55 protein-coding genes and 4 pseudogenes (1 of these 59 only partly in view) are annotated in these 56,685 nt (G+C 59.8%); 17 read left to right on the forward strand and 42 right to left on the reverse strand.

All coding sequences use genetic code 11. From position 1 onward, the window contains the following. Positions 1-765: 765 nt before the first annotated feature. The 13 genes from NKJ40_RS22960 to NKJ40_RS23020 form a co-directional block, all read right to left on the reverse strand. Positions 766-1,041 carry a hypothetical protein gene (locus NKJ40_RS22960; RefSeq protein WP_156948355.1) on the reverse strand — a complete coding sequence of 92 codons (276 nt, stop codon included), beginning with the start codon at positions 1,039-1,041 and terminating at the stop codon, positions 766-768. Further along, positions 935-1,153 (reverse strand): HK97 family phage prohead protease, encoded by a 219-nt coding sequence (locus tag NKJ40_RS22965; protein ID WP_084643140.1) that lies wholly within the window; start codon positions 1,151-1,153, stop codon positions 935-937. Before NKJ40_RS22965 ends, NKJ40_RS22960 begins: the two co-directional genes overlap by 107 nt. Positions 1,154-1,168: 15 nt before the next feature. Beyond that, a complete protein-coding gene (locus NKJ40_RS22970) occupies positions 1,169-1,411 on the reverse strand; it encodes a hypothetical protein (protein WP_023722868.1) in 243 nt (80 codons plus the stop codon). Positions 1,412-1,445: 34 nt separating this feature from the next. Further along, positions 1,446-1,814, reverse strand: a complete 369-nt coding sequence (locus tag NKJ40_RS22975) for a hypothetical protein (protein ID WP_156948351.1) — start codon at positions 1,812-1,814, stop codon at positions 1,446-1,448. A gap of 24 nt (positions 1,815-1,838) precedes the next feature. Continuing rightward, entirely contained in the window at positions 1,839-2,450 is a 612-nt protein-coding gene (locus NKJ40_RS22980) for a hypothetical protein (protein WP_352468039.1), read from the reverse strand. A 293-nt stretch (positions 2,451-2,743) separates the two neighbouring features. Beyond that, positions 2,744-3,373 (reverse strand): hypothetical protein, encoded by a 630-nt coding sequence (locus NKJ40_RS22985; RefSeq protein ID WP_023722865.1) that lies wholly within the window; start codon positions 3,371-3,373, stop codon positions 2,744-2,746. A 70-nt stretch (positions 3,374-3,443) separates the two neighbouring features. After that, the gene (locus NKJ40_RS22990) at positions 3,444-3,623 is read right to left on the reverse strand and encodes a hypothetical protein (protein ID WP_031195317.1); all 180 of its coding nucleotides are present in this window, start codon (positions 3,621-3,623) and stop codon (positions 3,444-3,446) included. 348 nt (positions 3,624-3,971) lie between these two features. Then, positions 3,972-4,418 carry a hypothetical protein gene (locus NKJ40_RS22995; RefSeq protein WP_156948347.1) on the reverse strand — a complete coding sequence of 149 codons (447 nt, stop codon included), beginning with the start codon at positions 4,416-4,418 and terminating at the stop codon, positions 3,972-3,974. A gap of 77 nt (positions 4,419-4,495) precedes the next feature. Next, positions 4,496-4,723, reverse strand: coding sequence for a hypothetical protein (locus tag NKJ40_RS23000; RefSeq protein WP_156948345.1), 228 nt, complete (start codon positions 4,721-4,723; stop codon positions 4,496-4,498). A 31-nt stretch (positions 4,724-4,754) separates the two neighbouring features. Next, positions 4,755-4,961 carry a helix-turn-helix transcriptional regulator gene (locus NKJ40_RS23005; protein ID WP_084643138.1) on the reverse strand — a complete coding sequence of 69 codons (207 nt, stop codon included), beginning with the start codon at positions 4,959-4,961 and terminating at the stop codon, positions 4,755-4,757. A 296-nt stretch (positions 4,962-5,257) separates the two neighbouring features. After that, complete coding sequence (locus NKJ40_RS23010) at positions 5,258-5,719, reverse strand: tyrosine-type recombinase/integrase (protein ID WP_051409784.1); 462 nt, start codon at positions 5,717-5,719, stop codon at positions 5,258-5,260. Next, a complete protein-coding gene (locus tag NKJ40_RS23015) occupies positions 5,610-5,996 on the reverse strand; it encodes a phage integrase central domain-containing protein (RefSeq protein WP_023722859.1) in 387 nt (128 codons plus the stop codon). Before NKJ40_RS23015 ends, NKJ40_RS23010 begins: the two co-directional genes overlap by 110 nt. Before the next feature lie 348 nt (positions 5,997-6,344). Continuing rightward, complete coding sequence (locus tag NKJ40_RS23020; RefSeq protein ID WP_352468050.1) at positions 6,345-6,611, reverse strand: DNA -binding domain-containing protein; 267 nt, start codon at positions 6,609-6,611, stop codon at positions 6,345-6,347. A 646-nt stretch (positions 6,612-7,257) separates the two neighbouring features. Between NKJ40_RS23020 and NKJ40_RS23025 the strand changes: the two genes are divergently transcribed. Then, on the forward strand, positions 7,258-7,728 hold the full coding sequence (locus NKJ40_RS23025) for a Ros/MucR family transcriptional regulator (RefSeq protein WP_031195311.1): 471 nt from the start codon (positions 7,258-7,260) through the stop codon (positions 7,726-7,728). A 237-nt stretch (positions 7,729-7,965) separates the two neighbouring features. Here the strand turns inward: NKJ40_RS23025 and NKJ40_RS23030 are convergent. After that, positions 7,966-8,165, reverse strand: a pseudogene (locus tag NKJ40_RS23030) (cold-shock protein). 874 nt (positions 8,166-9,039) lie between these two features. On the opposite strand from NKJ40_RS23030, the gene NKJ40_RS23035 reads away from it, so the two are divergent. Beyond that, on the forward strand, positions 9,040-9,198 hold the full coding sequence (locus tag NKJ40_RS23035; protein ID WP_023722855.1) for a hypothetical protein: 159 nt from the start codon (positions 9,040-9,042) through the stop codon (positions 9,196-9,198). Positions 9,199-9,852: 654 nt separating this feature from the next. Here NKJ40_RS23035 and NKJ40_RS23040 read toward each other — a convergent pair. Next, positions 9,853-10,281 (reverse strand): DUF309 domain-containing protein, encoded by a 429-nt coding sequence (locus tag NKJ40_RS23040; RefSeq protein ID WP_031195309.1) that lies wholly within the window; start codon positions 10,279-10,281, stop codon positions 9,853-9,855. 587 nt (positions 10,282-10,868) lie between these two features. Between NKJ40_RS23040 and NKJ40_RS23045 the strand changes: the two are divergent. Beyond that, positions 10,869-10,958: pseudogene (locus NKJ40_RS23045) on the forward strand (IS6 family transposase); the annotation flags it as partial. A gap of 102 nt (positions 10,959-11,060) precedes the next feature. On the opposite strand, the gene NKJ40_RS23050 reads toward NKJ40_RS23045, so the two are convergent. The 13 genes from NKJ40_RS23050 to NKJ40_RS23110 all read right to left on the reverse strand — a co-directional run bounded on the left by NKJ40_RS23050 (position 11,061) and on the right by NKJ40_RS23110 (position 27,833). Further along, complete coding sequence (locus NKJ40_RS23050) at positions 11,061-11,852, reverse strand: calcium-binding protein (protein WP_352468040.1); 792 nt, start codon at positions 11,850-11,852, stop codon at positions 11,061-11,063. Between the two features lie 197 nt (positions 11,853-12,049). Then, positions 12,050-12,751, reverse strand: coding sequence for an IS6 family transposase (locus NKJ40_RS23055; RefSeq protein ID WP_023722851.1), 702 nt, complete (start codon positions 12,749-12,751; stop codon positions 12,050-12,052). Beyond that, a complete protein-coding gene (locus NKJ40_RS23060) occupies positions 12,748-13,269 on the reverse strand; it encodes a hypothetical protein (protein WP_352468041.1) in 522 nt (173 codons plus the stop codon). The genes NKJ40_RS23055 and NKJ40_RS23060 overlap by 4 nt, the downstream gene beginning before the upstream one ends. A gap of 158 nt (positions 13,270-13,427) precedes the next feature. After that, the gene (locus tag NKJ40_RS23065; RefSeq protein WP_156948343.1) at positions 13,428-13,805 is read right to left on the reverse strand and encodes a hypothetical protein; all 378 of its coding nucleotides are present in this window, start codon (positions 13,803-13,805) and stop codon (positions 13,428-13,430) included. Between the two features lie 93 nt (positions 13,806-13,898). After that, a complete protein-coding gene (locus NKJ40_RS23070; protein ID WP_031195303.1) occupies positions 13,899-14,102 on the reverse strand; it encodes a hypothetical protein in 204 nt (67 codons plus the stop codon). After that, a complete protein-coding gene (locus tag NKJ40_RS23075) occupies positions 14,099-14,545 on the reverse strand; it encodes a hypothetical protein (RefSeq protein WP_023722846.1) in 447 nt (148 codons plus the stop codon). The genes NKJ40_RS23070 and NKJ40_RS23075 overlap by 4 nt, the downstream gene beginning before the upstream one ends. A gap of 435 nt (positions 14,546-14,980) precedes the next feature. After that, positions 14,981-18,451 carry an ATP-binding protein gene (locus NKJ40_RS23080; RefSeq protein ID WP_352468042.1) on the reverse strand — a complete coding sequence of 1,157 codons (3,471 nt, stop codon included), beginning with the start codon at positions 18,449-18,451 and terminating at the stop codon, positions 14,981-14,983. Then, positions 18,448-19,707, reverse strand: a complete 1,260-nt coding sequence (locus NKJ40_RS23085) for a metallophosphoesterase family protein (RefSeq protein ID WP_023722843.1) — start codon at positions 19,705-19,707, stop codon at positions 18,448-18,450. The genes NKJ40_RS23080 and NKJ40_RS23085 overlap by 4 nt, the downstream gene beginning before the upstream one ends. A gap of 268 nt (positions 19,708-19,975) precedes the next feature. Next, positions 19,976-22,981, reverse strand: coding sequence for a TrlF family AAA-like ATPase (locus NKJ40_RS23090; protein WP_031195301.1), 3,006 nt, complete (start codon positions 22,979-22,981; stop codon positions 19,976-19,978). A gap of 95 nt (positions 22,982-23,076) precedes the next feature. Then, positions 23,077-23,370 carry a hypothetical protein gene (locus NKJ40_RS23095; RefSeq protein WP_023722841.1) on the reverse strand — a complete coding sequence of 98 codons (294 nt, stop codon included), beginning with the start codon at positions 23,368-23,370 and terminating at the stop codon, positions 23,077-23,079. A gap of 170 nt (positions 23,371-23,540) precedes the next feature. Then, positions 23,541-26,537, reverse strand: coding sequence for an N-6 DNA methylase (locus NKJ40_RS23100; protein ID WP_023722840.1), 2,997 nt, complete (start codon positions 26,535-26,537; stop codon positions 23,541-23,543). A gap of 404 nt (positions 26,538-26,941) precedes the next feature. After that, positions 26,942-27,271, reverse strand: a complete 330-nt coding sequence (locus tag NKJ40_RS23105; RefSeq protein WP_051409787.1) for a hypothetical protein — start codon at positions 27,269-27,271, stop codon at positions 26,942-26,944. 118 nt (positions 27,272-27,389) lie between these two features. Continuing rightward, on the reverse strand, positions 27,390-27,833 hold the full coding sequence (locus tag NKJ40_RS23110; RefSeq protein ID WP_023722837.1) for a hypothetical protein: 444 nt from the start codon (positions 27,831-27,833) through the stop codon (positions 27,390-27,392). A 261-nt stretch (positions 27,834-28,094) separates the two neighbouring features. On the opposite strand from NKJ40_RS23110, the gene NKJ40_RS23115 reads away from it, so the two are divergent. Beyond that, positions 28,095-28,301 carry a hypothetical protein gene (locus tag NKJ40_RS23115; RefSeq protein ID WP_023722835.1) on the forward strand — a complete coding sequence of 69 codons (207 nt, stop codon included), beginning with the start codon at positions 28,095-28,097 and terminating at the stop codon, positions 28,299-28,301. Here NKJ40_RS23115 and NKJ40_RS23120 read toward each other — a convergent pair. Beyond that, complete coding sequence (locus NKJ40_RS23120) at positions 28,298-30,082, reverse strand: RecQ family ATP-dependent DNA helicase (protein ID WP_023722834.1); 1,785 nt, start codon at positions 30,080-30,082, stop codon at positions 28,298-28,300. The genes NKJ40_RS23115 and NKJ40_RS23120 overlap by 4 nt on opposite strands. Before the next feature lie 21 nt (positions 30,083-30,103). On the opposite strand from NKJ40_RS23120, the gene NKJ40_RS23125 reads away from it, so the two are divergent. Beyond that, entirely contained in the window at positions 30,104-30,409 is a 306-nt protein-coding gene (locus tag NKJ40_RS23125) for a hypothetical protein (protein ID WP_352468043.1), read from the forward strand. 349 nt (positions 30,410-30,758) lie between these two features. Here NKJ40_RS23125 and NKJ40_RS23130 read toward each other — a convergent pair whose 3' ends face one another. Continuing rightward, complete coding sequence (locus tag NKJ40_RS23130) at positions 30,759-31,790, reverse strand: RHE_PE00001 family protein (RefSeq protein WP_280940438.1); 1,032 nt, start codon at positions 31,788-31,790, stop codon at positions 30,759-30,761. Between NKJ40_RS23130 and NKJ40_RS23135 the strand changes: the two genes are divergently transcribed. The 5 genes and pseudogenes from NKJ40_RS23135 (at position 31,698) to NKJ40_RS23155 (ending at position 38,014) form a co-directional block, all read left to right on the forward strand. Beyond that, a complete protein-coding gene (locus NKJ40_RS23135) occupies positions 31,698-31,895 on the forward strand; it encodes a hypothetical protein (RefSeq protein ID WP_031195293.1) in 198 nt (65 codons plus the stop codon). The two genes, NKJ40_RS23130 and NKJ40_RS23135, sit on opposite strands and share 93 nt — an antisense overlap. Positions 31,896-31,930: 35 nt before the next feature. Beyond that, positions 31,931-33,583, forward strand: coding sequence for a TnsB C-terminal domain-containing protein (locus NKJ40_RS23140; protein WP_023722830.1), 1,653 nt, complete (start codon positions 31,931-31,933; stop codon positions 33,581-33,583). Between the two features lie 7 nt (positions 33,584-33,590). Then, positions 33,591-34,468: pseudogene (locus NKJ40_RS23145) on the forward strand (TniB family NTP-binding protein). 5 nt (positions 34,469-34,473) lie between these two features. Continuing rightward, positions 34,474-35,541, forward strand: coding sequence for a TniQ family protein (locus NKJ40_RS23150; protein ID WP_023722827.1), 1,068 nt, complete (start codon positions 34,474-34,476; stop codon positions 35,539-35,541). Between the two features lie 154 nt (positions 35,542-35,695). Next, complete coding sequence (locus tag NKJ40_RS23155; protein WP_352468044.1) at positions 35,696-38,014, forward strand: TOTE conflict system archaeo-eukaryotic primase domain-containing protein; 2,319 nt, start codon at positions 35,696-35,698, stop codon at positions 38,012-38,014. Between the two features lie 82 nt (positions 38,015-38,096). On the opposite strand, the gene NKJ40_RS23160 is transcribed toward NKJ40_RS23155, so the two are convergent. From NKJ40_RS23160 to NKJ40_RS23170, 3 genes are read right to left on the reverse strand one after another with little or no spacing between them, the layout of a single operon-like run. Next, positions 38,097-39,914 (reverse strand): SWIM zinc finger family protein, encoded by a 1,818-nt coding sequence (locus NKJ40_RS23160; protein WP_023722825.1) that lies wholly within the window; start codon positions 39,912-39,914, stop codon positions 38,097-38,099. After that, positions 39,911-40,612 (reverse strand): SMC-Scp complex subunit ScpB, encoded by a 702-nt coding sequence (scpB, locus tag NKJ40_RS23165; RefSeq protein WP_051409785.1) that lies wholly within the window; start codon positions 40,610-40,612, stop codon positions 39,911-39,913. The genes NKJ40_RS23160 and scpB (NKJ40_RS23165) overlap by 4 nt, the downstream gene beginning before the upstream one ends. 2 nt (positions 40,613-40,614) lie before the next feature. Continuing rightward, a complete protein-coding gene (locus NKJ40_RS23170) occupies positions 40,615-41,571 on the reverse strand; it encodes a DUF1403 family protein (protein ID WP_352468045.1) in 957 nt (318 codons plus the stop codon). A 126-nt stretch (positions 41,572-41,697) separates the two neighbouring features. On the opposite strand from NKJ40_RS23170, the gene NKJ40_RS23175 reads away from it, so the two are divergent. Continuing rightward, positions 41,698-42,813 (forward strand): tyrosine-type recombinase/integrase, encoded by a 1,116-nt coding sequence (locus NKJ40_RS23175; protein WP_023723132.1) that lies wholly within the window; start codon positions 41,698-41,700, stop codon positions 42,811-42,813. Between the two features lie 38 nt (positions 42,814-42,851). Here NKJ40_RS23175 and NKJ40_RS23180 read toward each other — a convergent pair whose 3' ends face one another. Then, complete coding sequence (locus NKJ40_RS23180) at positions 42,852-43,544, reverse strand: nucleotidyl transferase AbiEii/AbiGii toxin family protein (protein ID WP_023723131.1); 693 nt, start codon at positions 43,542-43,544, stop codon at positions 42,852-42,854. Next, on the reverse strand, positions 43,544-43,813 hold the full coding sequence (locus tag NKJ40_RS23185; protein ID WP_023723130.1) for a hypothetical protein: 270 nt from the start codon (positions 43,811-43,813) through the stop codon (positions 43,544-43,546). Before NKJ40_RS23185 ends, NKJ40_RS23180 begins: the two co-directional genes overlap by 1 nt. A 606-nt stretch (positions 43,814-44,419) precedes the next feature. Between NKJ40_RS23185 and NKJ40_RS23190 the strand changes: the two genes are divergently transcribed. Beyond that, positions 44,420-45,352: a recombinase family protein gene (locus NKJ40_RS23190; protein WP_031195486.1), complete on the forward strand. Its 933-nt coding sequence runs from the start codon at positions 44,420-44,422 to the stop codon at positions 45,350-45,352. A gap of 301 nt (positions 45,353-45,653) precedes the next feature. Here the strand turns inward: NKJ40_RS23190 and repC are convergent, their stop codons facing one another. The 4 genes from repC to NKJ40_RS23210 all read right to left on the reverse strand — a co-directional run bounded on the left by repC (position 45,654) and on the right by NKJ40_RS23210 (position 51,502). Further along, the gene (gene repC / locus NKJ40_RS23195; protein ID WP_023723128.1) at positions 45,654-46,997 is read right to left on the reverse strand and encodes a plasmid replication protein RepC; all 1,344 of its coding nucleotides are present in this window, start codon (positions 46,995-46,997) and stop codon (positions 45,654-45,656) included. 155 nt (positions 46,998-47,152) lie between these two features. Next, a complete protein-coding gene (repB, locus tag NKJ40_RS23200) occupies positions 47,153-48,187 on the reverse strand; it encodes a plasmid partitioning protein RepB (RefSeq protein WP_031195483.1) in 1,035 nt (344 codons plus the stop codon). Further along, positions 48,184-49,365, reverse strand: coding sequence for a plasmid partitioning protein RepA (gene repA, locus NKJ40_RS23205; protein WP_023749471.1), 1,182 nt, complete (start codon positions 49,363-49,365; stop codon positions 48,184-48,186). Before repA ends, repB begins: the two co-directional genes overlap by 4 nt. Positions 49,366-50,371: 1,006 nt before the next feature. Continuing rightward, a complete protein-coding gene (locus tag NKJ40_RS23210; RefSeq protein ID WP_051409794.1) occupies positions 50,372-51,502 on the reverse strand; it encodes a site-specific integrase in 1,131 nt (376 codons plus the stop codon). Between the two features lie 275 nt (positions 51,503-51,777). On the opposite strand from NKJ40_RS23210, the gene NKJ40_RS23215 reads away from it, so the two are divergent. The 4 genes from NKJ40_RS23215 to scpB (NKJ40_RS23230) all read left to right on the forward strand — a co-directional run bounded on the left by NKJ40_RS23215 (position 51,778) and on the right by scpB (NKJ40_RS23230) (position 54,569). Further along, a complete protein-coding gene (locus NKJ40_RS23215; protein WP_352468047.1) occupies positions 51,778-52,074 on the forward strand; it encodes a hypothetical protein in 297 nt (98 codons plus the stop codon). Continuing rightward, complete coding sequence (locus NKJ40_RS23220; RefSeq protein WP_023723123.1) at positions 52,064-52,657, forward strand: type II toxin-antitoxin system VapC family toxin; 594 nt, start codon at positions 52,064-52,066, stop codon at positions 52,655-52,657. The genes NKJ40_RS23215 and NKJ40_RS23220 overlap by 11 nt, the downstream gene beginning before the upstream one ends. A gap of 242 nt (positions 52,658-52,899) precedes the next feature. Continuing rightward, positions 52,900-53,853 (forward strand): DUF1403 family protein, encoded by a 954-nt coding sequence (locus NKJ40_RS23225; RefSeq protein WP_031195481.1) that lies wholly within the window; start codon positions 52,900-52,902, stop codon positions 53,851-53,853. Positions 53,854-53,855: 2 nt separating this feature from the next. Beyond that, positions 53,856-54,569, forward strand: coding sequence for an SMC-Scp complex subunit ScpB (gene scpB / locus NKJ40_RS23230; protein ID WP_352468048.1), 714 nt, complete (start codon positions 53,856-53,858; stop codon positions 54,567-54,569). Between the two features lie 43 nt (positions 54,570-54,612). On the opposite strand, the gene NKJ40_RS23235 is transcribed toward scpB (NKJ40_RS23230), so the two are convergent. From NKJ40_RS23235 to NKJ40_RS23245, 3 genes and pseudogenes are all read right to left on the reverse strand, one after another. Beyond that, positions 54,613-55,137: an RES family NAD+ phosphorylase gene (locus tag NKJ40_RS23235; RefSeq protein ID WP_023723120.1), complete on the reverse strand. Its 525-nt coding sequence runs from the start codon at positions 55,135-55,137 to the stop codon at positions 54,613-54,615. Then, a complete protein-coding gene (locus tag NKJ40_RS23240; RefSeq protein WP_023680933.1) occupies positions 55,134-55,520 on the reverse strand; it encodes a hypothetical protein in 387 nt (128 codons plus the stop codon). The genes NKJ40_RS23235 and NKJ40_RS23240 overlap by 4 nt, the downstream gene beginning before the upstream one ends. Positions 55,521-55,609: 89 nt before the next feature. Continuing rightward, positions 55,610-55,846: pseudogene (locus NKJ40_RS23245) on the reverse strand (hypothetical protein); the annotation flags it as partial. Positions 55,847-56,092: 246 nt separating this feature from the next. Between NKJ40_RS23245 and NKJ40_RS23250 the strand changes: the two are divergent. Beyond that, positions 56,093-56,685 carry the 5' end (the start) of a Do family serine endopeptidase gene (locus NKJ40_RS23250; RefSeq protein WP_031195538.1) on the forward strand. The gene runs 802 nt beyond the window's last position, so 593 of the gene's 1,395 nt are visible here — the first part of the coding sequence; its start codon is at positions 56,093-56,095; its stop codon lies off the right edge, out of view.

Raw genomic sequence — 56,685 nt, forward strand, 5'->3', positions numbered from 1 at the left:
GGCAGTTAATCTCCCCGCAAGGGCAAAAAGAGGGGCTATGAAACTGGGAGCAAACGATGACTGTCCAAAAAGAAGACTATCGAACCAACAGAGCCCACTACGCCATAGCTGCGATGCATAGCCGAGCGACCGCTGAGGGCGATCGTGACGAATTGGTGGCGAGGAAAAAGTCCCTGTGGGTAACAGATCGGCGATCTGCAAAATTGGCTGCAAACCCGTCCGAAAGCTCGCCAGAACCCAAGGCAAGAGCGCGCGGTAAGTGAAGCGTGCCAGCCTCTTGCCGCGCGTACTTCGTTCGCATGGTTCGATTACATTAGCTTGATCTAATATACTAACCAGCCAGTCGAGCATTCCCGAACGCTCGCTGGTCAGGCCCAGCGGCCGCCCCCCTAACCCAAGCTGCTGGGCCGCCCGCTAAGGAAGTGCGTTGTATCACTGATACGGTCGTCGGTGACCGCCTCCGTACCGCGGCCGTGATCGCAACCACGTCACCGATGCCAACGCCCCGCATCGTACCACTCAAACGAATGGCCTGGATGCGTTTAGTATCCATTCTCGGGAGACCCACGCCTGGGTGTCGCTTGGGAGACAAGTGACTCCCCTTTAAAGGCATCGAGATGCTACGAGCGCCGAAAAGTCAGTTCCTTAACCTAAAGATCGGGCGATTTGCCAGCGGGTTGTCGACCAGATAACCGCCGACGCTAAATGGTACAGCACTTCGATAGACGGTCAGATTCTGGCCTCGACCACGCTGAATCTCTTCAATCAGGGGTCGTAAACGAAACGAATTTGCTGGCACATGTTGGCGCGCGGCGCCACGACTTCACTAAACTGACAGGCTAGCTCCACCCGGGCGGAAACAGCGCGTTTCAGCAAATCGTGAATTGACCTGCATCCATGGAAGCCGGTTGGCGGCACGGCAGTTGGCTGAAGATCAAGAGCTACATGGTGGAAGAATATGACTTGCTCGGCGGGTGGACCGGCCGCTGCGATATTTGCTGTCGCGGCGGCCAACACACCCAAGTGGCCGGCTGCTGTCATGCGACCACAGAGCCGCCACGTCAGGATTGTGGAGCAATGAGTTGTCGAAAGATCCGCGCGCAAACTGTTCAACGAAGAGACCCGCGATAGTCGCGGGTTGGCTCCATTGGATGGCGTAGCCCGATACTCAGCCATTCGTCAGCCTCTGCAGGCGCTTCTCCGCTTTGTCTAGCGCAATGCGGCGCGCGATGACCTTTGCGCTGTCACCACGCTTGGTGTGCTGTTTATCGCCCGGCAGTCTCACCAGACGTTGACCAGGGCGCCCCTTATCCGTGGCGGTTTCGTATTCTCGCCGTTCCATACTCACACTCCCTTGCGCACAGCCGCGCAGAACGCGCTGGAAAAATGCGAAAGATTCCCGTGCGGCCATTGAAAATGACCTGATGCATCGTGAGCTTCCAAATCTATGCGCAACTGTTCCAACTCGCGAAGCGGCACCATCGCGGCCTCCAATGCGGCGGCGCGCGACAGCAGCACGGCTGCCGTATGTCGCGACGCTCCCGCAGACGTTTAGAAATGATGTCAATGGCAACCATAAGATCGCCGACCAACTTGCTCAGTTCGGCGGCACGCTGCCGTTTTCCCGTCGCCGAGTCGGGTTCATCACCAAGCAGGGCTGCAACGCTGGACGGAATGGACGGACCGCGCGCTTCGGCCAGTTCTTCACGCGGGCTCGCAAGCTCGCGATCGGCCAAACATTTTTGGGAGTTTAGGTCCTGAAGTTGCCGTTCGAGTTTTGCGAATTCCGGGTCGACATCGGTCAATTCGGGCATTACGAAAGGTCAGCTTTTGACATTTTACTGGTCTCCAAAAAGTTCATTGATGACGTCGACAAGCGCGGCGGCATTGATTTCGACAGATTTGCGATGGCGAGAGGCCTGCCAGTGACTTGGCGCGCCCGCGTTGAAGCGTCGGGTGTCGATCTGGTCGATCGGCACGACTTCCGGCCAACTATTGACTACGGTGATGATGGTCTTTGCTGCCCGTGCTTTCGCCTCTGGCGAGCCAGTTGCAGCGATCTCGGCCAGGACGTCTAGCTCTTCACCAGTTGTGGCAACACTGATAGCAAATGGCGCGCCATCAGGAACGCCTTCACGGCGCAGGGCGCGGTAATCGCGCACCGCGTCAACAACAGCACGCAAAGGCACGTCCAGCGCCGCGCCAAGCATGAGTGACGCCACGTCTTGCGGGCTGAGATCTGGAGATGTCCAAGGCGCACCGGGCGGCAGAACAGCGGCGTCCGTGAGTATGCGGGCTACCGCGCCCACGCGCCCTTCATCGAAGCCGATACGCCGCACAATGGCGGCTACGGCTTGTAGGCATATTTGATCCTTGAGTTTGGAAATTCGTGATTGCGATGGTTTAAAAAAAACACCGTCGCAGCCCTGAAGGCTGGACGGTGAGCGCACGCAGCCTGGCCGGAACGCGCGCAATAATTCCCGCCTCTGGTGCCAGATTGACGGGTTGCGCCTGACGATGACGAGGCGTAGGGCCCAAAGCGGGTGGGACGCCGAAGCGCCCCATTCGTTGCTGTTGCCCCTTTAGGTTTTTGGGGCCACGATTTGGCACACGTCCCTAAGCGGCCCTGATTCTCGGGTTGTCATTCGCCACCGCCAACTTCGCCCACTTGCCAGCCGCCAATAGCTCAGCGCCTCCGCGACGGTCTGCATATCCGCCTTTAGCGCCGAAAGCCTTGCCGACCTCAGCAATTGCCGCCTGCTAAGATGACCTCGATGACAGTATCGATATTGGCCGGTGGGGTGATCGGATCGGCAGTTCCAGCCAGCCGTACGTCTCCACGACTCCTGCCCAACTTAAGCTGGCCTAGTCCGCCTATTGCACCCAGAAAGAATGCGCCAGGTGCGATCTCTGGAGGATGGAAGCTGAAGCAAGTTGCCGACGTGAATACTGCGTCGGGATGTATCCACTCCTGCGATTTTATAGAGACACCTCGCGACACCGTATCCCAGTTGCCTGCTCGTGCCGGTTCCGGTTCGGCATCGCCGAGCCGCGGTTGGGCAGACGGCAGCGCTATGCAGGCATCCAACGAACGTGGATCTGGATTCTTCCCTCTTGGCCTGCCGTCCTTTCGGCTCCGGTCGACATGCAGTCCCGCGTCAGTGGGCAGGTTGTCGTTGGCGGCCTGCGGAAGGCGCTCTCGAACGATGAGCCACAATGCGGCGGCCCCCTTCCCGTCGTGCTTTTTCAGCCAATTCCAAGCTGGCCGACCGCCACGAAAACGAATCCGTACAGCGGTGCGCTTCTCCGCCGGGTTGGCCTTCAGGAAGGCGTCTGTTGCTTCTAGTATTTCCTTGCGGGTGGTCTTTGTCATGGGTGGTCATCCCAATTCGAGAAACCGGCCAGGCCGGGTAGTCCGTTTCCGCAATGCGCGGGACGGGTAGTCAGTCGTCATCCTTTAAATCTTCGGCTTCGTCCTTGAGCTTCTGCCAGTCAGCGCCGTGCTTCCGCAATAATGTGCGCGCCTGTTTGGCCGATAGGTCCGTGACTTCGGTAAGGTGCTCTACCTCAAGTTCTGCGCCCTTCTTAACGCGGCTATCGTCGCTCTTTTTCTTCACGGCCATATCTCCGCGCTCCTCGCCCATCGATCAGAGGCAACGAGCGCTAGTGAGCATTGTTCCGGACCTGTGGAACTATCTGCCCGCCGCATTGGTTTCTCCATTGAAAGGAGGACGATCATGCTAAAATTTTTACTTGGTCTTGGCGCGCTCATGCGGTGTTCCAAATCGGCCGAGACTTACAACGACAATCCTCCTAAGTCCCGCTTCAAGATGACCTGGTTTGACGACATTGCTGATAGCCGCCCTAAGAACTTTCTCATCAAGGGCGTCTCTCTCTCGATGTAAATAATCCCGGCCGTGTCGGCGTCACATTCTGGAATGTTGTCGACCACAACGCACCAGCGGAGGGCCTCACTGATATCTGCAGGTTCGTTGTCGGATCGCGGCTGTAACAGTTCGCGCTTGAACGTGTAGTGGTTCCCAGGCCACGTCTTCCGGCGCAACCATGATCGATCCGCCTGTCCTGGCCATATTGCCGTAGTGAAAACTGGCCAGCCTCTCTGCGTCGCCATTGTTGATAAGGTCGAGGAACCTTTCTGCTTCAGTGTGGGTGCGGTCATTCGGCGTCGGCTCCATGAGCGCGGCAACAGCGGCGCTGGCAATTTCGGCAACAAGAGAACGAGAAAACGTGACGACGCGCCCACCATGAGCGTTCGGCGCGAAAACGGCGAAGCCGCCATCGGGTCGCTTGGACACCTTCAGATTATAGATTTTCACGGCATCATTCAGTGCTACGTCGACGCGCGCAATGACGTTGCCGCAGCCTGGCGGCTCCGGTCGGGCATCAAGGATTTTCAAGGGGAGCGGTCCAGTCTTGGAGTGCCGCCGTTGGTCGGCGGTGTTTTTTGAAGAAACGCCGCGGCCCGTCAGTGTGCTCACTCTCGAGCGATGCGCATTGCTGTCATTTCAATCAATTCGCCAAGGAAGCGGATGCTGACTAAGCCCTGCGCTTCTCGATCTTTGTCTGTTCGGTCGATGGGCCACTCCTCTTGCAGTAGGTGCAAGCCGGTTGCGAACTTTTCCCTATTGAAGTCCGGAACATCCTCTATCAAGCGGATCAGAAGATGCTGCAGGAACGCCTTCTCGGTAGCCTTCCAAAGCATAAACATTTCGCAACAGTTTCGGCATTGTGGCTCATGCTGCCGCGCTCGCGGCGATATGCTTATCAATCCACTCTTCGACCTCGGCACGCATATATGCACTACGTCGTTCGGATAGCGAAACGGGCTTCGGGAACCCCCCGGCTTCGGCCATCAAAATCAATAGTGTACGAGAAAGAGACGTGGCTGCCGCCGCGTCTTTTGGTGCGATCAGGCGCGGTCGGTTGTCGTTTGCTGTCATCGGAATCCCCAGTGCAACCCGGCGCAAAAAGAGCGTGCGGAAAATCCAACGTGCGAAGGGGCACGTTCAAACTCTGAATCTTTAGAGAGGGATTCGGGTCGCCGTTAACTTAGGCGAGGTAAGCCAAGGTGAAGAACAATATGCGTTTTCGCCTGTAATGTCGATATGGTCAACGGGCTTTATTTTCACAATACTGTGCCAGTCTACCATCAAGCCGCGTCTTTTTTGCGACGCGGTGCCACGTCTGTATGCGGCTTCGGTCTTGTCCTTGAGCACATGAGCCAAGGCCGCCGCGGCTACATCGCGCGGGTAATCGGTCTATCGCCAGCCCAATCACGGAACGATGAGCGCAGACCATGCAAGGTCGCATCGCCCGCACCAGCGGCCCTAAGCGCCTTCGTCATCGCTGTGTCGCTGATTGGCCTTCCGTCGCGTCCACCTTCGAACACCAGATCGCTGGTCGACTGCTGCTGTGTAGCGCGGAGGATTGTCACGGCGCGCTCGGAAAGCGGAACCTCATGGTCGCGCGCAGCCTTCATCTTTGCGGCGGGTACCGTCCACAAGGCCGCATCAAGGTCGATCTCCGGCCACACTGCGCCGCGAACCTCACTGGAACGCGCTGCGGTCAATGCGGCGAACTCCACAGCCCTAGCTGACACGCCAGCGGCGGCTCGTAGGCGCTTGATGATGGCAGGCAGTTCCTTGTAGCCGACTGTTGCGTGATGGCCGCGCGTGAGCTTCTGTCGAGCCGGAAGCATATCCTTCAGGCCTCTCCGCCAGTCGGCAGGGTTGTCGCCGACATAAAAGCCGCCTCGCCTTCGCGTGATCCATTACTGCTGCAATGCACATGCGGAGGCGGTCAGCAGTCTCTGGTATCTTCTCCCAGATCGGCTTCAGCGTCTCGACCACGTCGTCGCGCGCGATCTCGGCGATCGGCCTCTTGTGCAGCGGCTTGGCATATTCACGCAACGTCATCGACCACTGCGCCTTGTGCTTCCCATTGCGGAAAGACTTCTCCTTCACCGCTATCTTCATCGGAAAGCGAGCCGGGAAAGTGTCTCGCTTGACGATTCGAAAGACCCGCTGTTTATAGCTTTTTCATCGGCTTCTTTCGTTATCGTTGGCGTCGGAATTGTCCTGCCTGCATGGTTGGCTTTTCATGTTGGCGGTTCGGGTTTGGTTGGCCTCGTGTTGCTGTCGTCCAGCGTGGCGGGTCTGGTGCTCGCACCGGTCGCCGCCATCTGGTCGATCGTCATGATGGAGCAAAGAACTGAGGTCTTTCAATTTGAACCTAATTCCCGCAGCCCCGACCGTGAGACCGCTCTTTTCGCGGACGCCGTAACCACATCTGAACAGGCGGAGCGTGTCGCCGCCTGTTCGCCCTCATCCGGCGAACAATTCCTTGTAACCGGTCGTCACCATCCAGTTCGCCCGATCGAGATGGCTTCGCGCAGTTTTCCGGGCCCGCTCCGGCTCTTGCACCGGATCGATGCCGAGGATGACCTGCGCCATCTCCTCATAGCTTGCCTCGTCGGCACCTGCATCCAGGAGCCTCAGGTAGGTCGTGAAGTGCTGACGGTCGTAGCTGGTCAGGCTGTCAGACCAGGGCACTTCTTCTTTAAGACCTGGTTTAACGTCTGGATATTTCATCATGACATCGGGCTCCGGAAGTAAGTGATCGAAGAGCGATTGTTCTTTTCGACAGCCTAACCAAGGATGGGAAACATCGTAGCTAAGACACCATCGCGATCATGACCCGCAAGCGCCCGCTCGAGGCGATATGCGCATCTTCTGACCGGTTCGACCCAGGTGAGGGATGAATTGCAAAAAGCTCAAGACCGTGCGGCGCGCACATCGGGTTTCGCATTGTTGGCCATCAAGGTCGTTTGTGACCACAGGATTAACAGGCAAAGCTTGTGCTTGAATTACCGTGATGCTCAGCATCGGTTCAACCACCTTATTCGAGTTCGTAGCGCCTGCCGAGGGCGCGCTGGCCGGGGCGCAGGTCAAATCGAAAGTCAAGAACCGAAGACTAGCTACCGCGTCCGTGAGGGCTTCGTGAGCTGCGCAAGGACGACCTTGGGGCTTCATGGGTGGCGCAAAGCATCTTTGGCCCTTCGTTTTGCCCGGCCGACAGCGCGCAGATCAACACGCCCACGACGGCGGATGCAGCGCTATGGTCCTCGGTGCCGACGAGCATCGCGATAGTCCTGCCGGGCTGTATTTGCTTTCAGCGGCGACCGCCACTATGAAGCGACGCTTCGCCGACTGTGTTTCACGCCGCCTGGAGAGTTTCATGACAGAAGAAGCCGCAAAAAACATTGACACCCTCATCGAGCTCACCGCCGATGTCGTCTCAGCCTATGTCTCCAACAATCCGGTCCCGGTGGGGGATCTCCCTGCCCTGATCGGCCAAGTGCACGCGGCGCTGAAAGGCACGGCCGCAGGCGTCACCGCACAAAAGCCGGTTGCGCTTACGCCTGCTGTCCCAATCAGGAAGTCGGTGACACCGGACTACATCATCTCCCTTGAAGACGGCAAGAAATTCAAATCACTAAAGCGCCATCTGTCGACCCACCATGGGCTGACGCCAGATGAATATCGCGCCAAATGGGGCCTGCCGGCGGATTATCCCATGGTCGCGCCGAACTACGCCGCGGCGCGCTCGACTTTGGCCAAGACGATGGGGCTCGGCCGCAAACCGAAAGCGCCGGAAGCGCCGGAGCCGGCAGTGGCGAAGCGGACCCGCAAGAAGGTCGCAGGTTAGAATTTCGGCAATCGAGGTTCGTTCTGGAGCGCGCAACTGCCGTCGGCATTTGCGCAGAATACGAGAAGGCGGGGACAGCCCGCCTTCAACTGCAAACATTCTCGTTTCACAAGAAGCGCGTCCGCTTGCAGCAATCTGCTGCGCCGAGCCCTATTCTCGCCCGCTCTTGTCGAGCGGCCGTCAGTACATCCGGACTTGCCGCGTCCTCCCGGCTCTTGCCGGGGGGCAGGAGAAAAATCAGCCAGCTTTGCTGAGGCTGCCAGCGGAGGATTTGCCAGTGCGGCGATCCTGTTCGATCTCATAGTTGATCTGAGGGTCGAGAGGCCCGCGCGTTCGACAGCGGAAATGTGGACGAAAACATCCTGACCGCCATTGTCGGGCTGGATAAATCCAAATCCCTTGGTGCTGTTGAACCACTTCACGGTTCCAGTTGCCATGTGCGTATTCCTTGTAAAGTTTGCAACACGTTCTGGTTCGGCGATCATGCCGGGCCGTTCATAGTATAACGCAGCAAATGCGAAAGACCGGAAGGCCCGGAGCGACACGCCGTGGTAAGCGCATCGTGCAGCCAGTGGACTGGCCGCGACCAAGCGGCAGTCGCAAAGGCAGACGAAACTAACGCATCACGTGGTGAACCTTGCAATGAGGAGTCGGGGGCCGGCACCTCGTACGATCGCCATCGTCAAGAGGAGTCGGAGCGTTAATCACTGCGGCCAGCGCGGATGCGATCGATCGGGCGTGCGTTTTGCTGGGATCAGTCCAAAGGTGAGTCAGGAACAACCGCCCAAGCGATCGACGACTTCCTGCTTGATTTGATGACCCTGGTGGTTGTTGTAGAAAACACCCGCAAGAGGCTCTACAATCCGGCGAGGCAGTTGGCGCGCGTGAGATTGACCAGGATCAGGCCGTTCTAGGCTGATTAGAGCGCCCACTCTCGCGAAGAAGGGGGCCGATCTGATCATCGACAAAATCGAGCGCAGCAAAGCTGACCTGTATCCTGTGGGTGATCGCTGCTGCGATTCCTCATTCACCACCCAGCGTCTGGATCAACGACAACGAGGGCTGCGGAACAAGCCTGGTCAGCGCCACCTCTTGCGACTTCTCAACCCACACTAAGGGTTGATCGGTGGAGGAAAGCCGATGCGATGTGCACCAAGTGTAGCTTTGGGATTGCCGACCGCTTGCGGAGCGCAATCCGTGCCCGGCCACCCATGACATCCGGCATGCGGACCATCAGCAGCATAATCAGTCGCAGGTGACCGATTCAAAAAATGCATTGGACGGGTCCGATTTACACGGGAACATGCGAGCATGGACAAGGGTGGCGGCCATCTTCATTGCATTTTGAATATTTTGCGGCTTCGCGATGGGCCTAATAAAGGCGACTGCGTGGGCGATATTGTCGTTATGGCGGTCATGCTGACAGCAGGACAAGAGATCGGGAGCGTGGGCCCCGGCCTCAGCGGTTAGCCGCTTCAGTCGTGGCTTGGACGACAGCAACGTCTTGGAAAACCGTTGGAGAATGCGTGGGGGCGGGTGGACGAAAGCGTGCGATCGGCCTAGACGACATTCGCAACTCTCCTGAGTCTGCCGAGAGCCTATGAGGCAGCAGCGACCCTTTGTCGTCGAGATCAAACAGAAGCGTTGGCTCGTGAAGCGGCCACACTCAATCTGGGCCGGCATCGACTTGGCCGCCATCACGAACGATATCGCGGAAGCGAGACTGAAGGTCCGATCGCTGAAGCGCCGATTGTTCCTTGCGAAGATATCCGTTCTCGGCCCATGGCCGCCGTTGGTGAAGCAGTACCCGACGCCAAGGACGTGATCATGCCCGACGTATCGCTTCCTAAGCCGCCGACGGTTGAGGAAGCGCCGGTTCCGAAGGCATCGAACGCACCGACTGGAGGCAGACGGACCCGCAAGAAGAAGCGGTGGCAGAAAGATGTTGCTTTGCCGCGAGATGAACGATGGAAGCGGCGCCTGCCATGGGTGCTCCGCCAGCGCCGGGCTGTGCCGTAGGTCAACTGCGCCAGGATTGAAGCTGCCCTTGTCGAACTGTCCATGACAGGTCGGCAGTGCACCCAAATAACTAAGAGGCTTGAACCGTACTGTAGGGGTTGCCTATCAGACGCCCTCGGATTTAGGGGCGAGAATGAAATCGAAAACGGGCTCAGGCTGGCCAGGCATCGGCTCTCGCAAAACAGCCGGGAAAGTTGTGGCCGCTTCGGCGTGTACCGCGAGCGCGGCAGGTGTCATTCCGAGTGCGGCCTCAAAGGGCCGGCTCGGCAGAGGCGCCACCCGACGAAAAAGCGCTGCAGCTCTCGCCGCATGGCGCGCGGCAGCGACCGGCTTTCCCTCGCGGATCTTCACCCCGGCCGCCGCCAACAGGATCAATCCCTTGAACAAAAGGCGATGCTGAGTGCTTTGTTTCGCAGCGTGCCAAAGAGGCTCCCAAGCCTCATGGGCTTCCCAGTAATAACCGTGATTGAACAGGTCGATACCCCATCGGAACCCGTTTGAGCTGAGTGATTCCTCGACGGCAACAACGGTCATCGGGTCGCTTTGGTAACTGTGACCCAGCGGGTCGCGAACCGGATGCGGATGTTTGCCAGGCAGGTATGCGTAGCCCGGGAAATTCTTTTCGGGTAGCAAGCGACGACGTGACATAGACCCCAGCAATCATGAAAGCACGTCGATGACAATCATGTCATATGGAATCTGATGGACACCGCTGCATTGGCTGCTGGGTCCTTCCATCCCTGAGATTTCAGCCTCCGCCGTACACGCACGACGCCGGACGTCTTCGGTGGCAGACGCCGATAGCGCTTGACCGTCTTGAAGCCCGACTACTCGCGCACCGAAGACTGACGCTGCTTCTGCGAGCAGCAAGCCCGGTCGCAAGGCCGAAGGCGACGCCAGGGTAGTTCGGATCGATCTCTGCCCGGAGCCAGTCGCGCCGGCGTTCAACGTGAGCAGTTTGATGACGGGAACGAAGCTGGGTCTCACTGCGGAGCGGCTGCTGCTGGCGGGGATTCGCGCGCTGGTGCCTCATCGCCGCCGCGCCATCTGCTTAGCCCGCAAGCTAGGAAGCGGCGCTCAGCCGGCTAGAACGGGCGAAGTGACCAGAGCTCCGAAGCTGACGCAAGCGTACGGTCGGCAGCAAGTGGCATATGGACGAGACGTACATCAAGGTCCGCGGCCAATGGATGTATCGGCTTCATCAAGCTCTACACGCTGCGACTGCTCCCGGGCGCCCCGGCCCATCGCAAGTAGCGGAAACGGAAAGCGCCCGCCCAGGGGGGCGGGGCGCTGTTCCGTATGGGTTTTCTGGATCAAACGAAGGTGAAGTCCGACGCGGTCAGGCCTAGGTCGGCCACGGTGACCACACCGCCCAGGTGGACGAACTCATGCGCGCTGTTGTCGGCGGTGACATAGGCCAGAGTTGCGACTCTGTCGCTGTAGCTGCTTTGGTAGACAATGATGTCGCCGGCGTGCTCGCCGGAGATCGCACTCGCGGCTTCAGAAGCAGAGTTGAAAGATTCGCCAGTGATCACCACGACGTGTTCGCCGTTCGCACCCGAGGCCGCACCACTGTAGAAGCTGCTCACCGGGTAGCCGGACTGTATGCTGGCGTTGTTGACGAAGTTCGCGCCAAAACCGTCGTTGTAGAGGCCCACCGCATCGAAGGCGAACTTGTCCTCCGCCGGGTTGAAATCGGTGATAGTGGAAATGTCCGACTTCGACCCGACAACCCCAGGCACCGGATTGTGGAACTGGAACACGAACGTGTCACTGTCGGTGCCCCCGGTCAACGTATCCTGGCCGTCACCCACGTAGAGGACATCCTGGCCGGGACCGCCGCTGAGCCTGTCATTGTCCTCACCGGAGATGCGCGCGTTGAAGCGGCCGTTGTCGCCGGAGAGATCGTCCCAGCCATCTCCGCCGAAGATGCGGTCGTTACCCTCGCCGCCGATGACTCGGTCACTGCCCGCGCCACCCGAGATCTCGTCGTTGCCGCCACGACCGTCAATCCAGTCATTGCCCCCGAAACCCTCCATCCAATCTTCAAGCTCGGTGCCGAGGAGTGTTTCGGAACCCGGGCCACCCTCGATAATGTTTGCCATCGAAAATACTCCTAATGATGCACCCTGCCTGGCGCGTTCATATTCCTCATCGGATAATTAGAGAAATCGATTGCTTGGATAGACACACATTTACGAAATGGATGCACTCACGTTCACTTCCTTCTGCTGAGCAGTTGCGGGGGCATCGTAAACTTAAAGAGCGCGAGGCGGTCGTAGCCCGCTTGCCCCACGGCGGTTCAAGCCCGCGCGATTTTTGCCCAGAGGTTCATTGCCTCTGAACGCAGTTCGCGATGATGGCTGGAGGAGATTTCGTGGCGGGGGATGTGGAACAGGTTGGCAATCGGATCATGAATTGAGACGAAGCGCTGCAAATGGCGTTGTGACTTGAAGCGTTTCATGATCCGTTCCCGTCGCCGGACTGGCTGATGGGAATTCTCCGCCCGATTGTTCAAGCCTTGATGCGAACGGTGATCGACGCCCGGCATGATCTCTCGCTTTGCAGCGTCGTAAGACCGAAGCTTGTCGGTGATCATCACGCGCGGCGCGCGGCCTTGGCCCTTCAACAGCTTGCGCATCAGACGCTTGGCCGCCTTGGCATTGCGACGACTTTGCACCAGAACTTCCAGGACGAAACCGTCCTGATCGACGGCGCGCCAGAGCCAGTGCTTCTTGCCGCGGATCGAAACGACGGCCTCGTCGAGATGCCACTTGTCACCCAGCCGACCCGCTGAGCGGCGGCGGATCTCGCTGGCAAAGGTCCGCCCGAATTTCTCTGCCCAAAGCCGGACTGTCTGATGCGAGACAATAATCCCTCGTGCCGCCAGCAAGTCCTCGACCATTCGCAAACTGAGAGGAAAACGGAAATAGAGCCAGATAGCATGGGCGATGATCTCGGCGGGGAAGCGATGGCGGCGGTAGAGTGGGTCACGCTCTGTCATTGCCCGTCATCGCACATCGGTATCCACGCTTCGTTAAGTTGACGATGCCCCCCTTGCTCCCCGATAAGATGGGCAAGATTGGGTTTGAGATCGGCCAATCTGGCCAGCACCTCTTGGGCATCGCCTTCACGGACTGCCCAATGCGTGCGGTAGAGCTGGAACCGGTCCGCGCCGAACACCGACCCGGCCATCTCAATGTCGTCGAAACCCACCTCGCCGAAATCGACCAATGTCTCGAAAGTGGTGGAGACCTCTCTTCGCCCTGGCGTGGTGTCGGAGATCCGACCGTACTTGATGAGCATGGAGACGGCGTCTCCGGCCGACTTGATCTCACTGCACAGAAAAGTCGGCAACTTTTCGAGAAAGGCGATCGCAGTGGAATCGAGGCTTTCAAGCCGCTTCTCGGTGTCAGGCGGCGTGTATTCGAACATGCGCCCTCGCCCGATGGTGACGACATCGACGTTCCCCTCGACATATTCCCAGTTGCCAAAAGAGATGTAATTGAAGTTCTCCGTCATGAGTCCCATTCCGTTCGCCAAGCGCATTCTCTAAAGACGCCGGGCGGCGAGAGCAATTTAGTACTCGAGCGCATAACGGACACCTCTGCGATGCGGAGACGAACGAATGCTAGATTCCGTCAGCGGAATGCTCCCGCTGACTAGGATCGAACCAGCGCTCACGATTTGCGCTTCGCAACATAGTTGCGAAAGGCCTCTTTGAATTTCGCTTCGAGATCTACTGCCTGGGCCGAAGTCGGTGACGACAGGTCGAACTCCCAACCGGCTTTATGGTAGGCAATCATCCTTGCTGCGGAATCGGAGGTCGTGTTGGTCACCAGCAACCGATCTTGCTTACCGAGTTCTTCGGCGAGTCCGAGATATCCTCGCGCCAAACCCAACTTCAGGGTGCTCGCGTAAAATTTACATTCGGCTGCGTTCAGGACCTTGCTAGCACGAGGATGCACCTTTTCTTTGCGACAGACGCGCGCTTCGTGTTGATCGATCACGGCGAGATCGCATTCGTGGAGGACACCCGAGCGCCCCGACACTTTCACGCCGATATGCGCCTCAAGCGGCGGGCAGCCTGGTAAGCCTATAACGGCGTGGGTGTATTTCTTCTTCGGGCTGAAGATGTCGCCCGGCGAGGTTCAGAAAATCAAGTTGGTGGTGGCATTTCCATCGTTCGCCTCGAAAGCGATGGTGGCCCCAGCGGCGCGGGCCGCCCTCACGACGATCGCGAGCGTATAGCCTTCGAACACGTCGTTGGCGTCCGACGCCGCGGAGTAATTCATGCCATGTGCCGGACCGAGAATCGCGGAGATCTGTCCGACGAGAGTCGATGCGGTCATCATGCGGCGGTAACTCCAGCTTGCTGGCGCAGTTCCCGGAAGCGGCGGCGGGCTGCCTCCTGCTGTTTGCCTGAATCGCTGCGCAAGCTGTGGCCATCATCGCCTTCTCGTTCAGAAACGAACGTCACGCTCTTTACTTCCAAGATCTTCAGCGCATCGGTTGCGAACTGCGGGAGAGCCAATATGCGATCGATGGCATCGAGAAGAAGATTTAGGCGCTCAATGTTGGAAAAGAGCTGAGTCGTAACGAACTCCTGCATTTGCCGTCTGCCGCGCCGCTGACCCGCGACTTGGTCATCGATGAACTCGCTGGCATCAGCTTTAGTGATGACCGTCTTCCCGAGATAGATGCTCTCCTCAACTTGCTCTACTACCCAATTCAACCCGACCTTTCGGAGCACATCCGATATTTCATCATAAGCGCTCTTCGCCTCTTGTTCATCCATCGTTTTTCCCCCGGAGCTGTTGTTGTGTCACGCCATGATAGCAGCTGCGGTGCCTACCTCTGCTCAATGCGGTAGAGAGATCAAGTACACGGAGGCATTTATACCGGTCCGAATGTCCACTCTCCTACAATTCAATGTCGATTGTCAGCGAGCGGTCAGCATCCGGGATTCGCGGCGGGGTCCAATCCCAATCAACAATGCCTGGTCCTGCAGAAAATTGTCGTTCGGTGTGACCCGCGTGGATGACGGCTTTGTCCCGGCGCAGTCGCTAGGGTCGCTCGCCGCCGAGACCTCGGAGGAATGACCGGTTTCGGGAGAAGCGTGTCGTCGTCCGAAAGGCGGAGATGGGGCGCAAAGCGGCCATCCAAGGTTCGGCCTACGGAAGTCGTCTTTGGGTAGCAGGTGCATCAACTCATGCTACGCGACAGCAGGCAACTATCCGAGCTCGTGGATCGTTACGCCCGGCACGACAGCCTTGGCGATCTCGCATAGGTGCTGGTGATGCGTAAGGTAGATCACCTGACCCGCACTTGCCATCTCGCCAAACAGTCTGAAAACCTCCTCGGACCGGAAATGGTCGAAAGTCTCCATTATGTCATCGGCAATGAATGGCACTGAGGGTCGAAACTGGGCAAATTCGTAATACCCGGCAAGCCTCAGGGCCAGGTAGAGCTGAAAACGCGCGCCCTTTGACAACGCGTCGGCGACCTTGGACTGCCCGTCGCGCTGCAATGCGATGAGGACTTCGCCGCCCTTCACCGGTTGGGTTGCCAGGCCCGAGTACTGACCGCGCGTGATGAGCGCGAAAGCGTCAGATGCCCGCGCCATCATCCCGGAGCGATGACGCTCGCGGTATACGCGCAGAGCGTTTCCAGCCGACATAACTCCCAGTTTAAGCTCGATATAATGGACGGCCTTTTCTTCGATTTCCAGAAGGACGGTGCGACGTTCGGCATCTATTCGGGCAACAGCACTATCGCCGCCAATGGCGTCCAGTTTGTCCGCCGCTCGCGTCTGCCGGATAAGCTGTTGTTGTATCGCTTCATCAAGATCCCGAAGCCGCTGCTCGCCTTCAGCCTTTTCGATTGCAAGGCTATCGAAATCGAGAGCATTCAATATTGAACACGCCTGTTCGATCCCCTCCACAGCGAGCTCGGTCGACAACTGCTCCTCAAGGTCGGCTACAGCAGCGCGCAGACGATCTCTGTCCCGCAGCAGCTCGTCGCGTTCCACGACTTCGGATAGGGTGGTTACGCCAAAGACGCCCAAGACCTCGTTCTTGCGGCGTTCATGCGCCGCGATCTCGACATCGAGTGTGCCACGAGCATCTTGAAGGCGCTGCAGGTCATTGACGAGGTTTGCCTTCGCCTCGCGAGTGCGATCGGCGCGCTCCAGGCGCTCAGCAAGCCGGATCGCCAACTGTTCCGGTTCGTCGTCGTTCGGCGGTTCACCCGCTTCGGCTGCAGCTGCGGTAATCTCGACAATGAAATTATCTCTGTCTGCCTCCATCTTCCCGATGCGGAGCTGCATGGCATCCCGATCCTGAAGGGTTTTGGACAGTTCAGCCAATTGATCGAGTACGCTCCCCACTCCGGGCGCCGAAAGCCCGCTCTCGAGCCAGGTACCCTTAAGCGCCTCCGCAACGCCGGCCAGCCATTCTTCCTCACGCCTTTCTGCCACGTCCACGGCCCGTCGTCTGGCAGCCAGATCCTCCTCCTTCGCGCTGACTGTTCGGAGCGCCTCGGCACGTTCAGCGTCCACTTTGAGCTGCCTGTCGAGGAACAGCTCTGTGACGGCCATGATCGTCTCCAAACTCTCTTCGGAGTCAGACTGTATTCCGACGCTCTCCAGCGCCCCGCTCAACTCCAGGCGTATCTGGTCTCCCTCGTCGGCCGCCCGACCAGCCTTCTTACGTGCGACCTCGATCCCCTCCCACGCCGCGAGCGCATCGGTCCGGGCAGAAGTACGATCCTCGATCAGTTCGATCATTCGTTCAGGCGAAGATTCCAGGCTATCTCCGAGCAGATCTCTTGCCGATACGCGGATTTCCGACAGTGCTGCTTCCACGTCCAAATCGACCTGGGAAAGTTGGGCGCTCGCACGCGAGATGAAGGCCGCGGTTTCGGCAAGGCTGCGGGTCGTGGTTCGGATCTCGGCGAGCTCCCGCACGTTGGCCAGACGAACTGCTCCAACACTGTCGTCACGAGCCAACGCTACCGCGAAATCGTCCGCTGTTTCGCCCTTAAGGTCATCTCGATGCCTTGTCCAAGCCTCGTCCCGGGCACGCCGGATGGCTGCGGCGGCTTCATCGTCCGTTATGTCAACCGAGCCACGAAGGGCGTCCAGCCGCGCCGAGAGCAACTCGTGATTGGCCTGGTATTCGGCAAGACGTTCTGAAAGGACTGCCCTGCTCGTCCCAAGCTCTGCTGAGCGAGTTTTCCATGCACCAATCTGCCGGGCCGTCGGAACTGAGATCTTGGCCAGCGCCTGAGCATCTCCGGACCAGGGATGCATGCGATGGACCGCTGTTTCCCATCGAATTCCGCTCTCGTCCTCTGCCTCCCGTGCCATCTTGATCTCCTTTAGGTGCCCACTCCCCCTCGCTTTCGACAAAGCCGAGGTAAGCCTTGCCCTGGCAGGCTCGGGCACGGCCCTTTCTTCACCGACCCGTTCGCGTGCCGTCTGAAGCGCATCAAGGGCTGCCGCGGCTTCGTCTCGGGCGACGCGCACGCTGGTAGCAATTCCGGATCGCTGCTCGACCATATTGCGAACAGCACCAGCAATGGCAGCAGGCAAAATCAGGGCGGCAGGCTCTGGCTCGGAGGACCTTCCCAGTGCGGCAAGGCAAGTTGCCATGGCGTTATCGAGTATTTGCAGCTCCGTCCTGCGACTGGGCAGGTCCAAGCCTGCCGAGATATAGCGCACCTTGCGATCCGCCAGTCCGCGAACCCGCTCGGAGATTGCAAGGATCACCTCGTCCACCTCGACCGACGCGATTTTCATCGTCACTCGCTCGACTTCGTCGACGTTTGCTGACAGCCGAGTTCTCAGGCTGGCGTCCTCATCGATCATTTCGGCGACACTACCTGTCCAGGTCCGTGGCGGTGAAGCGATGTCAGGCAACTCAGCCAGCCGGGCTACCTTACGTCGGATATCCGCGAGGATCGGGACTGCGCGGAGATACTTGGCAATGGTATCGAGCCTAGCCGACAGCACCGACCGTTCGGTGATGCTGCGATCGTATTTTTCCGCCGCATCAAGACGTTCGGCCTCGAGGGTCTCGAACGTCGAAGCCAGTGTGTCGATAGCATCCTTCCGGGACTTCAGTTCCGCAAGTCGCTTCTTGAGAAGCGCGAGTTCGGTTCCGTGTGCCTGCTTCCGATAAAGCCCGTCCGCTTCTGCCTCGAGCGCGCTTAATGTGTCACTCGCGTGTCCAAGACCGGCGCTGGCCGTGAACAGGAGCTTGCCCAGGTCTCCACGCGACTCCAGTATCGATTTTCCGCCGGCTTCCAGTGTCTCGTCGTCCAACGAGAACATGGTGCCGTATGCGTCCCGGGACAGACCTGCGAGATGTGCCGCAATCGCCAGTTCGCTCACCGGCTGGCCCATTGCGTTCAACAACGAGTTGTTGCGCTGTTTCGTGCGTGAGAACGTATGCTCCTCTCCCCCGAATTCGAGCACGCCGCCGATGCGCATCGCGCTATATTCATGCAGGAAATTGTAGCGGCTGCGTTCTTCAATCCCGAACAGCAAGTCCAGATAGCCGGAAAGCGCGGTTGACTTGCCGGCCTCGTTCAGCCCGAATACAATATGCAAGTCGGGCCCGGAATCCGGTTTTGGTCCGAACTCGATCGTCCTGTCGGTGAACTTTCCATAACGAATGAGATCAAGGCGCCGGAGCCTCATTGCGATCCACCTGCCTTGAGGCGGGCCGTGACCAGGTCAGCGCCGCTGGCAAGAACCCTGTCGAGGAATAATTCCAGCGCGGCCTCGTCTTTTCCGGCGAAGTCGCGCCCGTCGGGCGGAAGGTCCGCGATGGTTTTCAGGACGAATTCCCTCGCTTCAGCACGGAAGGCTTCTGAACTTGCATCGGCGCGCATGGATTCAGCGAGTTCGAAAATCGGATCCGCGACGCCTTCGAGTGCTTCCGTCCTGGGCGGAGAGAGGCCCAGCTCGAGCTTTTCCACCCATGTGTCGCCGGCCTGTTCCGCTACCTGCTCGGCTTCGGCCAGGAGCAGGTCCCTGTCGCGGATCAGTGCCCAAGACAAAGGCGAGTCACCGGTCAGACCGAGACGGACAACAACGTGACGGGATCTGACGGAAGCCCGGATATCTTCGAGCGCGGATCGGATTCGCCCGACGACTTCTGGCCACTCGACAGTCCCTGTCAGGTCGACGTTCACCCGCTCGAATTGCGCGATACTGGTCAGCCTTTCCTCGACCTCGACGGAACGGTCGTCACGTATCGTTACCAAAGTGACTGACTTTTCGCCGGCCTCGTTTATGTCCCTGCCTTGCGGCATTCCTGGCATCACCACCGTGCTCGCTCTAGGATGAACCTTGCGGACGTGGATGTGCCCGAGCGCCCAGTAGTCAAAACCATGGCCGTGCAAGTCAGCGACGCTGCAAGGGGCGTAGACGTCGTGACCGGGCGATCCGGCAAGACTCGTGTGCATGACACCCACATTGACCGCCCCTTCACGGGCGGCTGTATACTTGGGCAGCAGACTTTCAGGTGCCTTGGGGCTTGCGAAGCTCAATCCATGGAACATGACGTCAAGACCGCCGGCCGTTTGAAGTACGGACTGGGGACGGCCGCTGAAGATCGTTACCGTGTCGGGAAAGACGAGCTGTTTCGATATCCGCGACAGGGCGTCGTGATTTCCGCGGATCTTGAAAACCCTGACGCCGGCCTGGTGGAGGCGTGTCATCTGCGATGCCAGGAACCGTGCTGTTTTCATCGAAGTCTGATCGCCATCATAAAGATCGCCGGCAATGACGAGCGCATCGACGCGCTCCGCAAGGCACAGATCCACAATGGAGACAAACGCCTGGCGACTGGCGTCTCCGACGAGTTCGGCAAGATCGGGGCTTCGCATCGCGAGCGAACGCAGCGGCGAGTCGAGATGAATATCGGCCGTATGTATAAATCGAAATGCCATTCGGCGGTCTCCGGCCACTGAACATAGGGTGTTCGACTGCGGCTCGACAAAAAATTATACGACACGCGGTGTTGGCTGTCCTGAGCTCAGGCTGCCATTCATCTAGCACTCATGCCGGCGTAGTTTCGCTAGGCTCCTATCACGTCGCAGGATGCAGTTGTCAAAGCTCTGGCGGGACTTGCTATGTGCCTTTGCACCATCGATCTAGTTCCGCTTCGCCGGCAGTTCTCACAGGGCTAAACCCTGACGCAGGCCTGACGATGCACGGCTAGAAATTATACTTTAGGCGCCTCTTAACGAACGCCGGCTGAGACCCTTCCAATACATCGACAATACGCCGGTTAATATTAGGATTTTCAATTGCGCCACTCTCGTAGGAAAACTTGTAATTCTTGGTCTTGTCGAGTTTCACATAGACGATTTGCTCGGCATCCGCACCAACAGCTAGGTTCGGGTTGTGCGTCACGAGAACGACCTGACGACGTTTCTTGGCCGTTCGAATGCAATTGGAAAGCACCGAGAAGATGCTTTGATTGTCGAGATTGTCCTCGGGCTGATCGATGATAAGCGGGATGTCGTTCTTGTCGAGCTGCAAATAGAAGACAAGCAGAAGGAGTCCTTTCTCACCCGGCGACAGCTCCTCAAGATCCTTGCCGCTAAGACGCAACTTGTACGATGGTTCAATGTATTCGAGACTGAATAGGAAGTCGTAAAACTCCTTCTGGTCGCGCACCTGGTCGGTGAACTTCAAGTCCTCCGTCTGCATCGCGTCGAGAATTCGGTCGAGGCCCGCTGAAATCGCGGCGAAATCATTCCAGCTGACATCGCGGAGGAAGTCGGACAAGGTTTGGCCCGGCTCCTTGATTTGGCCATTGAACGGGCCTCGTTTGTTTTTGCTGACCTTGGACAGAAAGCTATCCTGAAAGTCCTTACTGAGAACGAACGACGCGTCGATCTCGACGCTGAAGCCCTCGATCGCAACCTCGGATAGCTTGGTGTCGACACTCTTCTTAAGGTCGGCATAGAATTTCAGGATCTTGTTCTTGCTCGCATAGATCGCTTCGACAAGCTTACGCCTCGCCTCCCGAGCCGCGACGATTTTCGCCGGCAAATCATTGTCCAGAGCGGTGATCTGGCTCTCGATATATCGAATGGTGTTCGGTTGCGGGTCGGTTTCATTGCCCGTGATCAGGATATTTCGGCTCTTCCAGGCGTCGAGGCGCTCCAGATACTGCTGATATGCGCGCCGCGGCGCGCTAAGCTTGTCCCGCGCGAGATTGACGGCATCGACCAAATGGTCGATGGCCTTCCGGATGTCCGGCAGGCTCTCAAGGGTCGAGAAGTCAAACCCGTGCTCAAACGTTAATTCATTGTTAGCTTCGAGCTTGCCGATCTGGTTGGTCAGGTCGGCAGCAAGGCTAAGCAAGGCCGCATTCTGGATGCGCAGCGAAACGATTTGATCGGCATCAAGCCCGAATTTACCAAGATCCGATCGGATCTGCTCGACCGCATCTGCGACCCGCTTGGTAAGACTTTCAAGTGACTCATTAACACCTTCGAGAACTTGCTTTTTTCTCTTTAGCTCAGCCAGATACTCGATGGCGGGTTGCTCCCGAGAGCGCAGAGCTGTAAGCTGGGCGCTGTATTGTTCGACGGTCGCTGAAAGGACTTTCTGTTCTGGGGTTTCAATATCATCTGGTGCGTCCATCACCTCCGGCTTGGCTAAAGCGTTCAATTCATTATACTTAGCATCAAGCTGCGCTTTCAGAGTCCGGCGAAACTGCGGATCAGCTTGTTCCTCCAAGGCGACCAGATTCACGTTCTGGGCACGAAGGCGCGTCTTTAGCGCACTGGTCTCGTCCTTGCTGCGCAAAGTTTTCAGATCCTGCAACTCCTTGAAGGAGGCTTGACCCATCTGTTCGGTCTCGTCCACGTGGGAGAAAACAACGTCTTCGATCTGCCGCCGGAATTTCTCGATCTGGATTTCGTTGGTGAGTTTTTCAAAATAGTTCTGCGGCAGGTAGCGGACCAACTCCGGCTTTGTACTTTCGACATGGTCACTCAGCCGCTTCGCGGTGAGGCTTCCACTCTGCCATTCAAGCTCGGCCTCGAAGTTCTCTGCGTAGCGTCTCTGCCGAAATTTCTTGTTTTCGGGGGAGTCTGACAGGAATGCGAAGTATTCCTCAAGGCGGCTTTCGCCGAGCAGACCGATGATGTCGACCAATGCGCTCTTGCCACTTCCCTTGTTTCCGATGATTGCCGTCAGTTCGGGATTGAGTGGAAGGTCTACGTTTTTAAACCACTGCCCCTGGGCGCCATCATAGCCTCTCACCTGCCCTATCTTGAGTCCTCTGAGAATCTTCGTCGGATGTTGGATCTTTCGCGTCTCGACGGGAGGTTCTTCTCCGATGAACACCCGAGCTTCGGGCTCGTAACAGATCTGTTGCAGGCCGCGAAACGTCGTGTCGGCTTTGATCCACGTGTATGGGTAGGAGGGGATGTTTCCCTGCAGCCGCTCTAAATCTTCAAATGAATGCGCGTCGCTGCCCCAGATCACGGGCTTGGGCTCCGACTGGCCGTCGTCATAGCGATCTTTTCGCAAGAAATGGTCGCGGCTCGCGCCATAACCTAGAAAGGCGTGGCATATCCGGTCAATGTTGTCCGCTACCCTCACTTTCCGAGGTGAAGACATGTCGGTGGACTTCATGCCATCGTTCTTAGCGGGAAACGCGAGGAGATAGGGCTGGCTATCACCGAATGCTTCGTTGAGCTTCTTGTTAAGATCCTCGAACGCCACCGAGGCGGACTCATAGTCCGCAGGCTTTGAAAGTTCAGCGCAGGATATGGAGGCGCCGGAACGATCCACACCTTTCGTTGTCAGCAGCTGCAGAAATTTCTCGATCTTTCTGCGGGGACAGAACTGCTCGTCGCTGTCGAAAATCACGTGAAGATGCGGGCTGTCACTCGCTGCGTTAATTGCGTCGGAGAGGCGAAATTCGATGTTAATGAAAAATGCCTTAGGGGAATCAGGATGCCTCTTGTGGAAAGCGTCAATTATCTCGAACGACCTGTCACAGCTGAAATAGTCAGTAATTCCGAAAACTTCGATGGGAGACGCTTCGAGTGCATCAATGTACTTTTCATCGATCTCTGGAGACGAATTCCCATATCCATTGGACATCTTGGTCCCCGGTGGGTGGAGATGTAAATCCCAACGGCGCCACACTGCCCCATTCTTGGAACCTGGTTTCATTCGTCCCCCGATCTCGCCCATTTGTTAGTGCCGTCTGCAACGATTATCAACTTGTCAATTGTTGTTGCCATTGAATGTATATCGCGCTCGGCCTCTGCTGGAGGCGAGAAGGTGGATCATTTGCTCGTCCGGTTTCCCCACAATGCTTCCAAGCCCTCGCGCACTTGGTTGCCGACCCTCTCGATAACGGCGCATTCGTAAAAGTCCACGTCGATATGAATCATGTGGTCGCCCACGAGCCGCGAGGTGATCGTGACTTTGGTTTTCCCTTTGAGCGGAAAGAATTTGTCAGGTTTCACTCGGAATCTCTTGCACTGGTATTCGACCAGTGACTTCACCTTCTCGTAGTCGATCTCGTAGTCGATCTCGGGGCGAGCTGACGCCCTGGCGTGTTCCAGCTTTTCGAGCACTGCGGGAGCCGATCCGAAGCGTTCCGTGAATTTTCGTTCCAAAAGAATTGGATTGAGTCCGTGTTCCGCCGCGATTTGGTAGCAGCCGCCAGCTCGCCACCACCTTCGACTTCGCCCCGCAAATCAGCGAGAGCATCTTCCACTGCATTGGTCATGCGGATTACCCTTGATTACGACAGCAGCTCGAACACGATCTCGTTGATCTCGCGGCCTTCGTCTGTGGAATCCAGGAGTTCCCGGATATGTCGTCGCGTGGCCGCGAAATGGAGATCACGGTCGATTGCAAAGCCTGCCACAATGCTTTCGGCCGCACTGCCCAACCTCGATAGCGTCCGATGAATTTCATTATTGGCATCGTATAGCGGGATAGGCACTTCCCAGACGTGCTTGTGGATATCGCGCTCGTCCTTGCCATACGACATGAACGGCCTGGCAAGCTCCGTGGTTACAGGCGCGTTCAACACCGCGCAAAGGTAATCTGCTTCCTGGACGGAATGAACCGCAGCCCAATAGAGCCCGTTGGCGACAATGGCTCTGCGGTTATCGATTTTAGCTGCGGCGACATGCATACCAGCACGGTTGTAGACCACCCGAAGCGGGGGGATCGGAAGCTGCTTGGAAAGGGTCGTTTGATAGTCGAGCCGATCGGCAAGTGTCATCCGATCGCTTGAGCGATTGCTGTCCCACAACTCGACGGCTCGAGACCACCATTGATGCAGGCCGGGGTGCATTTCGATCTGGCTTTGGTCGAGAAGTTCTCGCGCACTGCATGGGATCACCGAAAGAAGCGGATTGCCAACCCGGTAAGGAAACACGTTGTCGCCCGTAAAATACGGCCGCACGAATTCCGACTCAATCACGCCCTCTATCGCGGGCGAGTCCTTCCACGGCTTCTTTTCTTGAACGCTTCGCGACGATTTCACCGCAACGGTGCCCTGAACCCGTCCAAGTGGTGACACCTCTTGTTTCTCGACAACAAAAGCAACTCGCGGCGTGAAGGTCGCCCCTTGCGTAAACGCCGGAGCATATGGCGATTTCGTAATCTGCCCGACCCGGCGGACTTTGCCGTCAGCCCGCACGAGAGAAAGGCGGGCTTCTTCCCAGTGGCTGTTGGGTGTCCGCAAGCGGCCAGACCAGATTTCCGCTTCTTCAGGCATCGGTCGGCTGACTTCCGACCTCGTTCCGAATACCACACTCGCCGCCCTCGGGAAAAAGTGGGGTCGTATGCGCCGGAGATCCCATGAAGGGCCGAATGAAAGCGCAAGTCCTCCAGCTCCGTCGCCATAATGCCCGCGCCGGAAACCATCATAATGATCCCGGTCGATTGCCGCATTTGGCAGCACGAGACCGAATTTGCCGTCTTTGCGAAGATAGAGTTCGCTAGCCCTTACGACAAAGAGACCCGCCAAATCCTGATGGGTCGCGATTTCTGCGCCAGCCCAAAGACCACGGGCCTCGCTCATCTTACGAAAAGTCGCCTGCATGTTTGCTGGCATATGTCGGTAAGCAAGCCATGGCGGATTCCCGATCAGCACGTCCACGCGGTTGCCTGGACGCGACATCCAGAGCGGCCTCGCCAGGTTCCGCACATAGTAGCCCCAGATATGGTCTCGTCCTTCGTCGTGAAGGCGGCACATCGTTTTGAAGGTACCATTGATAACCGCGCGGTGCTGCTCCGGAATAGCCAACCGGTTGAACACAGGGTTCAGCGAAGGGATGGGATCACCCGCTTTCCTGCCTGCCGCCTTGTTGGCCATTTCGTTCACAAGAAGGTCAAACCTGGCCGCGTCTTCGAGCAGAGCATCGGGAAAGCGGAGTTCGGAATCGAACAACTCGCGCTCGTCGTCTGCACGGATGACAAGATTTCCTGCCGACCAAAGATCGACACCCTGTTCCTGAAACTGCAGGGAGTCACCAAGGTAGACAGGAATCTGGATTACGCCGCGATCCTCGTCGGTGAGCCTTTCGCGCCCGATCGCCAGAAGATAGGTGACGCGGGCAAGCGTGACGGCGACAGGATGCAAATCCATGCCAACCACGTGCTTGGTAATCCCATCGATCATTTCCCGAATGCCGATGCCAGCAGATTCCGCGGCCGCGACATATTTTCGGATCGCGTGAAACAGGAATGTTCCCGATCCGCAGGCGGCATCTAGCACTCGTGATTCCAATGGATCAGTGACCGTCTCGGCAACGATCACATGAGCCAGCCAGTCGGGGGTGTAGTATTCCCCCAGCCGCTTTCGGGTTTCAGCGCCAATGACGCTTTCGTAGAGCACCTTGAGAACGTCCTGCTCAACAGCGCTCCAGTCGAACCGCGCCAGTCTCTTGGCAAGCGTCCTGACGAATGTGTCGCCTTCCTCAACCTCTACAACCCAATCGAAGAAATCTGGTTCGACAACGCCGTAGATGCCGCTCTCATCGAATTTATCGCCAGCAAGGAGGGCAGCAGGCGAAATGGATTCGAGATGAAGCCCGAGAACGGCGTGCGCGATGATCTCCGCCGAATTTACCAGCAGCGTGTGCTCAATAAAGAGGTCATCGGTATCTTCGAACTGGGTCCCGAGTGCCGATGTCAAAAGGCGGGCCCAAAGCGTCCGCTTCATGATTACGCTCGGGTTTGTCTTGTTCCGTTCGTAGAGTGAGGACAGCGTTGCCCGATCGAGCGCATAGGAACTGCTGCCGGCACCAAGGCGCATTTCAATGTTCTGTGCGGTCGGCGCGATGCCGTGGGCAGTCGCCAAGACACCCTCAAGCCAGACGACGAGCCTCTCGACCTCGCCAGCGACGAGCGTTATCGCGGATACCAGATGGAGGCGGTCATCAACGAGGTTGTAGCAAATCCACTCGGTGCCGTCGGTCAGCACGCCGACATATCGAAGCCCCGTCTGTGTCATGCGGCGGGCAACATAGTCCGCCAGCTGTTCTTCCGCTTCGCGCTTCGCTTTCTCACGACGAAGATCTCGCTTCACCTCGATGACGGTGGAGCCGACCTCGACGTCAATCCGCTTGCCGTCACCCACCTGGGCTTCAAGATTTACGATGCGGACATCGTCATCCTCTAGTTCGAACGGTGCAGACAGAATAAACTGTCGCACGTCCGCCTGGATTTCCGATTCCGTCCGCTTGTCGTTCCGCCGCGCTATCCGCGAAAATAATTCGAGCAATACAGTATCCGCCCCGTCAAACCGATCACACCATTCACCGTTCGCACCTCTTGTGCAACCGGAAGGCTTTTTCGTTCACTGCTGCAGCGAGCTTATGCACTCGCCATAGAACGTCTGGGTGTCCTGACCGGGAGCGCTGACGCTTACGTTCGCAGGGAGCCTTAGGGAAAATGTGAATTCTTGAGCGCCGTAGGCTGCTGTCATCAAATTCGATCCTACACTCATAGGAACGGGCTTAGTCTGGCCAACTTGAAGCGAGTTGTCGTCGGCACCCATGCCACCGCGGAATGTCAGGATCATGGGAGGCATCTTCTCGAACTGGCAACTGACGACGGTGGGTTCGGCGGCTGTCGCCATGGTTGGCAGCAGTAAGAGCCAGGCGGACGCGAGGAAACGACGCGCCATTAGAATTTGAACTCTGGTCTTGATGCCGACGCGTTCGCTTCCATTTCGACGCAGCCCTTCAGGATTGAGTAGGAACTTCCACTGACATTGGCGACTTCGTCACAATAGCTGCGAGTCTGTGATGGAACGCCAGACCACACAGGCCTGAGATCGTCGTAAGCCTCTTGTTCCATTTTCATGCATCCGTTGTAGATCATCGCTGATCCGCCGCTCACATCGGAAACGTCCTTGCCGTACCCCGCCGGGTCATACCTTGGGATCTCCTGCGCGTGCGCGTACAACGTCGACACGATGAGAAACGACGCTATTAACACTGTTCTGATTGTCATCATGCCCCTCCACGACCGCGGCGACACTCGGACAAAGAGGAAGGGAATTCAAGCACCATTCATGGCGCTCAGCGGGTACATGCCTGATCTTCCAGGCCGACAATCGGCCCTTCTACCTCTAGAATGCCTTGGTTTTGCAGAAATTGGCGTTGAAGTAGCTTACAGCAGCAATAATCCGGGACGGTTCCCGCAGGATCGAACCGTGCATACTGTCGCTGTTGCACTTGATGTATCCACCCTCCCGAGCACCGCATCCGAAGCCGGGATCCTGCCGATACTCGTAAGGTACGCCGTCCTTCTGTGGCCAATAGACCGTGCTCGAGCTGAGAGGCGGATAGACAGTCTCTTGGGTTTGCCGATTGATCATGTCGATCTGCGTCTGGAGGGTTGGTGGTTCTTCCGACAATCGCTCGAGGTTGCGTGCCCTAAACATTTCAGTGACGGGTTCACTCCCGGTGTCGGAGATCCCGCTAAAGAGAAAGGCGGCAGTCTCTGCGGATTGTGCGAAAGCGGAACCGGCATCAAAACCAGATACATCGCTACTGTCCGAAGCATTCGCCATCCCCAAGCCCGACCCTTCGTCGACACAATCACATCTATCTGAGCCCCGGCAACAGAATTATGAAGCCGTACAGCTTTCCCGTTGCTTCACTCGAGAAGCCCCTTTTTCACCACGATTTGGTACGTGTCGGCCGTCAGCTTGCCAATCGGACAGCCGCTTTCCCGGTCATCCAAGGCGGCATGTCATCGTTTGCCATGCGGCTGACGGGCGATCCGTTCAGGTGAAGGCAACCGGTACGGACGCGGACCGGTCTTTCGGCATATGGACACGAGTACTGATCACCTGCTGCTTTTCGACATCGATTTCGACAGCCTCAAGGGTGAGGTCATCTTCAAGGGCCCCGAGAAGGTGGCCTTGGCAAAGATACCCGTGAGCTGGATCGGGCAGCGTCCGGTTGCCAAAGGCATCATCCGGGCGGCTGACAAATCTGTAGACGATCGAGATCGGCTAGGGCGCATAGATCGCTAGCTGAGAACCCCGGCAACGTATCCGCTCATGCCACGCCTCTTGATTTCGGCCCGGTCGCAATGATCACAGCAAGCTCGAAATCCCATTGTGGGCGAGCGGCTCCCGAATACCCAGTCGAGAATTCTGACTGACAGACTCGGACGTTCCCTGGATTTCGGGCCTTGGAAGTAGGTCGAGATCGCCTCTCTCATACAGCTCTGCGACCTCATCATCTCGTTCACCTGGTCGATCTGGCGGAAGCGTTGTTCAAGCCTGTGTTCGCGATCGACAATCAAGACATCAGTCGATGCGACTGTTTTCTCGGCCATGAATCGAAGACGCGAGACGTCGCGGTTTACACTTGAGCCATTGTGGAACATGACAGCCACAGAGGGCCTTCCGTCCCGGCCCGCGCGGCCGAATTCTTGCAGTTGATCCTCGACAGAGGCCGACTGCTGCCAGTGGATCACCAGGCGGACGTTCGGGACATCGAGACCCATCCCAAACGCGTTCGTGCAAATGATCTGGTCGACTGACGGTCTGCTCTGCCCGAGGAATCTTTTCACGAGTTCCTGACGATCCCAAGAGGTTCCCAGCTTCGAATGGTACAACGGGACATCAAGCCCGCCATCGCATAGTGCCTGCTGCAAGTGCTCGCCGACTGCTACCGACGGCACGAAGATCATCGCCTTCTGGCCGCGGAGCTGAGGCAATCTGAGCAGAGTAGCGATTTCCGTTGCCCTGTGTTCGGTCGCACACCTCCAACGGGCGAGCGCGATGTTGGGGCGGTCTACGTCCCGGACGAAAACTACGGCATCGTCAACACCAAGCGAAGCCAGGATGCGTTCCTGCATCTCCCTCCCTGCCGTCGCAGTAAATGCGAGCACGGGTGGCGATCCCAATTTCTCCCTGACCTCACGTAGGCGGCCGTATTCAGTTCGGAAATCGCGACCCCATTGGTCGACGCAATGGGCTTCGTCGACGACCAGGAATGTTGGCTTCGTTTGCTTGAGGCGCTGTCGCTCTTCCTCGCTGCGGACGAAAAACCGCTCGGGTGCGAGATACAGCAATTTGATCGCGGATTGGCCGAGCAACGAAAACCGCGTTTGCTTCTCTTCTGCATTCAGATCGCTATTGATGAAGGTGGCCGGAATCTTTTTGGCGAGTAGGTCCGATACCTGCTCCGCCATCAGGGTCTTCAGCGGACTGACAACCATGGTGAGACCGCAACGGAGAACCGCAGGAAGTTGGAAGCACAGCGTCTTGCCGGATCCGGTTGGGCTGACGACGAGAACGGATTTGCCTGACAGGGCAGCCAGAACGATCGGCAGTTGCCCTTGGCGGAACCGATCCAACCCGAAGAGACGGAGAGCCGGGCCGAAATTCGCGACCGCTTCCGAATACTGACCGTCAGTATCCAGCCATCTGGCCAGCCTGACCGCCCATCTTTCGATAACCCTGCGTGCTAGTCCGCCTGCAAGATTTGGATGATGAGATGCGTGGCACCCATCGCAGAGGGTGATGAGGTTCGAGAGTTCGTCACTTCCGCCCATTGACCGCGGCAGGAGATGGTGAACATCAGCCTCGGCGGATTTCACGGGTGTCGAGCAGGCCACGCAGCGGTAGTTGTCGCGTTTGAGAACCAGGAGGCGAGTGACCTGCCATGTGCCTGCGTTAGACGATTGGTCCATCATCCGGTCATGCCCATCCCCCGTGAAGGTACAGACCTGTAGCAGACGTGGGTTTACCAAAGACTGACCATTGATCAGCGCCACCGCTTTGGTAGAGAATAGGCTGGGCAACGGGGGTTCTTGAATTTTATGATGCGTTGGGCAGCCGTCTGCGCGATGATGGGGCTGGCAATCTTTTCAAGTTCAGCGATAGCCGCCGAAGTCGAACTTCTCGATCTCCCGGGCGACCTCGAAATTATCAGCATCAAGGGCGAGATCACCGATGGCGCCACCGATCGGTTCCACGAGCTGGTAGAGAAAAAGGAGCGGATATCCGTCGTTCTTCAAAGTCCGGGTGGCCTGATCAAGGAAGCCCTGCAGATCGGCGCAGAAATCCCGCTCCGAAATTCTCGACAACGGTTTTCGCCGACGGCGAATGCTACTCCGCCTGCGGCCTGATCTGAGTATCCGGTGCCAGGCGTTACATGTCGCCAGATTCAAAGATTGGCTTCCAGGCAGCTTTCCGCAGCCGTCGCCGCCCGCACGATGGCAGCGAACCATTCTTTCTCGTGTGTGAACGCCTGTAAGCGCTCATCCGACCCCCTCGATTCCGGCCCTGCTCAGCCTGGCCTGACCATGCGAAGAATCCTCTGATTTGGACGGAGGTGACTGCATGGATAGAGACGGCAAAATGGGCGTCCAATTGGACGCCTCAAGCGACGGCTATGCCGGTCGGCTGGAGGTGATCGAGGGCCCGACGGGCCGGCGGCGACGCACGGACGCCGAGAACGCGCTGCATTCCCGGTCATCAGACAACGGCCCAGGCCTGGAACCGCTTTCGGCCGGTGATTTCGCGCAGATTGAGCGCACCTACAAGATCCTGCGCACCCTGCCGGCTGACCTCCAGTTCCTTCTGGACCATGGCCGTCGACACCAGCGGCCGCGCCAGGACCAAGTCTATCAGCCGCGGCAGTTGCGAGTTCGTCCGCCGCGACCGCAAGCGCCGCTCCAGCTGGCACCGCGCCAGCACCAGCCGGTCATGTTCTTTCAGCCCGGCCGATGCCGCCGCGTGGATGGTCTCGAGGACAGCGAGCAGCCGCACACTTTTCTCACGGGCGCGCCGCCGGTCCCTTTGGATAGCGCGCAAGCCGACAGAGAGACTGGCGAGATGGTTGGCGGTCGTGCCGGTCTGACGCAGCAGGGCCGCGGCCAAAAGCGGCCCGAGCCATGGCGCGTGCTGCAAGACCTCGATCTCGGTCCAGGCGTCGATAAGCAACGCGACGCGCAGCACGGCGGGCAGGTCGATTGTTGCCTGCAGCACTGCCTGCCATTCAACCAGCCGTGCATCCTCATCCCAGTCGAGGTCGTAGACCAGCGCCGGCCGGTCGTTCGCGATCGGCCTTTTTGGACCGGCCTCGATGCCGGCGAGCACCTTTGTCGATCGGGCGAGCAAGGCGTCGATTTCGGCGAACTCGTGCGCCAACGCGTCCTGCTCGGCCGACGACCCCCCCTCATCGACGCCCTCTTCAGAAGGCCAGGCACCCTCGCCGTCGCGGCCTTTTTGCGCCGGCTCCGCAGCTGCGCCGCCGCGGCCAGTCAGCGCCAAAAGCCCGTCGCGGCCGAGCGCCCAGTTCGGCTTGTTCGCAAAAATGTGGCGGCGGGCGCGCAGCACCGCATGTGCCCGGGTGAGCTCATGGGTCGGGGTGCGGATGTCCATATGGGCGTCGTGCAGGACGAGATCCTCAAGGTGCACGAGCTCGCCCTCGATCCACAGCGCGGCGGCGGCATCTGCAAAGTTCTGGCGTTCGACAAAGCCGTCGCGGACGGGCGAGCGGGCCAGCCGCTCGTCGAGGCGGGTCAGTGCCGCGGTTGTGGCTTTTACTTGCGGATTTCAATCCTGCGAATGTCATATCCGCGTTGGCTTTGGGTGGTATTGCGCGACTGATTTCTCGCTAAGAATTTCAATCATGGGGTGCCGCCTTGCAGAAGCTGGTGCAAAAGGGGCCTTCGGCCGCGTCCCGAACTGCGACCGACGACCACTGGTCGCAGGCGCGGCGGATAGCGAGCGAACTCGACAAGGTCCTCGATGGTTCCGCGCCGCGCCGATCGGCGATTGCTCGCGTAGCGGCTGAGCTGCAGTTGTCGACCCGTCAGATCTACAATCTCCTGGCGCGCTATCGTGACGACCGAACAGTAACGGTGCTCTTGCCGAAAACGGGCAACACACGCCGGAAGCGGTTGCCGTCGAAGATCGAGGAAATCATTGCTGCGACATTGCGCGAGCAGTGGCTTGTTCTGGAAGCGCCGCCGCTTGCCCCTGTCGTCGCCGAAATCCGCGCGCGTTGCGAGGAGGCCGGCCTTCGACCGCCGTCCTACATTGCCGCCGCGCGCCGCATCCCGGCTTTGTTCACGCCGGAAGAGATTGCCAAGGGGCGGTCAGCCAACCCGAAGCACCTTCGTCGCCTCAAGCCGCGGCCGGGCTATATCCATGCCCCGCGCCCGCTCGACGTCTGTCAGATCGATCACACGCCGACCGACATCAACTTCGTCGAGGTGGTCGACGGTGCCGGCATTTTCGTCGGCCGCGCCTACCTGACCATCCTCACCGACGTGTTCTCGCGCTGCATTCTGGGTTTCTGCCTGTCCCTGGAAAAGCCGTCTTCCCTCTCCGTCGCACTCTGTCTTGCGCACGCAATGTGCCCGAAGGAGCAGTGGATGGCCGCACGCGGCCTTGACCATGACTGGCCAATGCTCGGCCGACCACGCCGACTCGTCACGGACTCGGCCAAGGAGTTCAAGGGGCGGGCGTTTCAGCGCGGCTGCGAGGAATACGGCATCGGCATCCGATATCGTGACCGCGGCCGCGTCCATCAGGGTGGTGTGGTCGAGCGTCTGCTGGGCAAGCTCAATGCCGTGCTTGCTACGCACCCGGGATCGACCGGACGATCGGTGGCCGACCGTGACGAATATCCGTCCGAGAAACGTGCTTGCCTGAGCTTTGCCGATCTCGAGCGTTGCGTCGCGCTTGCTGTCGTCGATCACAATCTCCAGGAGAACGCCAAGACGCTAAAAGTGCCGCTTACCGAGTGGCAGGCACACGCGGTGGATAATCCGCGCTTCAATTACGACGCGCATGACGTCCTGCTGACGTTTCTGCCGGGTGCCGAACGGCGCCTGACGCCGCAAGGCATCAGCATGTTTGCCCTGTTCTATTACGCGCCATGGCTCGGTTCGTTCGTTCCCGAACGCGACCGGTTGGGCAAGCTGGAGATTCGTTACGATCCGCGCGACATCAGTCATGTCTATGTCCGCGACCCCGCAGGTGTCGCCTTTCGCTCGGTCCGGCGCCGTGACGGGATTTTGACGCCGGTCACCCTGTGGGAGCACGAAAGCGACCGCGCCAACCGCCGGATGGCGAATGCCCGGTCGAATGTCGAGAAGGTCCAGCTCCGCCGTGAGATTGCGTCCGTTGCCGGAACCGCCAAGCACAAGAAGACGGAATTGCGCAACGCCGTTCGCGCTGGCCATGCGGCGGGAGCTTCCAAGCCTTATGAGGCAATGGCGCCGGTGCCGCCGGCCCCGGTGGAGCACCCGGTGCGTCAAAAGCGGCGGCTGCCGATCGAAGAATGGTAGCGCGTGAATGGCCGATCATCTTCTCGACCATGTACGGCCCTATCTCGATGGAAACATCGAGGAGCGGATCGCCTTCATCCGCTCGCCGCGCTGGATCGGCCATCACGCGGCGCTGGACGCTCATGAGCGGTTGGCCGACTTGCTTTCCCGTCCGGCTGCACTGCGCACCGGCGGCCTGATGCTGATTGGTCCTTACGCCAACGGCAAGACGATGGTCGCCGAGCGATTCGCAATCGAGCATTTGAGGATGTCTCCGACGCAACGGGTCTGGATCGTGCAAACCCACGAGGGCGCGGGGCTTGCCCATTTCTATGCCAGCGTCCTTCAGGCGCTGAAAGCGCCGATCGGCAACGTCCGCAATGTGGTCGGAAGGCTGCGCAACTCGATCACTTGCTCGCCAGCCTCGCGCCCCGAATCCTGATCTTCGACGAATTCCACAACGCGTTACGCGGCCGCACCCGCGACGTCGAGGCGATCTTCGCCTTCCTGCGTCGGCTTGGCCGGATTCACGACATCTCGCCGGTGCTGATCGGTGAGGTCGCCGTCTATGACTTTATCAATGCGACCGATGAAATGGCGAGCCGGTTCGAGCTGTGCGCGGTCCCGCGGTGGCGCTATGGCGAAGAATATCTGGCGCTCCTCGACAGTCTCGAGGCGGCCCTGCCGCTCGCCAAAAGCTCCGACCTGTCGGAGGAAGAGATGGCGCGCAAGATCTTTTCGCTCTCGGAGGGCCTGATCGGCGAGGTCGTCGCCATCCTCACCAAGGCGGCGGCGGTCGCCGTCCGATCCGGCGCCGAGTGCATCTCGATGGCGATGATCGATCGGTTAGGCCACATTCCACTCTCGGCCCGTCGTCAGGCGCCGGTGCGCGAAGCCCTGCTATAGCGGCTATGACCGGCACGGCCGAGTTCGCGATCGAAGTGCAGTCGCACTACCGGGAGATTCATTCCGACCGCTGGCCAGTCGTGGTCGTGCCGCAAGCGGATGAGCTGCTATCGAGCTGGCTCAATCGCCTGGCGTTCGCCAATGGCATCGCACCGCGCCATTTTGCCGACGTTTTCGGGATAGACGGCGGCATGTGGTCGGCGCGGCTCGATCTTGCGCTGCCGGATGGCGCGGCGCGCCTGCTTCATCACTATTCCGGAGTTGCGCGAGACACTTTGGCTGCAATGACCCTTGCGCAGGATGAGCGCACGCGCCTCCTGCTACCACTGCGCCAGACCGGCCACCGAGGGCGCTCGACCTGGCTGCAATTCTGCCCTCAGTGCCTCACCTCCGATTTGGCGCCTTACTTCCGCCGGCGGTGGCGGATGGCGAGCAGTATCTCCTGCCCGATGCACGGCTGCGGGCTGCGTGACCGGTGTCCGTCTTGCGGCAGCGGCACTGCAGCATTTAATCAATCGGGCCTTATTCCGCAGCATCATTGCGCCACTTGCCATTTCGACCTGAGAACAGCCGCGAAAGTCAGCGTGAAAGCGGCAACGCGGCGTTTCGAGCGCTGCCTTCATGACATGCTCCGCATGGAGGCCGCCAAGGGCTTTCTCGCAAAGAGTTCGCTGATCGCGCGACTCCTCAGCCTTCCGACGGCCGTTGATCCCGGCTCGGCCAGGACGCTGATCAACCTATCTTCAGCCGCGCGCATCCGCTGTTTCGACCAAATAGCAGAAGAATGTCACGATCATCTGACGGCCGGGACGGAGGCTTTCGAAATCATCTTCTGGCGTCAGCGCATTCTCGCCGCCGGTAGCCTTGCTGCAGCCTTGCAACCGCTCTGCCAGTGGATGCGCAAGCGTGTCATGATCGAGGACGAAGCTCCCCAAAGGACGATTGATATCCAGGGCGTCGATCTTTCTGCCCTGATTGGCGCTTATCGACGTGTTAGAGAACGGCAGTTAGGTGGTCATGGTACCAGAGCATATCGGCCTGTTGGAGGCCGAGCTGACATATCTGGCGTTTGATTGACAGACAGTGGTTCAGGCTGTGTCGAAATGCGATTTTGAAAGAGACGATGAGATTGACCGTATCCGTGCCCGCCTGGAATCGCTGGCTGCGGAGCGACGAGCCCTTGAAGCAAGACTTGTCGAGCTTGATCAGCCACAGGCACTGCTCCCCTTGGCGGACCTGTCCGCGCCTTTCGCCGAAGCCGCGCCGGTCACCAATGCGTCAACGGCGGTAGACAAAATTGCTCTGTTCCGCCGCCTATTTGCTGGCCGATCGGACGTGCATCCGGTCCGCTGGGAAAACAGGAAGGCGGGGCGGTCGGGCTATGCGCCGGCCTGCGCCAATGAGTGGGTGAAGGGAATCTGCGGCAAGCCGCGGGTAAAATGTGGCGAATGTCCACGTCAGGCCTTCATTCCGGTCTCCGACGACGTAATTGAAAACCATCTGCGTGGCGCGACCGGGTCGCGACGCGGCTCCGAGAACTTCGTTGCCGGGGTCTACCCGCTGCTGCTCGACGAAACCTGCTGGTTCCTGGCGGCTGATTTCGACGGCGAGAGTTGGTCCGCGGATGCAATCGCCATGATGGAAACTTGCGATGCCAAGGGCATTGATTCCGCGCTCGAGCGGTCGCGGTCCGGCAATGGCGGGCATCTCTGGATTTTCTTCTCCGAACCGATCCCGGCGCGCACCGCGCGACAGCTCGGCTCCCTCCTCGTGACCGAGACCATGGAGCGACGCCCGGAAATCGGCGTTGCTTCTTACGACCGCTTCTTTCCAAGCCAGGACACCATGCCTATTGGCGGATTCGGGAACCTCATCGCCCTTCCGCTGCAGCGGCGCGCGCGGGAACAGGGCAACAGCGTCTTTGTCGATCGAGATCTGCGTCCCTATGCCGACCAGTGGGCGTTCCTGTCGTCATTGCCGCTTCTGCCCGCCGACGCGGTGAGCCGCTTGGTAGACGAGGCGGAGATGCGGGGCCGCGTGCTCGGCGTGCGATTGCCGGTCGAGGACGAAGCAGCGGATGAGCCCTGGCGGATGACGCCTTCCAGGCGTGCTCCGATCGTAGTCACCGAGCCGCTGCCAGACCGAATCAAGATCGTGCTCGCGGATCAGGCCTATGTCGAACGCACCGGCCTGCCCGCCACCATGGTGGCGCGGCTCATTCGGTTGGCTGCTTTCCAGAATCCGGAGTTCTATCGCGCCCAGGCCATGCGCCTGTCGACCTTCGGCAAACCCCGGATCATTTCCTGCGCGGAGGTGCATCCGAGTCATGTCGGCCTGCCGCGCGGCTGTCTGGACGAGGTGATCGGCCTGATCTGGAATCACGGCGGTGACGTCGACCTGGAGGATCGCCGGGAATCGGGAGCTTCGCTTCCCGAAGGCACACGGTTTCTCGGCGCGCTGAGGGGCAGGCAGGTCGAAGCCAATGAAGCGCTGGCGGCGCACGACTTTGGCGTGCTAGCTGCCGCCACGGCATTCGGCAAGACGGTCGTCACCGCGGCACTGATCGCGCAGCGCGCCCGCAACACGCTGATCCTCGTGCACCGCCGAGAACTGCTCGCCCAGTGGGTCGAACGTCTGAAAGCCTTCCTCGCAATTGACCCGCAGCATATCGGCGTCATTGGCGGCGGGCGCCGCAAACCGACAGGCATTATCGACATCGCGCTTATCCAGAGCCTTGTCCGGCGCGGCGAAGTTTCGGATCTGGTGGCCGACTACGGCCATCTCGTCGTAGACGAGTGCCATCATCTGTCCGCAGCAAGCTTCGAGCTGGTGGCGCGGCGCGCCAAGGCGAAATACGTCCTCGGCCTGTCGGCGACTGTCGCGCGCAAGGACGGGCACCATCCGATCATCTTCATGCAATGCGGACCGGTCCGGTATCGCGCGAGTGCGCGCCACCAGGCAATCGAAAGCACATTGAGCCACCGTGTCCTGGAACGATCGACCACATTCCAGCTTCCGCTTTCCCTTGCGAACATGGAACGCCCCTCGATGCCAGCAATCTATGCCGCGCTTGCTGTGGACGAGCCCCGCAACGATCTGATCTTCGACGACGTGCTGAAGGCGCTGGAAGCGGGGCGGTCGCCGGTCGTGCTGACCGAACGGCGGGATCATCTCGAACGCTTGCAGGCGCGATTTGCCAAGTTTGCTCGCAATCTCGTGGTCCTGCGCGGCGGCATGAAGGCTGCGGACCGCAATGCGGCCGAGGCTGCCCTTCGCGTATCGGACGATCAGGAACGGCTCATTCTGGCGACAGGCCGCTATCTCGGAGAAGGCTTTGACGACCATCGGCTCGACACGCTGTTCCTGACCATGCCGATCTCGTGGAAGGGGACGCTCGCCCAGTATGTCGGGCGCCTGCATCGCGAACATCAGGGCAAGTCCGACGTTCTCGTCTATGATTATGTCGACGGGGCCGTGCAGGTTCTGGCGCGTATGGCCGCGAAGCGGCGGACCGGATATCGGACCCTTGGCTACCGTCTGGAATAGCGTCGGTCAGGGTCTATCGACGATGTTGCCGCGTTCGTGCGACGATATGGCGGTTTGGCTCTCCAAGGCCGTCCGGCCATGCCTATGCGCCCGGGCGCAACGCTTGGAGCAGCGGCTTGAGCTTGTGCTTGCGCCGGTGTTTTTCGATAAGCTTGTCGATTCTTTCGATCCAGTCGTCGAACCGGCCCGCCGCATCATAGGCGAGCACCGCCTTTTCCAGCCACTGCGCCGCCAGTTCGTAGAATCCGGCCTGGCCCGAATCCATGACGTTGACGGCCATGCGCTCGCAGACATCGATGACCCAGTCGGGATGGCTGGCGTGCGCCGCCTCGGCGAGGCGCATAAGAACCGTATTGGACGGATTGCGCAAAACGTTCTCGACGTCGACGGACCGCACCGCCTCGTCGATCCTGCCTTCGTTCAGGAAAATCTCGGTCCGGTCGTGAGCGTGTTTCGCCGCCGCCAGCTTCGCGAGAAGGCGGGCGCGCATCGCCGTCCATTCCGGTCCGGCCAGGGTCTCGGCCGCCCGAAAATCATCGAGCGACAGACTGTGCTCGAAAGCGGCGCCCGCCGCCGTCAATGCGGGTTCTCTCCTGGCCAGCGCGGCGGCGCAATCGCGCAGCCAGCGCGCGAGACCGACAATCCCATAGGAGCGGTCCTCTTCCGCCTTCAGCGTCAGACCCCATTCGGCCAGTTCCAGCGCCTCGTCGATCTGTCCCGCCTCCTTCAAGACCTGTGAGAGCAGCAGAACCTCTTCGGCGGAGCGAAACTGTTTCCGGGCATAAGCGGCAGCTTCCGCGACACGTGCCAGCCGCACGAGCATCGCGGCATGATCGCCATGCCGTCCCGCCGCTCTGGCGAGGTTGAGAAATTCCTCCGCCCGCCCGCCGATATCGAGCACCCGCAGCCGGGCTTCCGTCAGCCGCTCCATGATCCAGTCGCCCAGGCCCGAGAGCGGCCAGGTTCGTCCCCGGCCGGCCATCACGTCCGCAAGACCGATCTCATCCCAGCCCTGTTCGAGCGCATCGATCGCGACCTGCAGATGGTCGTCGAGGCCGTAGCCGTCGAGTTCGCCCTGCCAGACATCGAGCCGCGCCATCAGGTCGTCGCGTTCGCCAGGTGCGAGATCGCTCATCAGGACCGCCTCGGCGATCAGTTGGCCGAGCACGGGAAAAAACTCGTGCAGCGTTTCGTCCCAGTCGGCCTGTTCGAGCCATGCGGGCACCAGGGCCTCGGTGACCGGCTCCAAAATGGCGAGGGCGTTGCGACCGTCACCCGCCTCGAGGAAAGGCCTCGCCTTGTCGATCAGCGCCGCGACGCCGTCCTCGTCGATCGCGGGGACATCGTCGCTCCAGCCGCGTCTTCGGGAATTGCGCCCCGACAGCAGCGCCTCAGCCTGCCGTCTGATCGGTTTCGGATCGACGGCGGTGCGACGCGCACCCGCCAAAAATCCGTCCGGCGCGCCGACGGCCAGTTCCGCCTCGAGCCAGAGCACCAAGCCCGGATCCTCCTCGGCCCGGCTGATCAGCAGCGCCGCCAGCGCCGCCCGATCGAGGTCCCGGAGCATGTCCGCGAGCGGAAGCCTTTCCACGACCTCGCCCGGCTTGGCAACAAACTTCAGGAGCACGGCGACGACATGCTTGCAGGCGCCGCCCCAGTCGTAGGGGCAGGAGCAGCGTGTCTCGATCACGCCGCGCGTGTCGGCGACGCCGCCATCGCGGAGCCTGACCGACACGACGTAAGGCGCGAATTCGCTGCCTTCGACCTGCGCGGTCAGGACATCGCCGCGGCGCACGAGTTCGGAAACAGCCCCGCTGCGAAAGTAGCTTTTGCCGCGCGCGAAGGATTCCTCGGTGGCGAGGGCACGGATCGTGTCTTCCCCGAATGGCGGTGGCGTCATGGCAGCCCCTGCTCCTCCGCCTCTGCGTCTTCGCTGACAATGCCGAGCGCGCCGGACAAGTCGGCGAGCAGTTTTGCCTTGTCGAGCAGGCCGGCGTCCTCGAGCTTCTCCATGTCGGGGAGATCGCGCAGCGTCTCGAAGCTGAAGTGGGACAGGAAGGTCTTCGTCGTCACATAGGTGTAGGGCGCCCCCGGCTGCGGCGCGCGCGGTCCGGAAGCAATGAAGCCGGCGCCGCGCAGATTGCCAATGAGGTCGCGGCTGATCTCGCGGCCGAAAAAACCGGACAGCTCGGCGCGGGTGATCGGCTGGAAATACGCCACCGTCATCAGCACCAGCGCTTCCGATTGCGACAGGTCGACGGTCTGTTCGCTGACGCCCGAAGCGGCGCGGATAGCGTCTGAAAAAGCCGGCCGGGTGCGGTGCTGCCAGCCGTCGGCGACCGCCACTAGATCGTAGGGTCGGCCGCGCAGTTCGGCGCGGATGTCGTCGATCAGAAGATCGAGATTGCAGTCGCGGCCCACCATCCGCGCAAGAACCTCCCGCGACACCGGCTGGTGGGAAGCGAAAATGACGGCCTCGACCCGCCCCATCCATTCACGCCACCGAACCTCCGGCGGCAGGTGGTCGAGATCTCGGTCAAGCAACAGTCGTTGCCCATCCCCATTTCCTCGGCGAGCCTTCGTCGGACGCGCCGCCATCATCACAGCCCGTAGATGCGAAAGGTGGCGCGGCCGGACAGTTCGCGCACCGCGCCGAGACCGGTCAGCCGCTCGAACAGGCGCCGCGCGCCCCATCGCGACAGATGGGGCGTCTGCAGCGAGCCGGGCACGGCGTCCTCGTCGAGAAGCAACCTGATCGCCTCCCCCGCCCCTTTCGCCCTGAGCTTGGGCGCCGCCGCGGCAAGCCGGGCGGCGTTCCGGGCGATGTCGGCGGCCAGCCGGCAGGCCTCCACCGAGGCTTGCGCGACCGCGAGGCAGACCGCCCGCTCGAACTTTTGCTCCCCCGGCCGTATTTTTGCGCCTCGTGCGCCCTCGGTGCGAAAGGCTGACGAATGCACCTGCGCCATCAGGAGCGGCACCGGCCGCGGCCAGCGCAATCTTTGCGCCAGCGACAGGTCGGCGAGCCACCAGCCCAAAAACGCCGCCTCCGGCCGCGCGGCGTGGACGTGCCCGGCGATGGCGGCGGCCATGAACGGCGCCGGCGGCGCGGACCGCAGCAGATCGTCCATGCGTTCGGGGATGGTCGCCAGCGCGCCATCCCAGCGGACCCCGAGCAAGTCGCAGATTCCGCGCAGGCCGTCGGCGTCGACCGCCGGCGAGCGTGAGGCCAGTCGTTTCCATGCCACAAAAATGGCGCCGGAGGGGCCGGGATCGTCGCCTGGGCTGCGCAGATGCCAGGCGTCGCGCAGCGCCGCCTCGTCCTCGGCGCGGCCGGCGAGGCGCACGGCGGCCGCGGCGCATTTCAACGCCTGGCGCTGGCGCCAGGCGCCGGCCCAGGGCGGTGCCGCGCGCACCAGAGTGTCGAGCGCATGCAACGCCGCGCCGGCCATGAACGCCGCCTCCGCATCGCTTGTCACCGACCCGCGCTGGGTCGCCCAGCCGGGCACGGTGGGCGGCTCGCAGGTCGATGCAATCGGCGACATGGCGGGACGAATCATGGCGTGGACGATAACGCCATCGTGCGCTTTTCGCTAGCGATCCGGTGCAAAGCGCACAGCCTGTCGCAACGCTTTTATGTCCGATAAGCTTGCCTTATCGGACGTATTCTGATAGCCTCCCAAATCATGCAAAATCCCCCGGAAAACAGGGCCATAACCGACGAACCGACCCACGACGATTTGCCCGACATCGTCGACCTTGTGCTGGAAATGGGCTCCTCACCCCCCGCCTCGCGGGCGCCGGCGCGTCTGGAAGCCCTCGTCGAGACCGCGACGGCCTACGCCAAGGCGGCCAGCTCCGACAACACGAGAGACGCTTACGCCAAGGATTGGCGGCATTTCACCAGCTGGTGCCGCCGGGAGGGATTCGATCCGATGCCGCCGTCGAGCCAGGTCATCGGCCTCTATATTGGCGCCTGCGCCGCCGGGGATCCGAGACGCGGCCTCCCCCCACTTTCTGTCGCGACGATCGAGCGGCGCCTCTCCGGTCTTGCCTGGAACTTTACCCAGCGCGGCGTGCCAATGGATCGCGCCGATCGGCATATTGCCACCGTGCTCGCCGGCATTCGCCGCAAGCACGCAAAGCCACCGCGGCAAAAAGAGGCCGTGCTCGGCGACGATCTCATCGCCATGATCGCGACGCTCGGCCATGATCTGCGCGGCCTGCGCGACCGCGCTATTTTGCTGCTTGGCTTCGCCGGCGGGCTGCGGCGCTCGGAAATCGTCGGCCTCGACGTCGCGCGCGACGACCATCTCGATGGCAACCACAGCGACGGCGCCGGCTGGATCGAGATTTTTCCTGACCAGGGCGTCCTGGTGACGCTGCGCGGCAAGACCGGCTGGCGCGAGGTCGAGGTCGGCCGCGGCGCCTCCGACCAGACCTGCCCCGTCGCTGCCCTCGAGAGCTGGATCCGCTTCGGCCGCATCGCGAGAGGCCCGCTCTTCCGGCGCATCTTCAAGGACAACAAGACCGTCGACGTCGAGCGGCTCTCCGACAAGCATGTCGCGCGCCTGGTCAAGCAGACCGCACTCGCCGCCGGCGTCCGCTCGGATCTTCCGGAAGGGGAACGGAAACTGCTGTTCTCAGGACATTCGCTGCGCGCCGGCCTTGCCTCCTCGGCCGACATCGAGGAGCGTTACGTCCAGAAGCAGCTTGGCCACGCCTCGGCCGAGATGACGCGCAAATATCAGCGGCGGCGGGATCGGTTCCGCGTCAATCTCACCAAGGCGTCTGGGCTCTGAAAGCCCCTCCCCCGCTTGAAGCCGGCTGCCGGCGTTGGTCAGGATGATGTCGCTGGCGACAGCACCTCTTCGAGCAGGGCTGTTGCAGTGGCAAGGCTATCAGCAGCCATCTCCTCGTAGTCTGGCATGATCATGAGCTGTGCAATCGTCCGTCTGACGAACTCCGGATTCAGCTCTGCAAGCCGCTCCCTTGTTCGAGCGACACGATCCGGAAATGCCCGGAGGGCTCCGACAACGCCGGCTCGATGCGATCGCGCGGCGGCTGCGATATCGAAGATGTCCCGCGGTCTGGGCTCCGCGCCTCGGTAATAAACCTTCTTGGCAATGATCTCGGGAATGGTCTCAAGCCATACCGAACGACCTTCTACCTCTCGCTTTTCGAAAGGTGTCCCGGTCAAGGCCCCGGCCACGATGAAGTCAATCTCGCCCAAGCCCTCGAACGCGAATTTCTGAAACCTCGTCCCGTCGCCGTCATATGCGGCAGGACCCGTGCTGAAGCTCAGTTGGCTCTTGGATGGGTCAATGAAGCCGAGTAGCTGAGGGTCGTCGAGGAAGATATCGACGTCGTGGCTTTCGCGATGGTTGATGTGGATCATCATCGCCGTGCCGCCGCCAAACGACCATTCGAATTCAAAACCTCCGGCCTTCTCCCGGAGCTGGTCGATCAGATCGGCAGCAATGGCGAAAAGCCGCCGCCATTCGGACGGACGACGGCTATGGACCTCGATCATCAGGCAGCGAGTTGATAGCTCTCGCCGGACCAGGCAGAGAAATGGGCCGCGAAAGCCTTCAGATCATCAACCGCTATCTGGTGCGCGGCGGCGAACTCCATCTGCTGCTCGACCGGTACTTCTCCAAGGAAGGCACTGACCTGCCCAGGATACTGCTTCGCCAGATCTAGATCCGAAAGACAATGAGCCAGCGCCACCCCGTCGAGCTGTTCGCTGTAGGGCGCGTTCACTGTCGTCAGAACCAAGGCCAGATGCTCACTCATAGTCATGCAAAATAGTCAATTCGTGGATGGGGCACAAGCTGCGAGACTCGGGCACTGCAAATGGCTCGCGAGACTCACAATCGTCCTTCCGTCGACCACAGTGACGCCTGAGCGGCCATGCGCGCGTAAACGGACGAGCTACAGACGCGCGCGGGATCGAGCGGCATTCGGCCAGCTGCGAACTGATCTTCGGAAGCACGACTCCGGCACGTCTCGCCCTTACGAAGCCGCAGGGCGAGATCGGCGGTGGCGCGATCGGTTCCGCGTCGACCTCACCAAAGGCTCTGAAGGTCCCCTCCCCGCGCTTGAAGCCGTAAGGTGTAAACGGCGGTACTGAACTTCAGCTTACGACTTCAATTGAAATCGGGAAATAAAAGCGACAGTCACAGGCGATATCTTCGGCAAGAAAGCTCACTATCGATAATGACCTCATATCGGGACTGTACAGCACCACGCCCTGGGGCGGTCAGGAGGCTAGAAATGGTTGATTTTCAGCCTCATCGAAGCCGTAGGAGCTACCCAAAGGGCCACTAGAGACGTTTACAAACGATCGTTTGTTGATATCTTCGGTGTTTGTACAAACGCCCTTTCCTAAGCTGAGAGACGCCGCAAATGGCCCGTGAAGCGCAAGATCGACGCTCCGGACGACCACAGGGCCGACAAATCGGGTACGCGCGCGTGTCGACGGACGAACAAGCGACGGAAGCGCAGGAAATTGAGCTGCGGTCGGCTGGCTGCGACGTGGTCGTTCAGGAACATGGATCCGGGGCGTCAAGAGCTCGCCCTGCCCTACTGCGGTTGATGAGCGATATCGGCGCCGGCGATGTCCTGGTCGTGGTGCGCCTCGATCGCCTCGCGCGCTCGGTAAGCCATCTTCTTCAGGTGATCGAGGATCTGACTGAGAAGGGCGCGCATTTCCGATCTCTCCGAGATCCGATCGACACGTCGACGCCACAGGGCATGTTTTCGCTACAGGTACTCGGCGCCGTTGCCCAACTCGAGCGTGCGCTGATTTCAGAGCGGACCAAGGCCGGCATTATCGCTGCACGATCGAAGGGGCGGCTGCCAGGCAATCCTGGTATCCGGGAGCGCAGGCCCGAAGCCCTGGCGAAGATGACAGCGGTACAAAAGGCAGCCTATGGCCGACGGCTACAATCAACGATGAACCAGTGGCTTCCGACGGTCCGCCGGATGCGACCCGACCACAACTGGGACGACATCGTTCGGGTCTTGAAGCAGCGCGGCCTCGACTGGACGCCTGAACGACTGCGGCGGGCAGTGAGGTGGCTCGTCACAGAGCACCTGGCCGACTCCACACTGCTAAAGCGGGCGTCTCCTCTGTCTCCCGAAGATCGCCTGATGACTCTCGTGGCAGGGATTTCGCAGTCTAACCCAAACCTGTCGCTCCGCGACATCGCTGGCCAGCTCGAGCGTCTGCATGAGCGAACCCCACGAGGAAGCGCAAAATGGTCTGCCTCCTCAGTCAAGAACCTGCTCGATCGAGCCCGACGGCTTGGACTCGTCGCCGAACTACCTGCGAACTGACCGCCATCCCGCTGCAGAACAGTCCTCAGTTTACGGTCTGTGGCTGACGCTCAACGTTCCCGAGCCGCTTGTACGCGGCCCAGGCATCAGCTGGAACGGCGCTGCCGGCCCGCGCCAGCCAAGCCGCACGATCGGATTCGGTAAGCGAATTCCACCACACCATCCCGGCGGTTTCATCGGGCGTCGGTTGCGGGTCATGTTCTTTTCTCATACCTTCGATGCTCGCATAAGACGCTCGTCCCGACAAGCGCCGCAGCGACCCGCCCAAGCTCATAAAGCGGATCGAAACCCGCCCACCTCATCATGATCCGCGCCCCGGCTTGTCGAGGCTGCGGCGCAACGCATTGCTGATTTCCAGCCGGGATTCGGTGCGCACGACCTTGCCCGCCATCTCCAAATCGACGGCAGCGGCTTCAGCTCCGGTTCCGGTCATTTTCGACGCGTCAAGCTTGGCCCGCAACAAGGCCATCACCATCGGCCAGACCGAGAACTTTCCGACCTTTGCTCGATCTGTCAGGCTGCGCAAATAGCCGCCGGCGCTGTTGATCTGGTCCTGCCGCTGGTAGATCGCGGCAATGGAAATTGCCGCCTGCTGCTCACCCATTGCCGTTCGCGCTTCCTCCCAGGCGCTCGGGCTGACGCCCATGGACGGTCGGGCAACCTCGGCCGCGGCCAGAAATTCACGCCAGTTGCGGATTCCGCCGCCGCCCTTCACCAGCCAAAGCATGTTCGGGCAGGCATCCAGCACGATCCCTAGCGGCAGTTCGCGTTTCGGTAGGCTCCGTACGTTGTCGGTGTCCGCAACGTTTCCGCCCGCTTCATCTTTATTTCCTGAGCCGCTTTCAGATTCAAATTTAGAGTCTGGTTTTGAATTCTGTATGTGGCGCCCATTTTGGGACTCATTGGCGTCCACTTTCTGTGTTTTTACAAATGATTCCAATGCTTCACGCACTTCAGCCCAAAGGCCTTCAAGTTCTTCGGCAATCACCTCGAGAGTCTGCCTAGGTGCAGTGCGTGGTATCTGACCAACAATCGCCTGGTAGGCCTGCTGGACCCTGCCCCAGTTCGCCGGAACGCCTTCCTCAATCCCCGCGTCGATCATCTTGACGATGTCACGGCGGCATATGGTTAGCCGCTCCTTAACGAGACGAAAGGCCTTCTTCTCAGATCTGACCGCTTCCGCAAGATCCTTGAACTCCTCAGCGCGCGCCACGATCGGCGAGATGTCAAAGCCATAGGCTTGCTCGATCTCGCCCGCCTGCCCTTTCCGGGCGAAGCGCTTGCCGTTTGGGCTGTCCCGACGGATGATCAATCCACACTCGACCAGAACGGCCAGGTGTCGCCGTAAGGTCGTTGGGGGCATGCCATTGGCGCGGCGGATCAGCTGCTCGTTGGATGGCCATACAACCAGTTCACTGTCGCCATAAAGTGCCGTGTCCGGATGGAACGACAACAGCGCGTCGAGAATAGCCAAAGCGCGATCAGTGGCGCCCAGAGCGATCCTGGCATCCTTGATATCTTGGAAGACATGCCATTTGTGGACGATCGCGTCCTTCGGCACGGCCCTTGCGGTGACTTGGCTTGAAATCATGCCAAGCGTCATCGGCCGCCGCCCAAAGGGCGTCGTCGCAATATTCGTCTCCATTTTCTTTCACCCTCGATTAGGCAAAAGAAACCTGCTCGCCAAAACGACGCCAATGACTCTTGACAGTGATTCGTGGAGATGCGATTCTCAGAGTGCTTAGTTCAGAGAGAGGCTTCCACGGCTTGCCGTTCGGGGGCCTTTTTCTTTTGCGGTTTTCAGACTCCTTGTTTCGTGATGGACTTCCGAAAGGCCTCAAACAGGTCGTCCAGTTGTCCGGCGATAAACGCTGCGAAACGCGATCCTTCAGCCTCTCCCACCGCAATCATGGTAGTTTTTCCGTTGTCTTTGAGGCTGACGCTGACTGTTTTGTCTGGAGCAGCCCAGGATTTCATAGCAATCTTGGGCTTTGATGGCTTGGCCGGACCCGCAGGTTCTTTGATCGCATTATGATCCGATGGAAGCGTCTCAAGCAGAATAATGAATCTGTCGTCGGACGTTGCCTCGCGGAATTTGTTTTTGCGAATAAGATCGAAAGCTTTTGCGGGTGAGCCGTCTATGGAATAGCGGTTCGAGAATTCCTGCCATCGTCCTCGACCAATCCCGGGAGCTTTACCAATCGATTGCAGTATCTCCTTGTCGACCGATGAGGCGATTTTGATCATCTCGGAGACATGCGATTTTCCTGTCGACAGCGAAGCGCAGATGGTGTCCCGTTTGTATCCCGCTTCCTGCTGCGCAAGCGCAAAAGCGCACTTCTCAATGTATGAAAGATCCTCTCGAGCGGTGTTTTCTTCGCCTTGGAAAATGACTGCTTGTTCATCAGTTAACTCGCGGACGGCCGCTTTGAATCCGATCCCAAGCTGCTTAGCTGCCGCTAATCTTCTGCGACCATAGACGATTTGAAACTCGCCATCCTTGCCTTGTACTGGCCGAACCAGTCCAGGCACAATCTGACCGCGCTCCCGCATGGATTCAGTGATCTCAGCAATGGCGGAAATCTCGTAGGCGTCATCATATCGATCGGTAATAGACGACGGCCGTATTTTGTCGGGATCGAGTTCAATGATCTGTTCGCCTGACTTCAGTAACTTGTCGGCGATATCGCTACGCTCTTGCATTTGGCGAACACCAGCCGCCACCTTCATCAGGTGCGGCGATGACGTGCGGCGGCTGACGCCCTCCTCCGAATTGTCCTCCCCGAGTTGCCCCAAAACAGCAGCAAACATGCCCTTAGAATCTTTACGGCTCACTGTTCACGCCTCCATGCCATTGTGATGAGGCTTTCTATTTCCGCGTTCGCGGCATTGATCGATTCGATTGCACGATCATAAGTTTTAGGTGCCGAAAACCTCGATCGTTGCACTTCATAGAGGCTCTGCTTCCAAGTGAGAGCGTCCGCAACCGCAGTGGATTTGGAGACTGAATTCAGAAGTAAATCCTCGCCAAACACTTGGCGCATTAGGGCCTGCATGTTGGCTTGCGGGTGGTCGTTGGCCTCAAACTTTGTGATGAGGAATTTGGCGAAATCCCAACGTGCGCCTGCACCAGCCTCATCCAGGATTTGCATATAAGATGCGGCCAGCTCCAAAAACTTCCCTGTGGAGTCGACATCGAGCATGTGCGCTGGAACTGGGATTAGGACTCCGGTAGCGGCAGTGAGCGACGAAAGTGTCAGGAAATTGAGTGACGGCGCACAGTCGAGAAGGACGATGTCGTAGTTATCGACGATCTGTTCGAGCGCCTGTGACACTCGAAGCAGAAAACTGGTTCCACCGCTCTTGCGCATCTCAAGGGTGACGGCCGTCTCGAATTCTGTCAGCTCAAGACCGGCGCAGATGACGTCGAATCCGATGATATGCGTCTGATGAATAATCTTTTCCGTTGGCACCGGATCATCAAACCGAATCGCTGAGTAAAGGGTGTCACCTTCTCGGTAGTCAAATCCGGGTAACGCTCCTTGCAGACTTGTCAACGACGCCTGGGGATCCATGTCGACTGCGAGAACGCGATATCCACGTAGTGCCAACCAATGACCCAAGTGAATAGTGGTCGCTGTCTTGGACGATCCACCTTTGAAGTTCGTGATCGCGATGATCTGGCAATCCTCGCCTTTAACACGACGAGGATTGATCCATTTCTTCCGTGCCTTTTCCGCCAGGTGCATCCGAAGGTCCAGCACCTGCTCCACAGAATATAAGCGCTTTCCGGTGGTCGTTGTCTCTGGCTCAGGCCCCTGCCCTTTTAAGGAGACCTGCCGTATGTAAGCTTCAGTCACTCCTAGCAATGCTGCCACTTCCGTCGAAGTGAATTTGCGCATCGTACGAATCGCATCTGGAGGATACTGAGCCAGCGAAAGATTGTTGAGTGCCTTCTCGAGTTTCGTCGAAAAGGTATTCATGAACTGAAGGCTACTTAGATGCCGCGTCACCCAGATTCTCCTCTTGCACCCAGCGCCTATTGATAGCGACTGTGGTTAACAAGCTGTTAACGCCACGCCAACTACGCCAACTTTTCGAATTACGCGGTTTTTCCGTTACTGGAGGTATGCCCGATTCGGAGAATTCGAGCAAATGGACACAGGGCAGTTCCCAGCTGGGAACTTTTCGCTATCGCTGGCTTCCCTGTGCCGTCAAAGTTGCGCATCAGGCATTGAAAAAGACAGCTATGAAGTTGGTTACGCAGCATGGGGGCACGGGCGGGCCCCGTTGCCCGTTTTGTTCTCGTAGATAGTCGACGTTGGTGTACCGGTTGGCCTCTGGCTTCCGCGTACGGCCGCGAGCGACCTACAAAAGCGCAGGTAGGTTTCGGCGCATGGAGAGATACCCCCTCCCCCCACTTTGGCGCGGCGGCGAAATTCCCGTTGTGACGGAGGCACTGAGCTCGCGCAGTCCTAGGGAAGTCACCATCCTTTGCGTCGGGGACGATGGGTTGTGTTTGTAATGCAGCCATGCCGCGCCGCTTCCGATGTCACTTCGGTGAACGCCCCCAGGCAGACAAGTTAGACGCCCCACGGCCCCTACCCTGCAACGAGGCATTCCTTCCGGGCCGAGCGACTCTCGCGAATGGCAACTCAGCGGCTAGGATCTATCGCCAGGCGTCCCACGCGATTTGACAGCAATCAGCACCGTTTGGCACGTGGGCGTCCTGTCCACGCGCACTTTCCTCCAGCGTCGAGCAAGAGGCTCCTGCAGTCGCCAGGCAACTTCCCTCGGGGGCTAGTCCAAGTGTCGGCGAAGGATCCTGGAGAACTCATCGAGAAGCAACTTCTCGCACAACCCGTATTTTGAGTTCCCAGCTGGGAACAGCTCTTCAAGTTGGAGGCTTGCGCCCGCACCAATAAACCTTAGAAACCCATCAACTTGATGGTTGGATCTGTGGCGCCGGGGTGGATTGGCGCATCCAGAGGCACCTGCGGCTGGGGGGCGTACCGCACTCTACAATCCTGACGCCTTAGTTAGATTGACGCGGAAGCGATCGCGCCGGCGCTGGTATTTGCGTGTCATCTCTGCCGAGGCGTGACCAAGCTGCTTCTGCACGTAGCGCTCGTCAACCTCGGCAGAGGAGGCGAGGCCAGCGCGCAGCGAATGGCCGGAAAACTTTTGGCCGCGCTCGCCCTCGGAAAGATCACCGCGCACGCCGGCGGCCAAGGCCGCGCGTTTGACCAGCCGCGCCACCTCCTGATCGTTGAGCCGCTCGGCGCCCACAGCTTTGCCCTGCCCCGTGACGCGGCGGAAGAGGGGGCCATGCGCGATGCGGGCCAGCTTCAGCCAGGTCTGCAGGGCGACGACCGGGCAGGTGGCATCGGACGAGCCGCGGCCAATCTCGACCTCGCGCCAGCCGGTCTTGCCTCGCAGCGTAACCAGCACGCCCTTGTCCGGGAAAAATTCAATCCAGCCGCAGCCGTCCTCGGTTTGATCGCGCGCAACATCGAGGCCCACGATTTCGGAGCGGCGCAAGCCGCCGGCGAAGCCCAAAAGCAACATGGCGCGGCCGCGCAGACCGCGCAGCGTGCCACGATCGAGCGTTTCCAGCATGGCGACAAGATCGTCGCGCAGGATGGCTTCCTTTTGACGGGGAGGGGAGGCGTGTTTATTGCGGATGCCGGCGAGCACGGTGGCGATATGCCGGTCCTTCCGGTCGAGCGGTTGACCGCGTTGCGTATAGTTCCAGGTCAGCGACGACAGGCGGCGCTCAATGGTCGACACAGACTTTTTGTCCCGTTCCGATCCTGAGGCCTGGGCCGTGATGTAGAGGCCGACGACTTGTGGATCTGGCGGCAGCGGATCAAACGCCTGGCGCCGGCACCAGGCGCAAAAATGCTTCCAGTCGGCGGCATAGGCGCGACGGGTGTTTGCCGAACTCGCCGCCTCGACGTAATCGCGCGCGCGGTCGGCCAGCTTTTCGAGATGGGCAGGCAGTGATGCTCGTCGCGAGTCGAGGACCTGCGTGGGAGGAGCGGGAGCCTCATCCGGATGCCCCATTTCCATGACGACGTCGACAATGTCAGGCAGGTCGCTGGTGTCGACCGCGTCGATGGGCGTCATGAAATTACGGGGACTGCCCATCGAAACTCTCGATCATTTGAATGTCACAGTGGTGCGATTCTGAGAGCCCCAACGTGCGACCAAAGCGCCCAATTGTCCACCGCGAGGTGCTTGACCAGTAGCTCCCGAGATTTGCGCCGGTCGCGTACGACCACACGCTGGGTCGTGCTTTAGCATGACCGGGCGACGGACCATGTCCGATCCAGTGTTGACCCTCCTAGGGCCCTCTTTCTCAGTGCCGATCCTTGCCTTCATGTTCAACATCCCTTATGTTTCGTTCAACAGGAGAATCCAGGATGAGCGTACGTGGCGCAACGGCAGCCGAAAGCGAGGAGCGGATCGCCCACACCCGGAACCGTCTGGTGCTTGAGCAGGCGAGGGCGGTCGGCCTTCTCGGCGCGGCCAAGAACACACGCCTTTCCGGGAGGGTGCCGTCGGAATTGATCGAGGCGGCAAAAAAGCGCGCTCATGTGACCTCCGACACTGAACTGCTGGAGCTCGCCTTGTCGCGGCTGGCCCTCGAGGACGATTTTGGCGCCCAGCTCGTCCGCCGCAAGGGCAGCATCTCCGCAGACATTGATCTTGGCGTTTGATCTCGGGAGCGCACTGCGTTCCCTCAAACCACAGCGGCGTGCCGGCGGGCTGGAACGGCGGCCGGATTCCGCTCTGTCCTGGGCAGGGGACCAGCCGCCTGTCGGCGGTGCATTGCTTCTCGACACGAGCGTCTATCTGGATGTCCTTCAGGGGCGCACGCCCAAAGTGGTCGATGACCTTCTGATCTATAGGCTCTGTCAGCACTCGGCCGTCTGCCTTGCCGAGCTCAGCCACCTGTTCGGCCGGCTCGACCCAGCGCACCCCACGACGAAGTCGGTCCTGAAAGTGGTTGCAGGCACGATTGAAGACATTCCAGTGCACCGGCTGCATGCACCCGACGCCACCGCCTGGGGACGCGCCGGCATGCTTGCCGGCCTGCTGTTCCGGCTGAGCCGTCTGCCGAAAGGGGAGGGCCATGAACGCCGCTTCCTCAACGATGCGCTGATCTTTCACCAGGCCGGTCTGCTGGGCGCGACGGTCCTGACCGGCAATGTTGGGGATTTCGATTACCTCAACCAGCTTGTTCCGTCGGTGCGTGTGATCTTCTACCGGCCGGTGACAGACTTGCGCCCGCAGGGTTGAAAGCGTCTGTGGCAGATGCCCGTGCACCGTGATCGTCCAACCTCCTTTAATGACCACCAGTCTTCAAAAAGGTCGCTGACACTCTCCTGCGACCGTTGAACCGCGGGCGACAGCGGCCATTTCTAACGTAATGACAGACACGAACGATAAGGCATTATCGTTCGTCATTGTGCAACGACAGGCTGTGCGTTTGAGCCCTCGAATGATGGCGTAAAGCGCACGCCCAGTTTACCATGTCAGACATGATTCGAGCCGACCCCTCACCTGTTAGCGCTCCTCTGCCGCCGCGTGTGCCGGGCTGGGCGCTGCCAGACGGGCCAGTTTCGAGCGATGCCGATGCCGCGTTTTGGGCTGGGGCAGCCTTGACTTCGCTCGATAATCTGGTGCGTTCGGAGCCGCCCTGGGCCGGTGCCTGGCGGCAGGGGCGGGCCTTGAAATGCGCCGCCGCCGCCGTTCGGCTGGCCGGCCGCAGCGAGGACGAGGCCGCCCTGCGCGATGCCTGGTATATGCGTCCCCCCGACACCGATCCTGGACCTGCCGGCGCTGTTTTGGGCGCCTGGCGACAACTGGCGTTGCGGCCGCCGGTGGTCAATGCCGCGAGACTGGCCGAAGTGGTCGCGCTGCTCGGCTTGCGCTGGGACGATGCCTTTGCCGATCTTCCCGAGGTGATCGACAATCTTGCCCGTTCCGGGCGACCGGCGCCGTTCGCTGCCGGGGCAATCGCCGGCTACGTGGTCGCAATGCGGTCGGAGGCCGAAACGCTGGCCTGGTGGTGTGCCGATCTGGTCTTGGCGCAAAAGCTGCGCTGGTCGCGGCCCGTGCCAATGTTGGTGGCGCAGGCGTTTGCTCCGGCCTTCCATGCTGAAGGCGGACGCGGCAAACGGATCCGGCCTGGAGGGGAAGGGTTTGAGCGGGCAGTATGCGTGGCGCTGGCGCAGGGCGCGGCGGATGCCTGCCGGGTCGCCGGCGAAATTTCTCGGCGGGCTGAGCGGCTTATGGCGGTGGCGCCTAAGCTCCGCGCCAAAGGCGCAGGTGAGGCGATCGCAAAACTGCTCGACAATGATGCCGTCTCCGGCTCGCTCGTGACCAAAAACCTGTCGCGGTTCGGGTCACGGCGGCTGTTCGACCGGTTGATAGAATTCGAGGCAGTGCGTGAATTGTCGGGACGGCCGACCTTCCGGCTGTATGGGCTCTAGCGATGGCCGACCAAACGGCCCAGAGAAAAGAAAATGCCCAGCCATCGCTGCTCGACACTGAGTTGGAACACCTGCCGGCGGAGTTGCGCTGGCGCGAATGGATGGGTCGCGTCGAAGCGGTGATTTTTGCGGCCAACACGCCGGTGATGCGCGAGACGCTGGCGCGGGTCGTCGGAAGAAGCTGCAACATCGACCTGGTTATCGACGACATTCGCGAAGAATTGCGCGGCCGGCCCTATGAACTGGTGTCGGTCGCCGGCGGTTGGCAGCACCGGACCAGGAGGGTCTACTCCGATGCAATTCGAGCTGCCACGGGGCAGGGTACGGATGGCGGGCCGGGGTCAAAACCCCTGTCGCAGTCCGAGGCGCTGATCTTGATGTGCATTGCGTATTTCCAGCCGATCACCCGGGCCGAGCTGTCGAGCTTCTTCGGCAAGGAGATCTCGCGCGACCTGATCGGCGTGCTGCGATCGCAGGATTTTATCGCTTCGGGTCCGCGCTCGCCGCAACCTGGCGCGCCCTATACTTATGTGACGACGAAAACTTTTCTCTCGCAGTTCGGGCTCGACACGCTGCGCCAGCTACCGGATTTCGAGGCGCTTGAGGACGCAGGGCTGCTGTCGAAGGAGAAGCTGCTGGCCGGCGATATTCCAGCCGGGCTGGCGAGCGGGGAGGGCGACGGCGAGGACGATGTCGTTGGGGACCAAGCGCCGTGACGGGGGACGTCGTCGCGTTGCGATCCCAGAGACGGTCGATAACTCAGCACCAGGACGACTGGTCGTGCGGCAACCGTTGATCGGGATCGTGAACCGCGACATGGTCGCTGTCGACAAGATTGGCCGGAAAGATCACCAGATTGGTGCCGCCGGCGTGACGCAGCGACGGAAACAGGATGCCGCGAAGTCCGGCGGTGATGACCAGATCCGCGAGCTTCCACGATGGCGGGATCTTCTTGTCGATGCGAGCGACCTGGCGCCAGGCACAATCCCACTCCTTCCACGGGCCGTCCCAGATGTCCGGGTCGAAACCCTGCGAAAGGTCGGCTACCTCGGCGAGCGTGATCTTGTAAGCGGCAAGGGTGGCGGGCGGGGTGATGCTGGCTCCCTGCTTGTATTCATCAAGCGCCGTCTGGGTCGCACGCGACAGATAAAGTGCTTCGATGCCTGGCCGGTTGAAACGACCGCCGTCCATCGCTGCGCCTGCACCGCTGGTGGGCAGGAAAGCCCATTTGGGAGTCAGATAGCGATGGAAGATTTCGTCTGGACCGATGCGGGTGATCCTCACCCGCGCGCACCATTCTCGAGATCCCGGATAAAGGCCAGAACCGCCTCGACCTGGCCGCCCGCGACGAGCTCGGCTGCGGTACGATGGCCATAGTCGGCGATCGGTTCATTGCGGTACCAAAAGATCGCCTTGTTGACGTCGCCGGTGAGTTCCGTCGCCGCCGAGATCACTTTCACCATCTCGCGCATCCGGCCCTGCAGGCGCTCCGATGAGGGATTGCGGAGCGTGTTGCGGTGGACACCGGTCAGCTGGGCCAAGTTGGCCACCTTCACGCCCAGCGCCTGCGACAGGCGCTTCGGCGAGATATAAGGCGTGCGCGGCTCCTGCAGGCTATCGACAAAGCCGGAAATCACCGTGGAATGTGCGAGCTGTGCGTGGGCCATGACAAATCTCCGACCTCTCATATGCACAATATATGCACATTCCGATGCATAGCAAGTGGACGGAGGCATCGTCTTGTCCCCAACATGGAGCTGACCGGTTCGGTTGCTCCCGGCGGCATGCGTAGCGCCGGCACCGATTCCACCGCACAGGCATCCGATGCCCAGGACGAAAGGATTGCACGCTTCTCCTGGACGTCCAGCGTCGCGTCAGTCAGCACGTCCTGAGGTCGCTCGAAATGCCGTGCTGGATGGAGCAACCGGTCAAGAAAAACATCAGGACCCTCGGGCCCGATTGGGGGAAAACTCGTCGAAATGGCTCCTTCCATCGATGGTCCTCCGCTTTGAATAGTCTCCTTTGTTGATGTCATCTTTGGTGGCTCTCGCGATTTTCACCAGCCGAAATTTTGGAGAGTTTCGAGCAAATTTCAATGGCCCGACAAGGCCAAATCCTCGCAGTTCAGCCCACGATCAACATTTTTTCGAACCGGTGAAACAATCGGCGTGAATGTCAGTTGTTGCGTCTGGGAAAAGTCGCGCGGCAGCGCCAGGGCGGTCGGGCAGGAGAATCAATCATGTCTTACATTGCCAGGAAGCGACTGAGCATGGGCCTCGTCGCAGGAATCTTGATGCTCTCGGCTGGCGGCTTTGCTCCGGTTTCAGCACAGGAAATCCCGAACGACTTCAGCGCAATCCTGCGTCAGAAGCTGCCGGCCGTGGTCGCGATCACGACGAGGCAGATCATCCAGGACCAAACGATGCTCGACGATTTTCTCAACCCCTTCGACAGCCGCGGGCCTGCCCAGCCGCAGGTGCGAGAAGCTCTCGGCTCCGGCTTCGTGGTCAGTCCGGAGGGCTACATCGTCACCAACAATCATGTCGTGGCCGACTCCACCGAAATCCACGTCGTATTCTCCGATAAGGAGACTTCGCGCGCGCGACTTGTGGGCCGCGATCCAGCAACCGACATCGCGGTGCTGAAGGTCGATCCACGCCCCAACATGACGACCACCGCCTGGGGTGACTCTGACGCAATGCAGCCGGGTGCCTGGACGATCGCGATTGGCAGTCCCTTCGGGCTCGGGGGAACCGTGACCGTCGGCGTTCTTTCCGCCCGCTCGCGCGACATCCAGGCCGGCCCTTACGACGATTTCCTCCAGACAGACGC

This window comes from Mesorhizobium sp. M0119, assembly GCF_040322615.1.
GTDB lineage: Bacteria > Pseudomonadota > Alphaproteobacteria > Rhizobiales > Rhizobiaceae > Mesorhizobium.

Excerpts from the sequence above, each read along its gene's own strand:
- NKJ40_RS22960 (WP_156948355.1), bottom strand. The coding sequence starts at position 1,041 with ATGACAGCAGCCGGCCACTTGGGTGTGTTGGCCGCCGCGACAGCAAAT.
- NKJ40_RS22970 (WP_023722868.1), bottom strand. The coding sequence starts at position 1,411 with ATGGCCGCACGGGAATCTTTCGCATTTTTCCAGCGCGTTCTGCGCGGC.
- NKJ40_RS22975 (WP_156948351.1), bottom strand. The coding sequence starts at position 1,814 with ATGCCCGAATTGACCGATGTCGACCCGGAATTCGCAAAACTCGAACGG.
- NKJ40_RS22985 (WP_023722865.1), bottom strand. The coding sequence starts at position 3,373 with ATGACAAAGACCACCCGCAAGGAAATACTAGAAGCAACAGACGCCTTC.
- NKJ40_RS22990 (WP_031195317.1), bottom strand. The coding sequence starts at position 3,623 with ATGGCCGTGAAGAAAAAGAGCGACGATAGCCGCGTTAAGAAGGGCGCA.
- NKJ40_RS23000 (WP_156948345.1), bottom strand. The coding sequence starts at position 4,723 with ATGCTTTGGAAGGCTACCGAGAAGGCGTTCCTGCAGCATCTTCTGATC.
- NKJ40_RS23005 (WP_084643138.1), bottom strand. The coding sequence starts at position 4,961 with ATGACAGCAAACGACAACCGACCGCGCCTGATCGCACCAAAAGACGCG.
- NKJ40_RS23010 (WP_051409784.1), bottom strand. The coding sequence starts at position 5,719 with ATGCTTCCGGCTCGACAGAAGCTCACGCGCGGCCATCACGCAACAGTC.
- NKJ40_RS23015 (WP_023722859.1), bottom strand. The coding sequence starts at position 5,996 with ATGAAGATAGCGGTGAAGGAGAAGTCTTTCCGCAATGGGAAGCACAAG.
- NKJ40_RS23020 (WP_352468050.1), bottom strand. The coding sequence starts at position 6,611 with ATGAAATATCCAGACGTTAAACCAGGTCTTAAAGAAGAAGTGCCCTGG.
- NKJ40_RS23025 (WP_031195311.1), top strand. The coding sequence starts at position 7,258 with ATGACAGAAGAAGCCGCAAAAAACATTGACACCCTCATCGAGCTCACC.
- NKJ40_RS23035 (WP_023722855.1), top strand. The coding sequence starts at position 9,040 with ATGGACAAGGGTGGCGGCCATCTTCATTGCATTTTGAATATTTTGCGG.
- NKJ40_RS23040 (WP_031195309.1), bottom strand. The coding sequence starts at position 10,281 with ATGACCGTTGTTGCCGTCGAGGAATCACTCAGCTCAAACGGGTTCCGA.
- NKJ40_RS23050 (WP_352468040.1), bottom strand. The coding sequence starts at position 11,852 with ATGGCAAACATTATCGAGGGTGGCCCGGGTTCCGAAACACTCCTCGGC.
- NKJ40_RS23055 (WP_023722851.1), bottom strand. The coding sequence starts at position 12,751 with ATGACAGAGCGTGACCCACTCTACCGCCGCCATCGCTTCCCCGCCGAG.
- NKJ40_RS23060 (WP_352468041.1), bottom strand. The coding sequence starts at position 13,269 with ATGACGGAGAACTTCAATTACATCTCTTTTGGCAACTGGGAATATGTC.
- NKJ40_RS23070 (WP_031195303.1), bottom strand. The coding sequence starts at position 14,102 with ATGATGACCGCATCGACTCTCGTCGGACAGATCTCCGCGATTCTCGGT.
- NKJ40_RS23075 (WP_023722846.1), bottom strand. The coding sequence starts at position 14,545 with ATGGATGAACAAGAGGCGAAGAGCGCTTATGATGAAATATCGGATGTG.
- NKJ40_RS23080 (WP_352468042.1), bottom strand. The coding sequence starts at position 18,451 with ATGAGGCTCCGGCGCCTTGATCTCATTCGTTATGGAAAGTTCACCGAC.
- NKJ40_RS23085 (WP_023722843.1), bottom strand. The coding sequence starts at position 19,707 with ATGGCATTTCGATTTATACATACGGCCGATATTCATCTCGACTCGCCG.
- NKJ40_RS23090 (WP_031195301.1), bottom strand. The coding sequence starts at position 22,981 with ATGGGCGAGATCGGGGGACGAATGAAACCAGGTTCCAAGAATGGGGCA.
- NKJ40_RS23105 (WP_051409787.1), bottom strand. The coding sequence starts at position 27,271 with ATGACAATCAGAACAGTGTTAATAGCGTCGTTTCTCATCGTGTCGACG.
- NKJ40_RS23110 (WP_023722837.1), bottom strand. The coding sequence starts at position 27,833 with ATGGCGAATGCTTCGGACAGTAGCGATGTATCTGGTTTTGATGCCGGT.
- NKJ40_RS23115 (WP_023722835.1), top strand. The coding sequence starts at position 28,095 with ATGGACACGAGTACTGATCACCTGCTGCTTTTCGACATCGATTTCGAC.
- NKJ40_RS23125 (WP_352468043.1), top strand. The coding sequence starts at position 30,104 with ATGCGTTGGGCAGCCGTCTGCGCGATGATGGGGCTGGCAATCTTTTCA.
- NKJ40_RS23150 (WP_023722827.1), top strand. The coding sequence starts at position 34,474 with ATGACCGGCACGGCCGAGTTCGCGATCGAAGTGCAGTCGCACTACCGG.
- NKJ40_RS23160 (WP_023722825.1), bottom strand. The coding sequence starts at position 39,914 with ATGACGCCACCGCCATTCGGGGAAGACACGATCCGTGCCCTCGCCACC.
- scpB (WP_051409785.1), bottom strand. The coding sequence starts at position 40,612 with ATGGCGGCGCGTCCGACGAAGGCTCGCCGAGGAAATGGGGATGGGCAA.
- NKJ40_RS23170 (WP_352468045.1), bottom strand. The coding sequence starts at position 41,571 with ATGATTCGTCCCGCCATGTCGCCGATTGCATCGACCTGCGAGCCGCCC.
- NKJ40_RS23175 (WP_023723132.1), top strand. The coding sequence starts at position 41,698 with ATGCAAAATCCCCCGGAAAACAGGGCCATAACCGACGAACCGACCCAC.
- NKJ40_RS23180 (WP_023723131.1), bottom strand. The coding sequence starts at position 43,544 with ATGATCGAGGTCCATAGCCGTCGTCCGTCCGAATGGCGGCGGCTTTTC.
- NKJ40_RS23185 (WP_023723130.1), bottom strand. The coding sequence starts at position 43,813 with ATGACTATGAGTGAGCATCTGGCCTTGGTTCTGACGACAGTGAACGCG.
- NKJ40_RS23190 (WP_031195486.1), top strand. The coding sequence starts at position 44,420 with ATGGCCCGTGAAGCGCAAGATCGACGCTCCGGACGACCACAGGGCCGA.
- repC (WP_023723128.1), bottom strand. The coding sequence starts at position 46,997 with ATGGAGACGAATATTGCGACGACGCCCTTTGGGCGGCGGCCGATGACG.
- NKJ40_RS23210 (WP_051409794.1), bottom strand. The coding sequence starts at position 51,502 with ATGGGCAGTCCCCGTAATTTCATGACGCCCATCGACGCGGTCGACACC.
- NKJ40_RS23215 (WP_352468047.1), top strand. The coding sequence starts at position 51,778 with ATGAGCGTACGTGGCGCAACGGCAGCCGAAAGCGAGGAGCGGATCGCC.
- NKJ40_RS23225 (WP_031195481.1), top strand. The coding sequence starts at position 52,900 with ATGATTCGAGCCGACCCCTCACCTGTTAGCGCTCCTCTGCCGCCGCGT.
- scpB (WP_352468048.1), top strand. The coding sequence starts at position 53,856 with ATGGCCGACCAAACGGCCCAGAGAAAAGAAAATGCCCAGCCATCGCTG.
- NKJ40_RS23240 (WP_023680933.1), bottom strand. The coding sequence starts at position 55,520 with ATGGCCCACGCACAGCTCGCACATTCCACGGTGATTTCCGGCTTTGTC.